The 57,671-nt window shown below is 54.8% G+C and carries 53 protein-coding genes (1 of these 53 running past the window's edge); 19 read left to right on the forward strand and 34 right to left on the reverse strand.

The genetic code is table 11. The features are described from left to right. Positions 1-324: 324 nt before the first annotated feature. From AC097N_RS12810 to AC097N_RS12825, 4 genes are read right to left on the reverse strand one after another with little or no spacing between them, the layout of a single operon-like run. A complete protein-coding gene (locus AC097N_RS12810) occupies positions 325-2,409 on the reverse strand; it encodes an AIPR family protein (RefSeq protein WP_479581414.1) in 2,085 nt (694 codons plus the stop codon). Continuing rightward, positions 2,409-3,377, reverse strand: a complete 969-nt coding sequence (locus AC097N_RS12815) for a PD-(D/E)XK motif protein (RefSeq protein WP_479581415.1) — start codon at positions 3,375-3,377, stop codon at positions 2,409-2,411. The genes AC097N_RS12810 and AC097N_RS12815 overlap by 1 nt, the downstream gene beginning before the upstream one ends. Continuing rightward, entirely contained in the window at positions 3,367-6,099 is a 2,733-nt protein-coding gene (locus tag AC097N_RS12820) for a Z1 domain-containing protein (protein ID WP_479581416.1), read from the reverse strand. Before AC097N_RS12820 ends, AC097N_RS12815 begins: the two co-directional genes overlap by 11 nt. After that, the gene (locus tag AC097N_RS12825) at positions 6,092-7,564 is read right to left on the reverse strand and encodes an ATP-binding protein (protein ID WP_479581418.1); all 1,473 of its coding nucleotides are present in this window, start codon (positions 7,562-7,564) and stop codon (positions 6,092-6,094) included. The genes AC097N_RS12820 and AC097N_RS12825 overlap by 8 nt, the downstream gene beginning before the upstream one ends. Before the next feature lie 118 nt (positions 7,565-7,682). On the opposite strand from AC097N_RS12825, the gene AC097N_RS12830 reads away from it, so the two are divergent. Further along, positions 7,683-7,946, forward strand: a complete 264-nt coding sequence (locus AC097N_RS12830; protein WP_479581419.1) for a hypothetical protein — start codon at positions 7,683-7,685, stop codon at positions 7,944-7,946. A gap of 49 nt (positions 7,947-7,995) precedes the next feature. On the opposite strand, the gene AC097N_RS12835 is transcribed toward AC097N_RS12830, so the two are convergent. Together AC097N_RS12835 and AC097N_RS12840 are read right to left on the reverse strand one after the other, a co-directional pair. Beyond that, positions 7,996-9,540 (reverse strand): DNA cytosine methyltransferase, encoded by a 1,545-nt coding sequence (locus tag AC097N_RS12835; protein ID WP_479581420.1) that lies wholly within the window; start codon positions 9,538-9,540, stop codon positions 7,996-7,998. Positions 9,541-9,545: 5 nt separating this feature from the next. Next, the gene (locus AC097N_RS12840; RefSeq protein ID WP_479581421.1) at positions 9,546-10,019 is read right to left on the reverse strand and encodes a very short patch repair endonuclease; all 474 of its coding nucleotides are present in this window, start codon (positions 10,017-10,019) and stop codon (positions 9,546-9,548) included. A gap of 207 nt (positions 10,020-10,226) precedes the next feature. On the opposite strand from AC097N_RS12840, the gene AC097N_RS12845 reads away from it, so the two are divergent. Next, the gene (locus AC097N_RS12845) at positions 10,227-10,520 is read left to right on the forward strand and encodes a hypothetical protein (RefSeq protein WP_479581422.1); all 294 of its coding nucleotides are present in this window, start codon (positions 10,227-10,229) and stop codon (positions 10,518-10,520) included. Between the two features lie 156 nt (positions 10,521-10,676). On the opposite strand, the gene AC097N_RS12850 is transcribed toward AC097N_RS12845, so the two are convergent. Beyond that, positions 10,677-10,895 (reverse strand): hypothetical protein, encoded by a 219-nt coding sequence (locus tag AC097N_RS12850; protein ID WP_479581423.1) that lies wholly within the window; start codon positions 10,893-10,895, stop codon positions 10,677-10,679. A gap of 207 nt (positions 10,896-11,102) precedes the next feature. Between AC097N_RS12850 and AC097N_RS12855 the strand changes: the two genes are divergently transcribed. Further along, positions 11,103-11,966, forward strand: coding sequence for a site-specific integrase (locus AC097N_RS12855; RefSeq protein WP_479581425.1), 864 nt, complete (start codon positions 11,103-11,105; stop codon positions 11,964-11,966). A 177-nt stretch (positions 11,967-12,143) separates the two neighbouring features. On the opposite strand, the gene AC097N_RS12860 is transcribed toward AC097N_RS12855, so the two are convergent. After that, positions 12,144-12,548: a hypothetical protein gene (locus tag AC097N_RS12860; RefSeq protein WP_479581426.1), complete on the reverse strand. Its 405-nt coding sequence runs from the start codon at positions 12,546-12,548 to the stop codon at positions 12,144-12,146. Between the two features lie 362 nt (positions 12,549-12,910). On the opposite strand from AC097N_RS12860, the gene AC097N_RS12865 reads away from it, so the two are divergent. Together AC097N_RS12865 and AC097N_RS12870 are read left to right on the forward strand one after the other, a co-directional pair. Further along, the gene (locus AC097N_RS12865) at positions 12,911-13,723 is read left to right on the forward strand and encodes an NYN domain-containing protein (RefSeq protein ID WP_479581427.1); all 813 of its coding nucleotides are present in this window, start codon (positions 12,911-12,913) and stop codon (positions 13,721-13,723) included. Between the two features lie 378 nt (positions 13,724-14,101). After that, entirely contained in the window at positions 14,102-15,436 is a 1,335-nt protein-coding gene (locus tag AC097N_RS12870) for a hypothetical protein (RefSeq protein WP_479581429.1), read from the forward strand. An 8-nt stretch (positions 15,437-15,444) separates the two neighbouring features. Here AC097N_RS12870 and AC097N_RS12875 read toward each other — a convergent pair whose 3' ends face one another. From AC097N_RS12875 to guaB, 10 genes are all read right to left on the reverse strand, one after another. Next, a complete protein-coding gene (locus AC097N_RS12875) occupies positions 15,445-15,669 on the reverse strand; it encodes a hypothetical protein (protein ID WP_479581430.1) in 225 nt (74 codons plus the stop codon). 51 nt (positions 15,670-15,720) lie between these two features. Beyond that, positions 15,721-17,610, reverse strand: a complete 1,890-nt coding sequence (locus AC097N_RS12880; protein ID WP_479581432.1) for a UvrD-helicase domain-containing protein — start codon at positions 17,608-17,610, stop codon at positions 15,721-15,723. Between the two features lie 225 nt (positions 17,611-17,835). Further along, complete coding sequence (locus AC097N_RS12885; RefSeq protein WP_479581434.1) at positions 17,836-18,681, reverse strand: hypothetical protein; 846 nt, start codon at positions 18,679-18,681, stop codon at positions 17,836-17,838. 103 nt (positions 18,682-18,784) lie between these two features. Beyond that, a complete protein-coding gene (locus AC097N_RS12890; protein ID WP_479581435.1) occupies positions 18,785-19,648 on the reverse strand; it encodes a DUF5131 family protein in 864 nt (287 codons plus the stop codon). 199 nt (positions 19,649-19,847) lie between these two features. Further along, positions 19,848-20,927: a hypothetical protein gene (locus AC097N_RS12895; protein WP_479581437.1), complete on the reverse strand. Its 1,080-nt coding sequence runs from the start codon at positions 20,925-20,927 to the stop codon at positions 19,848-19,850. Beyond that, on the reverse strand, positions 20,924-21,142 hold the full coding sequence (locus AC097N_RS12900) for a helix-turn-helix transcriptional regulator (protein WP_479581439.1): 219 nt from the start codon (positions 21,140-21,142) through the stop codon (positions 20,924-20,926). The genes AC097N_RS12895 and AC097N_RS12900 overlap by 4 nt, the downstream gene beginning before the upstream one ends. 123 nt (positions 21,143-21,265) lie before the next feature. Beyond that, positions 21,266-22,000, reverse strand: coding sequence for a hypothetical protein (locus AC097N_RS12905; RefSeq protein ID WP_479581440.1), 735 nt, complete (start codon positions 21,998-22,000; stop codon positions 21,266-21,268). Positions 22,001-22,038: 38 nt separating this feature from the next. Continuing rightward, the gene (locus AC097N_RS12910; protein ID WP_479581443.1) at positions 22,039-23,370 is read right to left on the reverse strand and encodes a tyrosine-type recombinase/integrase; all 1,332 of its coding nucleotides are present in this window, start codon (positions 23,368-23,370) and stop codon (positions 22,039-22,041) included. Between the two features lie 217 nt (positions 23,371-23,587). Further along, a complete protein-coding gene (gene guaA / locus AC097N_RS12915) occupies positions 23,588-25,198 on the reverse strand; it encodes a glutamine-hydrolyzing GMP synthase (protein WP_479581445.1) in 1,611 nt (536 codons plus the stop codon). Positions 25,199-25,268: 70 nt separating this feature from the next. Then, positions 25,269-26,738, reverse strand: a complete 1,470-nt coding sequence (gene guaB / locus AC097N_RS12920; protein WP_479581447.1) for an IMP dehydrogenase — start codon at positions 26,736-26,738, stop codon at positions 25,269-25,271. 137 nt (positions 26,739-26,875) lie between these two features. Between guaB and AC097N_RS12925 the strand changes: the two genes are divergently transcribed. Beyond that, positions 26,876-27,391 (forward strand): DUF4124 domain-containing protein, encoded by a 516-nt coding sequence (locus tag AC097N_RS12925; protein ID WP_479581449.1) that lies wholly within the window; start codon positions 26,876-26,878, stop codon positions 27,389-27,391. Positions 27,392-27,420: 29 nt separating this feature from the next. On the opposite strand, the gene AC097N_RS12930 is transcribed toward AC097N_RS12925, so the two are convergent. Next, on the reverse strand, positions 27,421-27,756 hold the full coding sequence (locus AC097N_RS12930) for an RnfH family protein (protein WP_479581451.1): 336 nt from the start codon (positions 27,754-27,756) through the stop codon (positions 27,421-27,423). A 1-nt stretch (position 27,757) separates the two neighbouring features. Then, positions 27,758-28,201 carry a type II toxin-antitoxin system RatA family toxin gene (locus AC097N_RS12935; RefSeq protein WP_479581453.1) on the reverse strand — a complete coding sequence of 148 codons (444 nt, stop codon included), beginning with the start codon at positions 28,199-28,201 and terminating at the stop codon, positions 27,758-27,760. Between the two features lie 68 nt (positions 28,202-28,269). Here AC097N_RS12935 and smpB point away from each other — a divergent pair, with 68 nt between their 5' ends. From smpB to AC097N_RS12955, 4 genes are all read left to right on the forward strand, one after another. Continuing rightward, positions 28,270-28,743: an SsrA-binding protein SmpB gene (smpB, locus tag AC097N_RS12940; protein WP_479581456.1), complete on the forward strand. Its 474-nt coding sequence runs from the start codon at positions 28,270-28,272 to the stop codon at positions 28,741-28,743. Positions 28,744-28,834: 91 nt separating this feature from the next. Beyond that, positions 28,835-29,218: a COG4315 family predicted lipoprotein gene (locus tag AC097N_RS12945; RefSeq protein WP_479581458.1), complete on the forward strand. Its 384-nt coding sequence runs from the start codon at positions 28,835-28,837 to the stop codon at positions 29,216-29,218. A gap of 7 nt (positions 29,219-29,225) precedes the next feature. After that, positions 29,226-29,774 carry an RNA polymerase sigma factor gene (locus tag AC097N_RS12950; RefSeq protein WP_479581459.1) on the forward strand — a complete coding sequence of 183 codons (549 nt, stop codon included), beginning with the start codon at positions 29,226-29,228 and terminating at the stop codon, positions 29,772-29,774. Positions 29,775-29,791: 17 nt separating this feature from the next. After that, positions 29,792-30,619 carry an anti-sigma factor family protein gene (locus tag AC097N_RS12955; RefSeq protein WP_479581461.1) on the forward strand — a complete coding sequence of 276 codons (828 nt, stop codon included), beginning with the start codon at positions 29,792-29,794 and terminating at the stop codon, positions 30,617-30,619. A 6-nt stretch (positions 30,620-30,625) separates the two neighbouring features. On the opposite strand, the gene AC097N_RS12960 is transcribed toward AC097N_RS12955, so the two are convergent. The 12 genes from AC097N_RS12960 to AC097N_RS13015 all read right to left on the reverse strand — a co-directional run bounded on the left by AC097N_RS12960 (position 30,626) and on the right by AC097N_RS13015 (position 46,626). Beyond that, complete coding sequence (locus AC097N_RS12960; protein WP_479581464.1) at positions 30,626-31,744, reverse strand: enoyl-CoA hydratase/isomerase family protein; 1,119 nt, start codon at positions 31,742-31,744, stop codon at positions 30,626-30,628. Further along, positions 31,741-32,616 (reverse strand): DMT family transporter, encoded by an 876-nt coding sequence (locus AC097N_RS12965; RefSeq protein ID WP_479581465.1) that lies wholly within the window; start codon positions 32,614-32,616, stop codon positions 31,741-31,743. The genes AC097N_RS12960 and AC097N_RS12965 overlap by 4 nt, the downstream gene beginning before the upstream one ends. Before the next feature lie 84 nt (positions 32,617-32,700). After that, positions 32,701-34,524: a translational GTPase TypA gene (gene typA, locus AC097N_RS12970; protein WP_479581468.1), complete on the reverse strand. Its 1,824-nt coding sequence runs from the start codon at positions 34,522-34,524 to the stop codon at positions 32,701-32,703. Positions 34,525-34,536: 12 nt separating this feature from the next. Next, a complete protein-coding gene (truB, locus tag AC097N_RS12975) occupies positions 34,537-35,553 on the reverse strand; it encodes a tRNA pseudouridine(55) synthase TruB (RefSeq protein ID WP_479581471.1) in 1,017 nt (338 codons plus the stop codon). Positions 35,554-35,558: 5 nt separating this feature from the next. After that, positions 35,559-35,927 carry a 30S ribosome-binding factor RbfA gene (gene rbfA, locus AC097N_RS12980; protein WP_479581473.1) on the reverse strand — a complete coding sequence of 123 codons (369 nt, stop codon included), beginning with the start codon at positions 35,925-35,927 and terminating at the stop codon, positions 35,559-35,561. 17 nt (positions 35,928-35,944) lie between these two features. Next, complete coding sequence (gene infB, locus AC097N_RS12985) at positions 35,945-38,872, reverse strand: translation initiation factor IF-2 (protein ID WP_479581475.1); 2,928 nt, start codon at positions 38,870-38,872, stop codon at positions 35,945-35,947. Between the two features lie 24 nt (positions 38,873-38,896). Then, positions 38,897-40,393, reverse strand: coding sequence for a transcription termination factor NusA (nusA, locus tag AC097N_RS12990; RefSeq protein WP_479581477.1), 1,497 nt, complete (start codon positions 40,391-40,393; stop codon positions 38,897-38,899). Positions 40,394-40,415: 22 nt separating this feature from the next. Beyond that, complete coding sequence (gene rimP / locus AC097N_RS12995; protein ID WP_479581480.1) at positions 40,416-41,027, reverse strand: ribosome maturation factor RimP; 612 nt, start codon at positions 41,025-41,027, stop codon at positions 40,416-40,418. Positions 41,028-41,157: 130 nt separating this feature from the next. After that, the gene (locus AC097N_RS13000; protein WP_479581481.1) at positions 41,158-42,768 is read right to left on the reverse strand and encodes an ABC transporter ATP-binding protein; all 1,611 of its coding nucleotides are present in this window, start codon (positions 42,766-42,768) and stop codon (positions 41,158-41,160) included. Further along, the gene (locus AC097N_RS13005) at positions 42,765-43,814 is read right to left on the reverse strand and encodes an ABC transporter permease (protein WP_479581483.1); all 1,050 of its coding nucleotides are present in this window, start codon (positions 43,812-43,814) and stop codon (positions 42,765-42,767) included. Before AC097N_RS13005 ends, AC097N_RS13000 begins: the two co-directional genes overlap by 4 nt. Beyond that, a complete protein-coding gene (locus AC097N_RS13010) occupies positions 43,798-44,826 on the reverse strand; it encodes a microcin C ABC transporter permease YejB (RefSeq protein ID WP_479581485.1) in 1,029 nt (342 codons plus the stop codon). The genes AC097N_RS13005 and AC097N_RS13010 overlap by 17 nt, the downstream gene beginning before the upstream one ends. 3 nt (positions 44,827-44,829) lie before the next feature. After that, complete coding sequence (locus tag AC097N_RS13015; protein ID WP_479581488.1) at positions 44,830-46,626, reverse strand: extracellular solute-binding protein; 1,797 nt, start codon at positions 46,624-46,626, stop codon at positions 44,830-44,832. Between the two features lie 125 nt (positions 46,627-46,751). Here AC097N_RS13015 and fabI point away from each other — a divergent pair, with 125 nt between their 5' ends. Beyond that, entirely contained in the window at positions 46,752-47,546 is a 795-nt protein-coding gene (fabI, locus tag AC097N_RS13020) for an enoyl-ACP reductase FabI (protein ID WP_479581491.1), read from the forward strand. Between the two features lie 67 nt (positions 47,547-47,613). Here the strand turns inward: fabI and AC097N_RS13025 are convergent, their stop codons facing one another. Next, on the reverse strand, positions 47,614-49,902 hold the full coding sequence (locus tag AC097N_RS13025) for an Orn/Lys/Arg family decarboxylase (protein ID WP_479581493.1): 2,289 nt from the start codon (positions 49,900-49,902) through the stop codon (positions 47,614-47,616). A 141-nt stretch (positions 49,903-50,043) separates the two neighbouring features. On the opposite strand from AC097N_RS13025, the gene AC097N_RS13030 reads away from it, so the two are divergent. Together AC097N_RS13030 and AC097N_RS13035 are read left to right on the forward strand one after the other, a co-directional pair. Beyond that, positions 50,044-50,469 carry an NfeD family protein gene (locus AC097N_RS13030; protein WP_479581727.1) on the forward strand — a complete coding sequence of 142 codons (426 nt, stop codon included), beginning with the start codon at positions 50,044-50,046 and terminating at the stop codon, positions 50,467-50,469. Between the two features lie 43 nt (positions 50,470-50,512). After that, positions 50,513-51,424 (forward strand): SPFH domain-containing protein, encoded by a 912-nt coding sequence (locus AC097N_RS13035; protein ID WP_479581495.1) that lies wholly within the window; start codon positions 50,513-50,515, stop codon positions 51,422-51,424. Between the two features lie 311 nt (positions 51,425-51,735). Here the strand turns inward: AC097N_RS13035 and AC097N_RS13040 are convergent, their stop codons facing one another. After that, on the reverse strand, positions 51,736-51,942 hold the full coding sequence (locus tag AC097N_RS13040) for a hypothetical protein (RefSeq protein ID WP_479581497.1): 207 nt from the start codon (positions 51,940-51,942) through the stop codon (positions 51,736-51,738). A gap of 394 nt (positions 51,943-52,336) precedes the next feature. Here AC097N_RS13040 and AC097N_RS13045 point away from each other — a divergent pair, with 394 nt between their 5' ends. From AC097N_RS13045 to AC097N_RS13070, 6 genes are all read left to right on the forward strand, one after another. Beyond that, positions 52,337-52,753 carry an ElaB/YgaM/YqjD family protein gene (locus tag AC097N_RS13045; protein WP_479581499.1) on the forward strand — a complete coding sequence of 139 codons (417 nt, stop codon included), beginning with the start codon at positions 52,337-52,339 and terminating at the stop codon, positions 52,751-52,753. Between the two features lie 635 nt (positions 52,754-53,388). Beyond that, a complete protein-coding gene (locus AC097N_RS13050) occupies positions 53,389-54,165 on the forward strand; it encodes a hypothetical protein (protein ID WP_479581501.1) in 777 nt (258 codons plus the stop codon). Between the two features lie 148 nt (positions 54,166-54,313). Then, complete coding sequence (locus AC097N_RS13055; RefSeq protein WP_479581503.1) at positions 54,314-54,799, forward strand: hemerythrin domain-containing protein; 486 nt, start codon at positions 54,314-54,316, stop codon at positions 54,797-54,799. A 20-nt stretch (positions 54,800-54,819) separates the two neighbouring features. Next, entirely contained in the window at positions 54,820-55,011 is a 192-nt protein-coding gene (locus tag AC097N_RS13060; protein WP_479581505.1) for a hypothetical protein, read from the forward strand. A gap of 14 nt (positions 55,012-55,025) precedes the next feature. Beyond that, positions 55,026-55,313, forward strand: a complete 288-nt coding sequence (locus AC097N_RS13065) for a hypothetical protein (protein WP_479581507.1) — start codon at positions 55,026-55,028, stop codon at positions 55,311-55,313. Between the two features lie 60 nt (positions 55,314-55,373). Then, positions 55,374-57,671 carry the 5' portion of a catalase gene (locus AC097N_RS13070; RefSeq protein ID WP_479581509.1) on the forward strand. It continues 15 nt past the right edge of the window, so the window shows 2,298 of its 2,313 coding nt (coding positions 1-2,298); the start codon lies at positions 55,374-55,376; its stop codon lies beyond the right edge, outside the window.

A 57,671-nucleotide genomic window follows, 5' to 3' on the forward strand; every position in this document is an offset into this window, starting at 1 on the left:
TGAGTCGAATAGGTCGCAATGTTTAATTCTTTGAGCATGGTGTGCACGATTGGTTACGTGCACACGATCTTGCGATATGTGAGAAGTCAGTTCAAGGCGAGTTCACCGCGTGCTTACTTACGAGGAAGAGTATTTCGGCTACGAAATTTATGTCGAAAAAAATAGAGACAGATATCGAGGTGGATTTGAATGGTTCGTTTGCAAAGACGAAAACGAACTTGACGTTGGCTTAGCCTTTGCAGTCAGTGACGCTCTCGCCGAAGCACGTAAATTCGTGGACTCGGTCAGAACACCACTTGAAAACTCATAAGTCAGCGGCCCTCTTCAAACAGAAAAACCAGCGTCGAGTAGTTTTTCATGAATTTGGGAGATGACAGCGCACTGCTTTTCCGTCGGGATTTTCCGAGGAATCTGCGAAGCCAATCTCAATAAATCCGACTGGGTTGTGGTGAGTAGATTTCTTTGGATTGCCCAATTTCGCATTTGTTCCCACTGTACTGACGGCACATTAAAAACCGCTACTTGAGTAGCGATGCCATTGTCTGTTGCCTGAATTTCGCGTGCATCCTTGGCTGCATTCTTCACGAAGCTTGAATCCACCAACGCAGATTGAATTCCTGAACTAAGCTGAATTTTTTCAGACTTAATCTGATCCCAGCATGCCTGCATTTTTGCCCACTCTGTGACGTTGTCTTTAGGCCGACCAGGATCAGTAAGCAATTCAAAGACACGAGCGGCTATGGTGGCTATTTGTTCAAGTATTGGAATTGAAACACCTTGCTTTGCCCAAATCCCGCGAAGATCAAGTTGTTTTCCATCGGCTTGTTCGGTGATCATGCAATTCAACTTTGCAAGCGTGTAGGTCACGATATTGGCTCGATACCCACCCTGATACCAATTCTGCTGCTTGACCAAAATTTCAGTTTGCCGAAACATAATCGCCAAAGCGATGAGGTCACGGAAATATTCTTCATTGAATTGCCGCTCATCTTCACCCCAAGCCTTTGCAATTACGTCCGCAAAAAGCAAGAAGTTCTTTTGAGCACCCATACTCACTTTATTGGGTAGCCCCCGCCAAGTGTTCACCAGTTTTGCAACATCGGTTTTAGACAGTAATTGCGATTTCGGGTTTTGAATCGCAAATTGCCGCTTTTGAGCGGGAGATAATTTGGCTTGTTCATTTACATATTGGCCGCGAGCCCGTTCATAAAACCAATGACTTCCATGCTGGGCACTCCCAACAGGGGGAGCAAAAATTCTTCTTGAAAACTCTTCCAACCTGATGTGATAGGCATGGTTTGCAAAGAAGTCTGCATCACTGACTTTGTTCTGACTATTGGCATACCGTGCAATATCAGGAATCAATGAACTTGCTTTTTCAGGAGGGAGGACCGAAAGCTTCATCTGGACCATCACCTTTGACAGATCAGCGCCTTCAGAATTGCCGAGTGAGTTTCGTGCTGCTTGCGCAAGTGACGCAGTGGTTTGACCCCCGTTGACAATCTGTAGATTGGTTGCGCTCAGTATCTTTGGCCCCCGTGAGGTCTCTTCGATGACAACGTTTTCTGCTGTGGCAGCAATGCCATTATTGAATGCAAAAAACATTTCAGGTTGCTGTCGAATAGTCAACTGGATTTTTGCGTTTACTTTTCCTCTGGTGCTAAGAAAAGATCGAACATTTCCTTCAAGGAGCCTACTTCCATATCGATCGTAAATTCCAGCAAGAACGTTGCCCGAAATCATGCACAAATAGGCTTGATATTCGCCTTCAGCACTGGCTGCCATAAGGCAAGACAACCCATCGCCAGTGCCAAAGTCGCCAAAATCAACGACGAGTTCATCTCTTCCTGTTGCAGATATATAGGCACGGTGCAATCGGGCAACATCCCAAATATGATGCTCAGCTTGAATACCGGAAATGTCAGCATCAGGCCAGTCTTTAGCTTTTGACTTCAATTGTCCGTCGCTAACCAAGTAAAGTCTGTATCTGGTCACCTTTGAGTGCCAGTCCCGGAGGTCAGATGCAAGACCATGCCCAGGCTGGCTCTCTTCGATTGAACCATCTGTCAAGTTACCTTTCAGCGCCTCTTCGACAAATGATCTAAGCATCCCAAATGACTTCATTGCATCCGCAGTATTGAAGGATGGCATGTCATCATCGTTGGAATAGTCTGCGATAAGTAAGGCAAGAGAGTTGTCAGCATCGTCGAATGCATAACCGTCTATTTGCAGCTTTCTCTTTCCGCTTGTACCTTCGTATCGGCATGCGACAAAGTCTGCAAATTCTTCTGCATCAGTGAGACGCTCGCCGACCTCATCCACGAAACCAGCGCGATTGAAATCCAAATTCGATTCAGCCCGGGCACGAACAGTTTCCAGCAAATCTTTACGAAACTCTGATAAATCCATTAGGGTGCTCTCCGGGAATCAAGTGACATTGAATTCAATCGAAACTTTTCACAAGCGTTCAGAGACAATTCATATTTCACATGGCTCAATCCAATAGATATCTGGTTGCCCGTGATACGAGGAAAATCGCCATGCACAGAAAACAGTTGGCGCAATCGTTCACTCAAGCTGGGTATTGAATACTCTGGCCTGCTCACATATTTGGCAGTAGTTAAAGTGTTCTCAAAAATATCCATTGAATCAGGATCGTCTGAAAGTGATGTGCGAATATCTTCAACTAAGGTATTCAGACTGAACGAATCAGGCGCATTGTGCCCACTCTCCGCTAATTCAATAACTACCAGAAATAGAGTTCGAGACGTAGTTTGAAGTTGTGATTCTGACGAGATGGTGACTGAAGTTGCACCGGGATGAATCGTCTTGACTTCCCAAGCAGCGTTGTGTGTTTGGAAATCTTGGTCAGCACCTTTAGGCCCAACCCAAGCGCGAACTGCATCACTTTTTCCAATGTGAATAAATAGTCGCTTCAGCGTTAACAGTTCTCCGCAGAGTCCCCGAACCTCGTTTTCGCTTAATAAATCAGGCAACCCCCGCTCAAGAAGTTGACGCCAATTTGACAGGCGACGCAGTACATAGCCCAATGATTGATTGGCCGGCAATCCTGTGTTCCTCGAAGATTCGATCAGATCCTCGCACAGCATGGAAAACATCGGAGAAAGTCCGGCACTGTCCAATACCAACAGCAGTGACCATTTGCCGTCGTCACGCTTGAAGCTCTTGATGCGAATTGCGCGCATGTCGCGAATGGCAGGCGGTTCTTCTGGCGTGACCAGTAACAGCAGTCTGTGCTTTTCGTTGTCCTTGCCGAGATAAAAGTCCAACGGGTGACTGGCATCGAATAGTTGAAAAACGGCATGTAGTGGATCTGCCGCAATTGCGTCCCACCTGTCGTTGAGCCTATTCGCCATCATCATCCTCTTCTAGGTCATCATCGCTTGTGACTTCACTTGCAAGCATGTTTCGCAGTTCCACCAAGTTAATTCGATACCGGATACTTTGGCTGGCTAATTCGAGTTCGGGAAAGCTGAGGCCCAATGCCACCAGAGTACAACCATCAGGCAGTGGGTAATCCTTTTCTCCATCGCCGTCTCCCTCAACCGGCTTCAAGACATGCAACATCAAAAGTGGCTTTGTGCGGACTTTTCTGTAGGCACTTGATGGCACAGTAGTCTTCCCGGCGTTTTCGGGTGCCGTCATGAAATTGGTTTCGGCGCTCTTCACTTCATCAGCAGACAGGCCTGCTTTCTCGTCTGCTGGCGAGCCAACACGCATTTTTTTAGCATTGATGAGCAGCGACCGCTTTTCTGGCTCAACCAATATTTTTCTCTTCCGTCTTCGTACTTCCACCCCCTGTATAAGTGGATACTCTAATTCGCTTCCGCTGGGAATAGAGACATCCCATTGCAGTAATTTCTCGTCGTTGGATGATTCAATAAAGTCCGCAAGTGCGGAAGTTTGAAGTTTCAGATTCAGGGGATGACTGGCAAATCTTCTAAGGAATTCGACGATAAGCACTTTATCCACACCGATCCACAGTGGGTATTCACGCGTCGTACTTTTTGGGATACCAGCCACGAGTACCTGCTCCACAAGCCGCTGCGCCGCTTTGAAATTCCCGATGATTACTGTTGGATCACGCAACAGTCGGGTTGATTCCAAGCCCTCATTACTGATCGACATCAGATGCACGATTTCTTCCGAATCACGCATTTTGTTCCGAGCGGTTATCAACAAAGAATCGGGATGTGCTCTTACCCGCAACCCAAAGTCAATAGGTTTGAGCCGTGATACCTGCATCCGACGGATTTCGCCCCTGAGTTCATCAGTTGCCTCTGAAACGTGCGAATACCAATTTGCAGACTCTTCTGTTATCCAAATGCGGAACAAATCCTCATACCCAGGACGATAGCCAAACCAACGCCCCATTTGCAGAAGTGCGTCGTACATCTGAGTGCCACGATGGAAATAACTTACGCAAAGGCCCTCAAGAGTCAAACCACGCGCCAAGCTGTTGCCCCCAACCGCAATGACACGTAATCCGTTTTGCTTGTATAACGAATAATCCAAGCTAGCAGCGCCGGATTTCTGATTGACTGAACGTACCTCAATGGGCAGAGTTGCGGCGGTTAGCGCAGTTTGCACCTCTGCCCATGAAACTCCAGAGCCAGAATACTCGCTGTCAAAGACATCGTGCAGAGTTGCCATAGTGGCATTTTTTAGAGCTTCGTTTGTTGACAGCGAAGCGAAGTTCCGAATGTCCTCCTGCATCTTTCGCAGAAGCTCAAAAATCACATCCCTAACTTGGTTTTGAATGAGCGTGAAATGGCTAACGTTTATCAGCATTGAGCGATGACGCGGCATGCCCTTTCTGAGGTCCATGATGGCATTGACCACCAAAAAGCTCCCTACCGCATCAATCATGGATGGCGGAACTCCCTCGATGGTGCTGTCTGACTTTTGCCCTCGTGGGAAATAGACATCGGCATCATTTATATGGCGCAGGCAGTCGAGTGGTGAGTCATCACCGAAAATCAGTCTTGCCCCAACGTAATTCGTGGGTGCATCAAGCGCATAAATAAAGTCACGGGGAAAAAGGTCATCACCGACCATTGCGTCGGTTGTATCAGGATTGATAAAGACATTGGCAAAGGGTGTCGCGGTAAATCCAACGTAGCTTGAACGTGGGAATACCTTCAACAAGCTGCGAATTCCTCCATTTATTGCCGTTGCTTTTGCAGGATTTGTGTTGACCGAGGCATTGTCAGCTTCATCGTCAATCATCAGCAGAGGCAAGTTGATATGACCACTGTGGTTTGCATTGAAGGTGATTAGCCAATCTGTCAAATTTTCCAGGATCCGCTTGTTTTTCTTCACCACCAGCAGAACAGGCTCTTTGTAATCCCTAAGTTTGAATCCAAGCTGATTGACCGTCGCAGCCTTGAAGTCACCGATGGTTGAAGTAAAAACACCTGCCGCACGAGCGCCATTTACCAAACCAACACCGATTTCCCTGCGGTGACGGTTTCTGTTGACCACCCCAGAACTGTCCAAACCGACAAACCCTGAATCAAGACGCTCCTGGGTCTGTCTTCTCAGGCTTTCAAGCGTTCCAGTAAGCAAAATCACCAACTTGTACCCGGCATCGGCCGCTTTGCAGATAAGTCCCGTGTAGTTTGAGGTCTTCCCCGATTGCACATCACCCATTACGAGTCCACGGCGCGGCCAGCCATCTTCTCCATCGGGATTACCCATTAGGTCAAGAATGTCATCCGTAACCTTGTCGAGCGCAGTAACAACTTTGGGTGCCCAACCCTGCTTGCGCAACTCTGTTTGATACCGGCCCCAGTAAAAGGGCTCAATTTCGGCTTTTCGTGCCTGAAGCCACGGTGCATGGGTGTCAAATACGCATGTGCCGATGCCCATCTCGATAGTCAATGCCTCGTGCAAACGTCTTATGACATCCGAAAACTCCTCGTCCGATACAGAATAGAGAGGAATTGTTCGTAAGTGACCGGCAAGTGAAAGGATGTCGGCCTCTGACGGAACACCATCTACCGTCAATGCCGTAATGACACTCAACTCCAGCCTGCGGGCGTTGTCAGAGAGTTGCGAGCTTTTTTTCTCAGTCATCTTTTTGAATCTCCTCGACAATTTTTCGTGTCGCTTCAGGGTGAAGGTTGAATGGCTCTATCAAATGCAATGTCGCAAGCAGTGTCTTCCTGAGCGGCGACTTGGCGTCAAGCGCAGCAAACAGTGATCTAGCAACTTCCCGCAATCGTAGAGTGACCTCTTCACCGTTGAAGGACGAGCGCAAATCCGATGCCATCCGCGAATAGAGAGCATCTGCCGGGAAAGAACTCTCAATTACCGCGAGAACTGCATCGAAGTCTGATGCGTCGCTTTTCGATAGCCTGGAAATCAGGGTTTTAATTGATGGGTGATCACGGTTGATGTCGAACCTCACTCCTCCTCGGTCTATCACCTCATTCCATCCAGCCGTGATTTCGCCCCTGTCAACGGAGCGCCCACGAAAGGCAATAGTTCTGCCGCTCACCTGCCGAATTCTTTCAACAGTTCTTCTGAGATTGAAACGAACTGCCTCAGGGGGATGCGCAGCCGATTTCTTGATATCCAAAGTCCACAGGTGATCCAATGAGTTGGGTATGTCCACGCGAACCCTTGCCAGTTTGCTCAACTCATCTTTCCTGGCCAAGCGGAACCATGTTCCCCAAACAATCAGTCGCCGGTTTCGATAAATATAAAAGCCTTGCTGATTTCTGAGTCCATCGCTTCCACCGGCACGCGCCATCTCTTCAGGAGACAGCTTGCTTGCATGCGGCAAGATGTAAGGCTTAACCGTGACTCTGTGGCCTTCGACGCTAAAGCTGTCTTCATCAAGCGTCTGGGTGGCTTTGTGGTCGGACAGGAATGGATCAATGGGGGGCAGCGGATTTCCGTTCGTGCTTATCGCCAAGCGCGATCGACCGGATTCAGCGAAAATGTATCGGTGAAAGACCAGGGAAAGGTGACCGCGGGCATGGTCCATTTCGCGTCCAAGGGCAACCTCAACAGAGCTTTCACCTACGGTCAGTCTGTCCAAGTTTTGCCATAAAACAATGGTTCCCTTTTTTTGAGTCCATAGCTGATTGACGTGGGGAAGCTTTGCGATGTCGTCTGCGTCCAATTCCAGCATGATCCAGGAACTTCGTTTTACAACGACATCAAGATCCCAGCAATAAGCGCATATCAAACCGTCGCGCAGGGAAATCACGGTCGTTCGCCGACACTGCGATAGTGACGATGTCTTCATGCCCAGACCATAACGCCCCATATCCTCGATCCGCCTAGTTTCCAATGGACTGGTGCTTCCATGTCTCATTGCTTTTGCAAGGCTGTCTTTTGACATACCGTCGCCATCGTCAATGACTGCGATGTAAGGCGTATCGGTTGGACGAAATTCAATCCCGATGTGCTTGGCTTTTGCTGAAATGCTGTTGTCGATAAGGTCTGCCAATGCAGATTCGAGCGAATACCCAATTGAACGCATTGACTCCAGCAATGATGGAGCATGTGGTGGGTTTTCGATCTCCTTCATTTTCGATAAGCCGAGAATTGAAATTTGATGAACGCGGCTGATTCTGCGTCCCCCTTTGGACGCATCTTCCGCCTGCGTTCCCCGTACAGCCAGAAGCTTGCCGATCCGGAGATTTGGAATGAAAGCTGCAAGTTGTCCACAGAAAATTCTGCCCGTTAGTGGGACGGAAGACCGGATTCTTGGTGGGGATGAGCCGTGTTGCTACGATTTGGGCATCCGCGTGGGGTGCTGTCGAAGCCATCAGACCCAGCATTTGGATGCCATGGGTTCAAAAAAAGTCTTCGACAGACAACAGCCACACGCGGTGAAACGTGTTGAAACCCCAGAGCAAGCATCAGTTTTCTCCCCCCCAAAATTTGTATTTTGGGTTGATTATGGCTGAGTCGCCGGGCAAGCCTTTGCACGACATCTACAAAGCTGTACCCGACAGATTACTTCTTGAATATGGAGTTGACGACCTCTGCGATCTGGAACGCCAACAAGGGCGGAACAGCATTCCCGACCTGGTGGTACTGCTGAGTTCGATTTCCCTGGAAAAAGTAGTTGTCCGGGAACGTTTGAAGTCTTGCAGCCTCACGAACGGTAAGGCTTCTGCATTGTGCGGGATCTGGATGAATGAAGTAATGTCCGTCTTTGGCGATATGACTGGTCACCGTGGTGCTTGGAATGTCATACCGCTGGACTCTGAACCTGTCCACGAACTTGCCACTTTCCCAGTTTGCATGAGCAGGTGCCAGACCTTTCAAGGAGAACTCAAGATGACCTTTCGGAGTTCTCTTATTCACCTCAGCAAACACCGATGCGTAAAGGTAGCGACCAAGATCGCTGTCCATATGCGACCGGGCTTCATGATTGAGCCAGACTTCAATGTCTTTGTCCTGAACCCACTCATCGTACCTGGACAGGCTTTCATTTTTTCGCGACTGCTGGCGCTTTTCAAACCGCAGGGATCCTACGGGAAGATTCATTCTTATTTCTGTTGTCAGATCGTCCAGGCGAGAAGCAATTAGTGGAAGTTTTTTTCGCTGGGCCTCTTTCGACAATGACCGGCCCAATGTAATGACGGCATCACGCCAAGCCATTGCGGAATCATCATGGCTTAATCGACTTCTCAATTTTGGCAGTTGGCCAATTGCTGACCGGACTGAAACTTCTTTGGCTATCGGTTGCAAACGGACATCATCCTGCGCAATGTCCTCCCGAATTCCAAGCAAAATTACCCTGTGCCTAGCCTGCGGAATTCCGTAGTCCTCGGCTCTAATAATGAAATCTCTTGCGTCGATATCAGAAGGATCCATCCCTGCCTGAAATTTTGTCGATGTTGACAGTGAGTGAATGCTGTACCTCGGACCGTATCCACCACTGATGGCTTTTACAGGGTCGCGCAAATCAGTCAGGATGTCATGGAATATCTGTCGCCCACCGACACTGGAGGAAAGTATTCCCTTGACGTTCTCCATGACAAAAACGGCAGGCTTTGAGCTAGCCAAGATTCTCAGGTATTCACGGTAGAGAAAATGCCGGTGGTCTGCCTCCGCACTGTAGCCTGATGTACCTCTATTTCTTGCCCGTCCAACAAGCGAATAGGCTTGGCAAGGCGGACCACCGATCAAGACACTTTTCCCGTCTTTCAGTTTCAAATTTTCAAGGATGGCATCAAGTGTTTCATTGCTGGCAGGATCCCCTAAAGTAAGTTTTCTTGCTTCCGCCTGCGCCAAAGACCAAAGTGCGGGGCATTGACCTGACGGATGAAGTGCCAACGGCTGGTTGCAGTAGTCGTAATAGGCTGAAATTGCCTTTGAATCGCCCTTCCTTTTTGCCAGCCTGTAAAACGCACGCATTGTGAGTGTGCTGTGTGCGCTGTTTTCCATCTCTGCCGAAACAGAAATTCTGAACGCATTACCGTCCTCAGCGGCCGCAAAGCCTTCGCCGAGCCCACCTGGCCCTGAAAACAAATCAATTACTTTTATGGTCATTATTTTTAGAAAGTCAGCCCTGTTCCAGACGCGATGCAGCGTTGCGTGCCTGATTGTCCCCGAATCCAAATAGCGATTTCATCCATGACTTCGTCCAGATGGCCTCTCGCATGCCGCCCTTTCGTAGTGCATTCCCACACAATCAAAATCCTCCAGCCAAGTTCAAGAAGCTCGTGGCTAACGCGTTCATCCCTGAGCTTGTTAGCCATGAGTTTTTTCTCCCAGAATTCGCGGTTGCTGCCCGGCATCTTTGACAGACTACAGCCGTGCAAGTGCCAGAAGCATCCATGAACAAAAACAAGCACCTTCCAACACGGGAGAACGATATCAGGCTTGCCAACCAGTCCCAGCGAGCTTTTTGCGAACCGGAAGCCACGACGATGAAGTGATGAACGCACCAACTTTTCGGGTTGTGTTCCTTCTGACCGGATTCCGGCCATCATCCGGCTTCTGGTCTTTACATCGACAACATCAGTCATAAAAAATGTTCCGTGCTTGGGTAACCAACTCTTCCAGGATACCAGGTTTCTTGCCCTGCATTTGAAGTGTCAAAGCAACTCGCAGTCAAATATTTTCCCAAGTCGAAAAGTTATCCATCTCCTCTGTACCAATGCAGAAAAACCTGCAATCATTGTTCCAAAAATAGTGTTCAAACACCATCGACCTGCAATATCCAGAAAGTTGAAATGCAAATTACCGTCCAATCCCTGGCGCTTGAATTTAGTCATGCTCTTAGGTCTGAATTGTCAGCAGAAGAAATGCGAGTTGTTATACAAAGGAATCGTGCGCAACTTTCACCCAATATCTGCCACTCACATGATTTTTGCGACGCAAACATGGTGCTTCATGCTGTCTTTCTTCAACATGGCATGGATGCGGCTGATGAAGGCGGAATGGACCGCTGGGGTGAGCTTTGGGATCACGCGTGGAATATGGCTAAAGCTGAAGAATTTCTTATCTCGGGTCATACCCTGCATTAACTTGAACTTACAGACGATGTTTAAGCCCGACCAAGTGGAAATATTGATGATGCTTCAAGACACTCGCGCCGAAAATTTGGGGTTAATTGCCAAGCCAGTCCTCGCTGAACTCTTCCACTTATCAACTCTGTGAAGACCATTGTTTGCAGGAAATATTCAACTTGCCGATGTGTTCGGTAGTTGAGATAGTTTTATAAACATTTCATTTGCCTGGCTGCCAATAGCCTGAGAAAATGGAGCAGCATTTTGCTGCAATAGCAAGGTGTATTGACTGACGCGCCCTGCGTTGGTTTGGTTTTTCTCCCCCAATTCCCCACTTGATTTTTTCTTGTCATGCCCTTGGCGTGTATTGGCTAAACACGTCTGTGCGCCCAAGGGTTTGGGGATTATTTTTCTTCAACCTCAGGTAGCGATAACTCTCAGTTATCGACAGCCAGAAAGCCCTTCAAAATGACCAATATTTCCACCAAAAGCACAGGCACGACAACCGTTCGCAAGTCCAATACCGCCACTATCAGCAACCAGTCACCGAAGCCACCACAGGCCGTTCTGGACGGTTTATCAGCTACTGCTGACCGCTTCATGGAAGCTGCACAGTCCGAAGCCAGCAAGTGCGCTTACGCCAGCGATATTCGCATGTTCGCTGCCAGTGGCATCACGGTTCCGGCCACCGCTGCGCAAGTGATCGAGTACCTGGCCAAATTCGCCGGAAATCTTTCCGTGGCAACCCTTGAGCGTCGGCTTATTTCTCTGCACAAAGCCCACCTCGAAAACTCTTTGAAATCCCCGACTGTTCACATCACGGTGAAACGCACCATGCAAGGCATCCGCCGCACGTTTGGCACCAAGCAAAAGCAGGCACGTCCAATGGTTAAGGACGACTTACTGGAGGCAATGGTAATGATCGACCGCCAGAAACCGATCAAAGCAGCGCGTGACCGTGCGTTACTGCTGGTGGGGTTTGCATCCGCGATGCGTCGTTCTGAACTTGTGGCGGTTATGGTCGAACAATTGACATACCTGCCCAACGGCGTAGAAATCTTTTTGCCCCACAGCAAAACCGACCAAGAGCGGCAGGGCCGCACAGTCTTTGTGCCATTCGCCAATGGCGACCGTTGCCCGGTGCGTGCGTTGATGCAGTGGCTAGATGTTGCCGAAATCAAAGAGGGGTTTGTTTTTAGAGCCGTCACGCGCCATGACCGCATTGCACGGCATGGTTTGTCTGCGCAATCGGTGGCGCTGGTGGTGAAGTCATCGGTGGCACGTGTGGGCGGTGATGCCGGAAAAGTCAGCGGCCATAGCCTACGCGCTGGCTACTGCACTCAAGCGGCGATGAGCGGGCTGCAACCTTGGCAAATTCGTGAGCAAACCGGGCACAAGTCAGATGTGACCTTAGCCAAATACATCCGTGCCGTTGCGAAAAGAGCCATCCCCAGCTTGCTTTGAAAAAGGACTCCGAGCGTTACCTTACTGGTAACGCATTTTTTCCTTTGGATACTCTGCAGTATTGACCACTCTTCGATGCGGTGCAGTGCGACTCACCCGAGCAAGGGCAATCTACAGGTGATATAAAACGCAATTACGAGACTATGTATACCAGTTGGGTTCAAGCGAGATGTCTCATTAAAGCTTGTACGGAATCTGTTGATGATCGCCGCCTGAAAATTTTGCGCTAATCGATTCGACTTGTTCTATCGTCAGGCCACGAGTCAGCGCCTCCTCCGCGACCCAAGTCCAAAACAACGCGCTTTGGCCAAGTGCCGAAAGGTCTACAGTTGTGATTTCTCCCCGCCATCGTCCCAAGGCGACTTGAGTTGTTGAATTAGACATTGTTACGTAGACGGTGACATTCTCCTCCTTGTCCCCGGGAGACCACATATCAGGTGGCGCAAAACCCGTGTGAACCATTTGATTTATTACGTGGCGTAGCCGCTGCTCAGTTAGGTTCGACCCATACTCGCGGCGGTACATATCTACGGGCAGTACAGTAAGAACTATCCCTGACACAACTTCTTGAATCGCAATCAAGACGGATTTGTCAATATGACTCCATACGAGCCTATGAACCAAATTGGTTCTTGCTGACCTTCCGACTTTCTTTCCGACACCAGAATTCAGTAAGCCCAAGAACTCTTGTTCGGAAATATTGAACCGTTCCTGGATTCGCTCTCTGGCATGGTTTGAAAGTAGCGACGGTGGGAAAATCATTGAGAGGCACGAATAGCTGAATTAGTGACTTTTTGCGGTGATACGCGCCGTTGACTATAGCCCAGCACGAGGAGCAAAGAGGTCACGCTCGGTCTTCTTAATGCCTTGCAAAAGAGTCCACGACCGTTGCCATCGGGCCTCGATCGCCACATCAGCTAAAGTCGGCGAAGGGAGAAGTAACAATGATTGCATTTCTGATTGACGCAGACAACTTTTCATCACCTGCATGGATAGATGAGGCGTTCCAGACGATTGAGCGGACTGAAGGCTCAATATCAATTCGACGGGCCTATGGCAGTGCTGAAAATTTGAAGGGGTTGGCAGACACGCTCCGTATTTGGGCTGTTCGTCCATTCGCTAATCTGCCACTTCCCAAGAACACTACCGATATGTCGCTGGGTGTGGACGCGATGGAGTTGGCCTGCATTGCTCCAAGGCCAAAGCTGATTGTTATCGGTTCGGGCGATCTGGACTTTGTGCCGCTGGTTGTGCGACTTCGAGAGCGGGGCATCAAGGTCGTTTGCATCACCGAACGCAGCAAGATGGCGCAAGATGCTGTGCCAGCCTACGATCAAGTGATCTATGTGGGTGGCGGTCAAATTGACCGGCCCAATGTACCGGAAGCCAAACCAGTAGCAGCGACTCCTGTACGTGCCGCAGCCAAAAAAACAGCAACAAAATCACCTGCATCCAAGACTGTGACCCCCAAGCCAGCAGCGGCTAAAAAGGCGGTGGCAAAAAAGGTGCCTGCCAAAAAGACCGCTGGCGCGGCAACCGAAGCCGTCACAGTGCCAAGAATCCTATCGGCGGTGCCAAATTTGAAGGCTGGGCAATGGCAACCATTGGGTGATGTGGCAAAGGTACTGCACGACGAAAAGCTTCTCGCCAAGAGTGCGACCTCGACAAAGCTTTTTAAGAAGTTTCCGCACCACTTTGAGTTGATGCCAGCGGGAAAACCAAATCAAGTTCGCTTCATTCCGCCTTCCCAAGGATGACGGCCACTCGTGGCGTTCCAGATCACGGCAGCAGGTCATGCGTTCGTCCGACAGATTAGACTGGGCGCCTACGCTTGAAAAGAAGTAAATACTCAGGGGAAAAAAATAATGTTAGTTTACGGAAGCAGCTTCACCTTTGAACCCGAAGGCGGGCCTCAGAAGATCATTGAATGTGTAGCGCGTTGGGCTGGTTTTCGTGCCAATCGAAGTTCGGTTGATCCGGCAATTCTGTCCCAAGGAATTCGAGAGCTTCGTCTCAAAGACAACAGCGTACTGACTTCCCGAGTTACGCCAGATGACGGCAATCGCCCGACATACCCGTACTACTTTTGCGCGCAACTCTCTCACGGGGACAACCAGGTCCCAGGCCGCCGGTGGATGACCGAAATTGGGATGCGCCAGGATTCTGAAGCCGCTCCAATTCTTTGTACTGTTTTGCTGAAAACTGATGAAGTTAGCGCCCGCGTCAATGCACCCATCCAAGTAACTCGACCGAAGGTGGTTGAGCAACTTACCCAGCAATGCCGACCCAGCGGCTTTACACCTGGACTCAAAGTAAAGCGTCTCGACGAAGACAGCGCAGCGGCATTCCTGAGGGAGGTGGAGCGCGAAGACAGGCACTGGCCAATCGTAATCATCAGTAGCGCCCGCGACGGAACTTACCCCGTATCACCAGAGCGCATGCGGTCCCTGCTGGTTGGAATTGCCGATGTTGTGGAAGTTACGAATGAGGTAGACACCTTCAAAGTTGAAGAGACTCTGGGGCGGCGATATGGAGCCTGGGGTGGCGCTGTCAATATCATCTTCCTAGCCCGTAGAGGAGAACGCGCGAAGTTCTGCGAGACAGTACTGTTCCGGCCAAATGAATTGGCTGAAATGGGTGAAGACGGGCGAACCGTCGAGTCGGAAATTATGACTACGGTCACCCACCGGACTAACCTGCCATTTTCTTGGCGGCACATCTCGCTTGAGGTGGTTAGTCAAGCGGCCTTTCGTACGCAATTGGCAAAAAGCATTTTGCGGGCTAAACAAGGTGATGAATCCGCTGAGTATGCTGAATTGCTAGAAGCTGCTGACAGTGAACTCCGCACAAAGGATGAACAAGTGGAGGGCCTACGCCGCGATATTGAAGAGCGTGATGGTCATGTTGATAAATTGCAGGCGGACATCGAGGGGCTGAAGCACGCTCTCAGTGGACGACAGTCATCGACTAGCCCTAACGACAGTGACTTATCTGCATTGGTCCCACTGCGAGAGGCAGTTTCGGGTGTTATCACTGACGACCTTTCTCTTGAACAATCGCTGAATTTGATCAGCATTCTTTTTTCTGATCGCATTGTCGTTCTTGACTCTGCACTGGATGCCGCACAGGATTCTGATGCCGAAAACTTCAAGTATGGAAAGAGGGCTCTTGATCTTCTTTGGAAGCTTGCCAATGGATATTGGCAAGCACTCGCTGACGGTCGTGGCGATCAACATGCCAAGTCTGCCGTCGGCAACAATGCGTATGCTCAAAATGAGGGGCAAGCATTGACTAGCGAAGGTCGACGACGCAGGACTTTCAGCTATCGTGGGCGCGATTTCACTATGGAGAAACACCTGAAGATTGGTGTTAAAGACAGTTCAACCGAAACCTTGAGAGTTCATTTCGAGTGGATGGCTGATGAAAAACGCCTGGTGATCGGCCATTGTGGGAAGCACTTGGACTTTTGATAAGGTGGTTATTGGTTAGCATGCTGACAATACTTTGATGGTTTCCGATCCAACCACGCGGCATCTTCGATGTCCTGCCTGCACTGTTCCAACAGACGATAGACCTCCGGTAGCAGTGATTCCGGCACTCTGACAACCGTGGTGGCTTCGCGGTACGGGCTGCGGCAAAACGCTTTTGCCGGGGCAGTCTTCATCTGTTTCGGATGTTGTGAGTTGTTTTTAGCAATGGTCATGGCTGTTACAAGCGTGGTTACGATGCCGTCAAATTAGCGGGAACCGGACTTTTACGGGCCGGCGTTGCAAAAGTTGCGCGTGTTGCGCCGATTGCGGGTGTGGTGCGCAACGCCCTTTTCAGGCACAGATACTTTCAAACGGCGTTGGACAGGCTTGTCGGCCATAAAGCGACTCGGCTGTTCAAACCATTGCCGGGTGCGTGAATGAAAAACAGGCGCGAAGTACAGCCGCACAGACTCTCGGGCACGGGTGACGGCTACGTAAAGCAAGCGACGTTCTTCAGCAAGCATCTGTTCGCCCTGTGCCAAATACAACGGCAGTTGCCCATCTGCCATGCCCACCACAAAGACGTGATCCCATTCGCGGCCCTTGGCGGCATGGATAGTTGATGTCGTGACAGCACCAAGGTTCATGGCTCGGATGATGGAACGAACGTTCTTCGCATTGGCACAGCCACGGCAGATAGGCTCCCACCGCTTCAAATCATGTTGAACTCTCGTGTTGGCTCGTGCGCCGCCCATACACTTTAAGTACGAAGCTGCGCATTTCTTGTATCGGCTTTCTAGGGACGGCATGCGAGCGATCTTCTCAAGGCATCGGGCAAGTTGTTGCCACTCCACCGGGGCCACAGTCTTGACGTCCTTCAAAGCGCGTTGCACAGCCGCAGGGTCGATACTGTTTCTGCTGTGGTCAAAGCCTTCCACCAGATGGGTAAGATGAAGAACGCGCAGCGGGTGCTGTATGTCACGCTCTGTACCAAGCTGGTTGGTTTGAATGTTTTCGGCCAATAGGCTCTGCTCCACGGGCTTCAAGAAATCGCGTGTGCGTGCCAACACCGCTATCTTCTCGGGCGGTGTACCTGTTGCAATCAACTTCTGGATACTGGTTGCCACCGTGTAGGTCTGGGTGGTCAAGTCATCGTTGTGAATCAATTCAGGAAAGAATCCGTCACGCACAGCAACAATTGCAAGCTCCTTTGTGTGCTGAGCAATCGACGAAGCCAAGGCCGCTGTTTGCCGGGTCAGTCGCCAAGACGTTCGCATGGTCATTTGCACCACACCGCCCATGACGTTTTTGAGCGAGTTGTAGTGGTTGCCACCAAACCCATAAAGAGCCTGGTCAGCGTCACCGAACACCATGACCTCACTACCTTTTCCCGCCATTGCCGCCAGCAAAGCGGTTTGGGCTGTGCTGCAATCCTGATATTCATCGACCAAGACATGCGAGTAGCTGTTCCACTGCATGTTGCGTTTGATGCCTTTGACAGCAACCGTCAGCATGTCCCCGTAGTCCACTTTGCCAAGCTTGTGTTTGATGGCCGCGTATCTGGCTGCTATGGCCCCAACCACGTCAACATACCGATTGAGGGCTGCAAACTGGCCTGTTGAGACGGTCGTGGCGGGGGACAAATTGGCCGCATGTGTGTATGCCAGTGCATCGAGCATAAGCCGCATTTTTTGCTTGCTGTCACGCAGTTCACGAAGGGCAGTCTTGATCTTCTGCAGGCACTTCGATGCGACGGACAACACACCCCGTACAACGTCCTTCAGGGTCAGTTTGACGGCATCTGCCAGCAGCTTCAAGGCGTTGTTGTCGGACAGCACCGTGATGCCGGGATTGATCTTGGATGCGATTCCAAAGGCAAAGGCATGGGCAGTCTTGACGACTACTTGTGACAGGTCATGAATTTGTGATTTCTTGGTTTGAACCGTTGTGTGCGCTGTTGTGCCCAGCTCGTCTATACGGCGGCGCAGTTCACCGACTGTTGCTTTGGAGAAGCTCAACACCAATATCTTCCGTGCCGGGATACCAGTGGTGACAAGGTGCCAAATGCGATGCCCACAAATGGTGGTCTTGCCGCTTCCAGGACCGGCCAGCACTTCTACGCGCTTTGCTGTTGTCTTGACTATTTGCTGGGATTGATTGATCTGGGTAGGCATTGAATTGACTCATTGGTAGTTACTGACACACGCTATTTACAAGAGTCAATTTGTGGAAATGGTTATGCTGGTTTTGTGCCTGATTGGGGCAACGCATGTGCCATGCAATACCGAAATCAATTTCAAAACAATGAGTTTCAGATGGAGTTTGATAGTGGTGAAGCTGACTGAATACTTCAATATATGGAAAGAATAGTCTTCTGTATCAGCCACGGTAAGTCGATATCAGGCTTGGTCTTGCAGCCACTGATTCCATGAAATAGTCGTCAGCAGGCTTTGTAAGTCCGGGGTGGATTTCAAGGCGTTGTGCAAGACAAATGTGCCGTCTTCGGTATGCTCGTCAATCCACTTGTTGCCCCGTTTTAAATATGCAGGGTTACTGGCGTTGGCTTTGCCACCCAAGCACTTGGCCAACTTGCGACCAAGCTCGGTTTTGTTTGTAATGTCATAGAGCCTTATCCGCTCTGCCCAATGGCGATCATGGTCAAACATGATCAGATCGTCGATAGAAGCGATGCCGATTTGTGCGAGTGCATCCTTGCCAGAGGCACGCCATTCAAAGTGAAAGTCCGGGTCGTCCTCATCAAGTGGCCGTGCGTTGTTGATCTTGCTTGGGCGGTCGGGGTATAAAACGATGCGACTCCCTTTTTTGGTTGGTGGCCCGCAATACCAAGTGCCTTTGTCTTGGTAGCGCATAAACGTGTGGTGTGAATACGGGAGGAATACAGCGGCCAAAAAGGCGTCCATCAATCTAGTGGCGGCTGTTGCATTTCTCACCAGAATATCGCGTGCGACTTCAGCGTAGGTGACATCGACTACCATCTCCCGGCCAATAAGCTCGCGCAGCAAAATCAGGCACTTCGGCGTTGGTTGAAACATGCTCATCGAGAGTTTGCGGTTAGCATGGAATTCGGGCTGACGTGCAGTGACTTTCAGGTCGCCGCAGTGAGGCTCCAACAAAGCTATATCGAATGGCAACTCCGAACGGTCAAACCAAAATATCGCGTGGTCGAAGCCATCAGTGACGATGGGCACATCCGTTTGAAGCCGGGTGCGGGATGGTGTTTTCATGTTGGATTCTTTTTGTTAGTGCAACATCAAATTAGCCGTTACAGATAACGACCAAAGGCCCCCGGACACCAGCATTGCGCCAACATCAAGGGGGATGGCGTTGTCACACTGCGTGCGACGTGTCTGGAAATTCACTCCACTCGCGGCCAAGGATTACGCGACCAGCGGCCTTTTTGCCAACGCGAACCATCGGAATTTCATTCCCGTTGGCCTTGAACACCGGAATCGTGCGGTACTGTTTGCCGTTGGCGCTCACGATCTTGAGCGGCACGTAGTCGCCCCATTGCTTGTAAAAAACAGCCGTCCCGGCTTCCTGACATTGCTCAATCAGACTTTTTGCCCATAGTGGGTTCATTGGTCGTGAGTGATGTCCGGCTTCACCGCCAACGATGACCCAATCAATCTTGGCACCGTTGGGACCTGGCTGAAGGTACTTGCGAATATCCACTGGCCCAAGCAATGGCTCACAGGACAAGAAGCGCACCACTGCACGGTCATGCTCCAGCAGGTAGCGAATGCGCTTGTCGGCGGCATCTTGGTTTTCCACGCTTGTGCCCAGCCACAAGTTAGGCGGATAGTCGTAGTCCGGCGGGAGCAGTTTCTTGATGTTCTGCGGACGTTTAGTAAGCACCTGCCAGTCAAGCATTGGCGTGCGCTTGATCAAATTGATCAGGCGTTGGCGGTGAGGCACCAAGTCGGGACGGCGTTCAAAAACATCGGCCATTGAGGCGCAAAAGACCTTTTTACGCTCACCCGCTTCGATAGCCATGCGGTTCCACAGCAGTGGCTGATCCCAGTTGCTTTCGCTCAAGAGACGGCGCTCCTTGTCATGTCCCCAAAAGTCATGACCCCAGCGGCTCGACAACGAGCTTGCGTAGCAGTTGTCACAACCGTCACTTACTTTGACGCATCCCCACCATGGGTTAAAGGTGCTGTCCGTCCATGCGATTTCTGTCTCTATTGCCATGTAATTTCTCCAAATATATTTGCGACCACGGCACTTTGGGCATGGCTCCGCCCAGCAGACTCGTTTGAGTCCGTTTTTGCCGTTGTCTATGGGTTACTTAATCCGGTGCCTTTTCAGGGGCACCGTGATGGGTCAGCAGTGAAGAGCGTTGCGACAATTGCGCAGATTGCGGAACATTGGCGCAACGACTTCTGCTTGTTCACTCCTCTTGCGATTCATCGTCCAAGTCGTCGCTGTCATCGTCATCGTCGTCTTGGTCATCGTCATCGTCATCGTTGTCTTGGTCATCGTCATCGTTGTCGTTGTGCTCATCATCTGCACCGTCCCAAATTGTTGGGGTTGGACGATGCCCACTCGACTTCGACTTTGGTTTCGATGCGTCTTCAGCGTCGCTTTCCTCAAAGTCGAAATGCGCCAGCATCTTTTTGATCCAGTCTTCGGGCATGACCACTGGAGCACTGCGTGGCAGCTTTTGAAGCTGGCGGGTGACATTTGAAGGATGCAATTCGACAACCTTTGCAATTTTGGCGTTGGTACGCCCGGCACAATGCAAGTACCACAGTGCGCGAACATTGCTTTTCTTGCTGACGAACGGTGCGAATGACACATTGATGCGACGGTTCGCATAGCTCAAGCTGCACATCACTTTTCCGATGCCCATGCGATGCATGCCGCGTTGGCTGTGGACGTCGAAGGACATAGCCAAATCTTGATCAAAGTCAGGCTCAACTTCATCGACCTCGACAAACTCTTCACAGAGAGCGGGTAGTTCGCTCTTTTTGAAGCCTTCGGGGCAAGCCAGCATCACAATGACCAGCACTCCAGCCATTTTGGCTTCAGCGCGATACTGATTCAAGGTGTCAGCCAGTAAGAGACTGCTTGCATTTGAAATGGCTTGACTAAAGAGTACGACTGGTTTTTCCCCAGATGCGCCAGCGGCACGAATCATCGGAATCACGTTGCTAGCGGCCTCATCACCGCAAAAGTTGTAGCTGCCTGAACGGCTGCCAACCATACTGATCTTGTATTCCACGCCGTCCGGTGGTGCCTCGCAGAAACTGCTCTTTACCAAGATATTTTTTTGCTGCTGGGGTGTTCCTGCATAGAGGTCAATGACCTTTTTGGGCTGGTCAAACTGAAAACCAAGTGCATTGCCTGCGCGCATTGCTTGGCCTAATATTGCCAAACGTGCGTCGTTGAGGGTGTCTTGGTTGTTTGCGCCCACGATCATCAAGCCTGAAGGTATGACCGTATCAATCGGGAGAAGGCTGCTTTTCATGCTGCGTCCCCTTGCTTCTGGTCACGGGAGGCAATGCACGACTGGATGTATGCCTGAATTTCGCTGGCAGGCCAGCCTTTCAGACGTGGGCCAATCGGCACGCCGGGCTTCAGTACCCCAGCTTTGATGTAGTTGTAAAAAGAACTGTTCGACAGTCCTGTGAGCTTGAGAACTTCGCGCTTGCGGAGAAGCGCCTCGTGAGAAATTTGTACCATGTTTGGACTCCATCAAGTTGTTGAAAACTTTCGATGGACCCCGTCGAATCCATCTGCACCTCGCTGCGATGGATGTGATTTTTCAGGGTTCGGCACCCCTTGAAAATTGAATTCAATTTGAATTCAATCTGTCAGCTTTAGTCCCTTGGTCAGTGCCTGTTCAAGCCCCTTCTTGAATGACTTCTTGATAGCGTCAGGTCCAAGACCGTTCCCGGTAAAACCCTTAGCTGCAATCCCGTCAATCACCTGATTGACAATCGCGTCAAGCTCAGTAGCTGATGCTTTTGGTTTGAGGCCATAGGCGTCCACCGCTATCGCAAACAACTGAAGCGCACGCTGGTCGCTCAGCCTGTTCTCAACGGATTGAGACGTATCACGGGTCTCCTTGGTTCTGGCGACATTGGAATCATTGGGACGACTACCCATGATGATTACATCTGGTGTCGGTCTACCAGGAACATAGAAAACTGTCTTTGCCAGCGACTCTCGCAGGGCAACAAACTCGGGTGCTAATTCAAATCGCTTGCTGTCAGTCAACAAGTCAATGCAACTGACAACATCGACCATTGCGAATTTTGTGGCCTTTGCTCTATTGTTGTAAGCGTGATTCCGAAGCCAATGCACGTACCCTACACATGGCTCATCCCTGAGACGTTTACCCAGAAACAGATAGCGTTCACGATAGCCTTCATTCAGGAACTCATTTTCCTTAACGATGCCCTCGGCCTTCTTCGACGGGTCAATGCCCATACTAAGCAAAGCAACTTGCCAGACGGTCAACTCACGGTCTTGCTCTGCAATTTTCCAATTGGGTGAAGGAGTTTGTGCCCCGCTACTGAATGCTGTCTTTGATGCCATTGCTTTTCACCTTTCGTTCCAGAACCGATTTTTTCGGGTCAATGAAGCCCCATCCCCACGTCGGCAGCGGCGAGTCTTGCCGCTCGGATGATTTCACGGACACTTTCGCCTCGACACCAAGCATCAACCATGTCCGCCCACGCTTGGAGCATGACCCGGCGTTGCTCACCATATTCGGCCTTGTTGTAGATGGAGCGAACATCGCTTTCTTCGTGTGCAAGGCACTTTTCAATCCAGTCCCGGTTAAAGCCTGCTTCGTTAAGCAAGGATGACGCCGTTCTGCGCAGGTCATGCACACTGAAGCTGGCGAATTCAGCACCACCAGCACGAATGTGCTTGACGGCAGCGTCAATTACACGATTGAGGGTGGCATCGCTGATTGGCAGCTTGAGGTCGTATCGGCTGGGGTGAAGATACTTTGACGACTCAAAGCAGGTTTTGAATGTGACGAGGATGTCCAATGCCTGCTGGCTTAAATAGACAACCAATGGCTTTTTGGCCTTCATTCTTGTCGCCGGAATTGTCCATGTGGCGGCTTCAAAATCGACTTCTGACCATAGGCCGCCGATGAACTCCCCTTTTCGCACCATCGTCAACAAGACAAACTTGACAGCAAGGCGAAGGGTTGGGCTGGTGGCCGTCTCGTCCAGTGCAAGAAAAAATTGTCTGATTTCTGCAGGGGAAAGTGCGCGTTCCCGTGGTTTGAATGTAGCGATGTCGCTGGGTTTGATGCTCTCAGCCGGATTTTTGAGGTCCAGAGTTTTGTCTTTAGTGTGCGCAAACCTGAACACCAGCAAGACGATTTCACGAACTTGAATGGCTGGCGCTGGTGCACCGCGTGCTTTGACCTTTTCACATAAGGCCATTAATGCTGCCACCGTAATCTCTTCCAGTTTTAGCTTACCGAATGGCCCTACAAGATCGCGGTTGTAAATGGAGCGGCGCATAGCCAGCGTCGAGTCTGCAAGTCTCGCTCCGTTGTCAGGGTCGGCCTTGTCTGTGAAGTAGCGTTCTGCCCAACTGCCAAAAGTAAGTGACTCGGCAATTTGAGTGCGCTTTTCCGCTTTAGCGCGAGAAGGAGATTCGCCCTTCTCCACACTCCGACGGGCATCCGCAAGCAGCATGCGTGCTTCTGCCAATGTGAGGCTAATGCCGTATTCCAGTTCCTCAAGCCCTCTGGCGACTTTTGAGGATATGTTTTCGTCGTAACGCCCGATCGTGAGTGTTTCGCGTCGTCCGTTAATTCGGTAGTCGTATCGAAAAGACTTGGTGCCTGAAGTGGCAACCGAAACATACATGCCGTCACGGTCAGCAACTTTGTATGTCTTCTCAGTTTGTTTGAGCTTTTTTAGTTCGGTATCAGTCAGCATGTCGGCCCTTAATTACCGTCATTTTCTACCGTCAGACCATCTGGCGGTAGAAAAAATGACGACTTATTGGCACCTGACATTTACCGTCAAAGCAACCGTCAAAATTGACTGGCTGGCAATGGACGATACCAAACAGAAATGGACAGTAACTTATTGATTTACAAAGAAGTTCAGTCGCATAGAAGGATGTCGTTGGACGGTGCGGAACAATTATGAATTATTCCCACTCGATGGTGGCGGGTGGCTTGCTGCTCACATCGTAAGTTACCCGGTTGATACCGCGGACTTCGTTGATGATGCGCCCCGACACTTTTTTGAGCAGGGCATAGGGCAACTCTGCCCAGTCAGCCGTCATGAAGTCGCTGGTCTGTACCGCGCGCAAAGCAACGACATAGTCGTAGGTTCGACCATCGCCCATCACGCCCACACTTTTAACCGGTAAAAACACAGTGAACGCCTGGCTGGTCAGGTCATACCAGCTCTTGCCGCTCTCTTCATCAATGAAGTTACGCAGTTCCTCAATGAAGATGGCGTCAGCTTGACGCAGCAGGTCGGCGTATTCCTTCTTGACTTCGCCCAGAATGCGCACACCCAGTCCGGGGCCTGGGAACGGATGGCGATACACCATGTGGTAGGGCAGACCCAGGGCCACACCCAGTTCGCGCACTTCGTCTTTGAACAATTCGCGCAAAGGCTCCAGCAACTTCAGACCGAGTTGTTCAGGCAAGCCGCCCACGTTGTGGTGGCTTTTGATGACGACGGCTTTTTTGGTTTTGGCACCGCCCGACTCAATGACATCGGGATAAATCGTGCCTTGTGCCAGCCAGGCCACGTGGCGCGACTGGTCATTTTTGAGCTTGCCCGCTTCAGCCTTGAAGACCTCCACGAACTCGCGGCCAATGATCTTGCGTTTGGCTTCAGGTTCACTGACGCCGGCCAGGTGGCCCAAAAACTGGTCGGCCGCGTCGACTCGAACGACCTTGGCGTGCAATTTTCCGACAAACATGTCCATCACCATGTCGCCTTCATTCAGGCGCAACAATCCGTGGTCAACAAACACGCACGTGAGCTGGTCTCCAATGGCGCGGTGAATCAGCGCAGCAGCAACCGATGAGTCCACGCCGCCAGACAGACCCAAAATAACTTCTTCCTTACCGACCTGGGCCCGGATTTTTTCAACGGCTTCGCTGATGTAGTCACCCATGATCCAGTCTGGGCGGGTGCCACAAATGTCGAGCACGAAGCGCTCCAGAATCGCGGCTCCGCGCTTGGTGTGCGTGACCTCAGGGTGGAACTGCACGCCATAAAAACGGCGTTCTTCATCGGCCATGCCGGCGATCGGACAGCTGTCGGTGCTGGCCATCACCTTGAAACCATGTGGCAATTCCGTGACCTTGTCGCCATGGCTCATCCACACCTGCAACATGCCGTGTCCCATGGCGGTGGCGTAGTCCTGAATGCCTTCGAGCAATTGGGTATGTCCATGCGCGCGCACATCGGCCTGGCCAAATTCGCGTTTATGGCCGCTTTGCACAATGCCGCCCAACTGGTGCGCCATGGCTTGCATGCCATAGCAAATACCAAGCACCGGAATACCTAGCTCAAACACCGATTGGGGTGCCTTGTCAGTGGTTTCTTCGTAGATGCTGGCGTGGCTGCCCGAAAGGATGATGCCCTTCAGGTTGCCATCACGTGCATAGGCACGAATCCAGTCGTCGGTCACGTCACAGGGGTGAACCTCGCAAAAAACGTGCGCCTCGCGGATACGGCGGGCAATGAGCTGGGTGACTTGAGATCCAAAGTCGAGGATGAGAATTTTTTGATGCATAACTGTGATCAGTTGGGGGCAACGCGAACCAGGCGGGGACACATCTGCTGTGCCCTGCCCGGTTCCAGGATTAATCAGCCCGGTAGTTGGGTGCTTCTTTGGTGATCTGCACGTCGTGTACATGGCTTTCGCGAATGCCGGCTGTGGTAATTTCCACAAACTCAGCCTGATTTTGCATGTCCTCGATCGTGGCGCAGCCACAGTAACCCATGCTGGCGCGCACGCCGCCTGCCATCTGGAAAACAATGGAGACCATGGACCCTTTGTAAGGAACGCGCCCTTCAATACCTTCGGGAACCAGCTTGTCGGCATTGGGGTTGCCCGTGGTGGATTCCTGGAAGTAACGATCCGCACTGCCCTGCTGCATGGCGCCAATACTGCCCATGCCACGGTAGCTCTTGTAGCTGCGACCCTGGAATAAAATGACTTCACCCGGTGCTTCTTCGGTGCCGGCAAACATGCCGCCCATCATGACCGTGCTCGCTCCGGCTGCGAGAGCCTTGGAGATGTCGCCGCTGTAGCGAATGCCGCCATCCGCAATCAGTGGAATGCCACTGCCTTGGAGTGCCGTGGCCACGCTGTCGATCGCCATGATCTGGGGAACACCCACACCGGCCACGATGCGTGTTGTGCAGATAGAGCCAGGACCGATGCCGACTTTGACCGCATCAGCGCCCGCCTCGGCCAGCGCCAGTGCAGCAGCGCCGGTCGCAATGTTGCCACCGATGACGTCAATGTGCGGGTAATTTTGTTTGACCCAGCGAACACGTTCGATCACACCTTTGCTGTGGCCGTGCGCGGTATCCACCACGATGGCGTCAACCCCCGCGCGGGCCAGTGCCTCCACGCGCTCTTCTGTGCCCTCGCCCACACCGACCGCGGCGCCCACGCGCAACTTGCCTTGTGCATCACGCGCGGCGTTGGGGAAGCTGGTTTGTTTGGTGATGTCTTTCACCGTGATCAGGCCCTTGAGCTCAAACTCGGCGTTGACGACGAGCAGTCGCTCAATCTTGTACTGGTTCAGCAGCACCTTGGCCTGAGCCAGCGTCGTGCCATCGGGCACAGTGACCAATTTGTCGCGCTGCGTCATGATCTGACTCACGGGCAGGTCATAGCGGGTCTCGAAACGCAAGTCACGGCCCGTGACAATGCCCACGACCTTGCCGCCGTCACAGACCGGAAAGCCGGACACGCCCAACTGGGCCGACAACTCCATGACTTGGCGCACCGTGTGGTGCGGGGTGATGACCACCGGGTCGCGCAGCACACCGGACTCATAACGCTTGACCTTGGCCACCTGGGCTGCTTGTTCCTGGGCCGACATATTCTTGTGAACGATGCCGATGCCGCCCTCCTGGGCAATGGCAATGGCCAGCCTGGCTTCCGTGACGGTGTCCATGGCGGCAGACACCAAGGGCAAATTCAAGGCAATGTTGCGGGAAAAACGGGTCGCGAGGGATGTGTCCTTAGGAAGGACTTGGGAGAACGCAGGCACCAACAAGACGTCGTCGAAGGTGAGCGCTTTGCCGATTAGGCGCATGTCTTAGCTCCAAATGACGGATTGTACCCGCGCCTACCCTGTTGAATTTACCCGCAAGACCGACAAAAGTACATCGAGCCCTGCCCAACGGCACGCGAGACTCGAGAATTCGGGCTGGTGAGCGCTAAACTTCTCTCATGAAACATACGCGGCTTATATTGTTGGCGCTGGCATGCTCCCTCCCCATGGCAGCCTCTGCCCAGTGGCAGTGGACCGACAAAGACGGTCGTCGGGTTTTCAGCGACCGTGCGCCTCCGGCAGACATTCTGGAAAAAAATATCCTCAAACGACCGGGTGGCCGCGCAACGCCTGTCGTGCCGTCCGAGTCTTCAACCCAAACCGGTGTGCCCACCGCTGCAGCGCCCGCGGCGGCTGCCAGTGCGCCGAAATTGAGCGGTACTGACAAAGAACTGTCCGAGAAAAAAAAGACGGCCGAAGAAACTGAAACCGCCAAGCGCAAGGCTGAGGAAGAAAAAATTCTCAAAACAAAGATTGAGAACTGCGCACGCGCCAAACAGGCCAAAGCAGGTTTTGACTCAGGGGTGCGGATGGCCCGTACCAATGAAAAGGGCGAACGCGAGGTAATGGATGAAGCCGCGCGCGCCAATGAGATGAAGCGGATCCAGTCAGTGATCGATGCCGACTGCAAATAGTTTTTTGCAAGCGGGTTTTGACGGATTCATCAATAACCAGCTTTGGCCCCAGCGCGTTTTTTGACGAAAAGTCCGGCGGTTCGCGCGCCCTGCTTGGCAAAGCGCTCTCGCCGGGCCACTTTGGGGTCGACGGACAGCGGACGGTAGACCTCTACCCGATCCTTGTCCTTCAGGACGTGTTTGACCCCTACCTTGCGTCCCCACACGCCAACAATCGTCGAGAGGTGGTCAATATCAGGGAACTGCTGAAGCAAACCACTCGCGATGAGCGCCTGCAAGACCGTACTGCCCTCGGTCAGATGCAGAAGGACCTCGTGCACCTCCCTGGGTGCCGGCGAATAGGCCACCGCTATTTCAAGGGTCAATTTACTCCCCATAAACTTGTGTGGCTCGTTTGACGAAGGCATCCACCATGCTGCCTGCGATTTTGTCGAAGACGGGGCCGACGAGCTTGCCCAGTGTGGCATTGGCAAAACCATAGTGAAGCGTCAACTCCACTTTGCAGGCGCGCTGGCTGCCATCGCCAATGGGCAGGAAGTTCCAGACGCCATCCAGGCGGGAAAACGGACCATTCACCAGCTTCATGGTCACTTGCTGGCTTGGGATGTGCTCGTTGCGGGTGGTGAATGTCTGGCGAATGCCGCTGAAGGAGATGCCGATTTCGGCGGTCATCCCGGCCGCGTCGGCCGTGACCACGCGGGCGTTGTCACACCAGGGCAAAAACTGGGGATATTGGTCGACTTCGGTCACAAGAACATACATTTCTTGTGGGCTGTACCAGATCAGGACGGACTTGCTAACGGTTTTCATAGAATGGAGGGCTGCGCGGGATTGTAGACAAGCCTTGTACGCACGACTTACAACCCCAGATTGAACCTATGGCCAAGAAACCCGAAACCGCTGCCCGCATTGCCGACAACAAAAAGGCGGCCTACAACTACTTTTTTGAAGAGCGCTTTGAGGCGGGTCTGGTGCTGGAAGGATGGGAGGTCAAATCACTTCGCGCAGGCAAAGTGCAGTTGACTGACGGCTATGTGGTGGTCCGCAATGGCGAACTTTTTGTGATTGGCCTGCAAATTCAACCGTTGAACACCGCGTCCAGCCATATCAGCCCGGACAAGGTTCGCACAAAAAAACTCCTGCTGCACAAAGAGGAAATCAAGCGCCTGATTGGCAAAGTAGACCAAAAAGGGTACACGCTGGTGCCGATCAACCTTCACTGGAAGGCCGGCAAGATCAAATGCGAGATTGCACTGGCCAAAGGCAAGGCTGAACACGACAAGCGCGACACCATCAAGGACCGTGAAGGCAAACGCGAAGTGGAGCGGGCCATGAAAGGCAACCGGCGCTAGATATTTTTTAACGCCATGGAATAAACGGCGGCGTCGTGGTGTTTGTGTCAGTGCAAATGCTTGTTTGCATCCCTCAACTCAGGAGCTCACCATGAAATTCACTTCGCGTACCGCCCTCTCTGCCGCGCTATCTCTCGTCTTGTTAGGGGGTTGTGCCTCCATGATGGCGGCGCCGGCCAATGTCGCCGATGGCGTTCTCGTCGGACCTAACGGCATGACGCTCTACACCTTTGACAAAGATGTGGCGGGCAGCGGTAAATCGGTTTGCAACGGCCCGTGCGCCACCAACTGGCCTCCTTTGATGGTTGTCGAGGCTGACAAAGCCGCGGGCGACTTCACCGTGATCACCCGCGACGATGGCAAAAAACAATGGGCCGTCAAAGGCAAACCTGTTTATTTCTGGATCAAGGACACCAAGCCCGGCGACAAAACGGGTGACGGCTTCAACCAGGTGTGGCACGCCGCCAAGCCTTGAGCTTTTGATGCTCGCGCAGCCTGTTGTTGATCACATCCCCGCGCTGCGCCGGTATGCGCGCTCGCTGACTGGTGATCCATGGGCTGCCGACGATCTGGTGCAGGACACGCTGGAGCGGGCCTGCAGCAAGTGGCGCTTGTGGGCCGCCGGTTCGGATTTGCGAGCATGGCTGTTCACGGTGATGCACAACCTGTTTGTCAATCAACTGCGCCGTAGCGTCCGGCAAGACCAGGGCACTGCCGTTGACGTGGAGGAGGTGGTCCACGAATTGATCGCGCCAGACGCGGACATGGGGGACGTGATGGATCTGCAGCGCTGTTTGTTGCGCCTGCCGCCGGAACAGCGTGCGGTATTGCTGCTGGTCAGCGAAGAAGGGATGAGCTATGCCGAGGTGGCAAAAATTACCGGTGTTCCTCAAGGCACGGTCATGTCGCGTTTGTCCCGGGCCCGCACCCGCTTGCAGGCGTTGTTGAACGCGCCCGCCCGCTGTGCCGATGCACCCTCCCTCATGGAAGGCCAAAGCGCATCAGTCACCGTATTTCGCCGCAAGACATGAGTGACCGGAACAACACCATGAACAACCTGCCTACGCCCCCTTTGAGTGACGACGAAATTCACGCTTTTGTGGATGGCCAATTGACACCCGCCCAACGTGCGGGGGTGCAGGCCCGGCTCTTGCACGACTTGCCTGCGCAGAGTGCCGTCAAGACCTGGCAACAGCAGCGGGCTGCGTTGCAGGCCTTGCATCAAGCCGTTTATGAGGCGCCTTTGCCTGCGTCATTGCGCCAGTCCGCACAGCAGATTGCCAGCCGTCAGCAGGCGCTTGACCAGTGGTGGCGCTGGGGTGGCAAGGCGGCGAGTGTTTTTCTGGCGTTTGGCGTCGGCTGGATCGCCAATTCGGTCTGGAATGGCGGGTTCAGAACGGGGGGGGGGCCACCTGCCCTGGCCCGATCAGCTGCGGCGCAGGACTTTGCGCGGCAGGCGAGCGTGGCGCATGTGGTGTTCTCCCCGGAGGTGCGTCACCCGGTGGAAGTGGCCGCCGCCGACCAGGAGCATTTGCTGAAATGGCTCTCCAAGCGACTGGGCAAGTCCCTCAAGGTCCCTAACCTGGCGCCGCAGGGGTATGAGCTGATGGGGGGGCGGTTGCTTCCCGGCGAGGCAGGTGCCCGCGCCCAGTTCATGTTTCAAAGTGCTGCCGGCACCCGCATCACGCTCTATCTGGGGGCCGTCGACAAGGCGCCCGTGGGGGCGGACAAACGGGAAACGGGATTTCACTTCTCTGCAGAGGGCCCTACGCCGAGTTTTTACTGGGTCGATCAGGGCTTCGGCTACGCAATCGCAGGGCCCATGCCGCGCGCTGAACTCATGAAGCTGGCTGAAGCCGTTTACAGCCAGCTTTGAGGGTTTTTAGTCGAGCTTGCGCAGTGGATGGGTCGCTGGCGTCCAAGGGCTCGCAAAAAAGGGCGCCACCATCGCAGGTGTGACGTCTTCAATACGGGTTGGGTTCCAGCGCGGGCTATGGTCTTTGTCTACCACCAGCGCCCGTATGCCTTCGATCGTCTCGCTTTCAGCGGCGGAACGCGCCAGATGGAGCGGGTGAAAGCAATGCTGAACCATGTCGCGTTCCATCCGCAGATCGTCGGCGAGCGTTAGCGTTCGGGCACGGCGAACTTGCTCCAGCGCGACATGCAACATCAGCGGTGAGCGTTTTCGCAGTGTGGCAGCGGTGTGCTGCGCCCAGGCGCTGCTGTCAGCCTCCAGCGCCTGAATGATTTCCTTAACCCCTGGTTTTGAGAAATATTGATCAATTTGGCCTGTAGCCCCCGTCCTATGTGCGGGAGTAGCTATTGAATAGATAGCAAGCCAATCAGCCACAGCCGCGTCATTTTGCGTGTCCAGGTCGGCCAATGAGTCCCAGGCTGGCGCGAGCTGGACCGCGTCGAGGCAGGCATCCGCCAAGCCATATGCCAAGGCCTCCCCGGCCCCGATCACATCGCCGGTCAGGGCCAGCCATTCACCGGTCCGACCCGGGCAGCGGCTCAAAAAATAGCCGCCACCCACATCGGGAAAAAGGCCTATGTTGGTTTCGGGCATGGCCATTTGGGTTCGCTCAGTCACCAGCCGCAGCTGGGTGCCTTGCCTTCCGTGCCCACATAAACCCATGCCCCCGCCCATGACGATGCCATCCAGGAAGGCAATGTAGGGCTTTGAATAGGTATGAATCAGGTGGTTCAGCGCATATTCCTCGGTGAAGAACGCGTCAAGGTCCACATCGCCAGCGAGTGCGGCCTGATGGAAGAAGCGAATATCCCCGCCTGCGCAAAAACTCCCAAATGGGCCTTCGCGGCCCATGCCGCTAATCGCGACAAACGCCACCTCCGGGTCGGCCTGCCAGGTGCTGAGTTGGCCCGCCAGCAGGCGGATCATTGCCAGCGACAGGGCATTGAGGGCGCGCGGCCGATTCAGCGTGACAAAGCCGCCAGCGCCGCGAATTTCAAATTGAACCAGGGGTTCGACGGGATTCATGATCTGCTTCTCCAACCGATGAGTTCATTGATGGCCAGGGCTCCGATCACCAGCGTGCCGCCCAGCAGCACGTTGGGGCCAGGTACCTCGTTGGCGCCGACCCAGGCCAGGAGGATGCCGAAAATGACTTCCAGCAGACCCAGCAGGGCGATCTCCGGTGCCTTGAGTACTTTGGTGCACATCACCGCCAGACTGGATGGGATCGCCAGTTGCACCAGACCCAACCCGGCCAGCAAGACCAGGTCATGCCCGGACGCCTGGAATGGAAACGCCAGCGGCAGTGTGATCAAGGAGGAAAAGATGGCGCCAATCAGCACCGCCGGGACCAGGTCCACGTCGTGCCCCTTGGCATGTGCATGTTGCGTAACGGTCCAGTTGGCCGCCCCCGAGATCGGCACACACAGGGCGACAAGGGTCCCCGTGAGGCTGATGCCTTCACTGATCTGGCTGCCATACATGTAGCCAATGCCCAACCCTGCCACCACGATGGCAAACCAGGTTCGACGGGCAATGTGATGGCCAATAAAAACCCGCGCCGCCAGCGCGGTCAGCAGCGGACCGATGGCCATCGTCACCAGGACATTGGCCACACTCGTCAGCATAATGGCCAACATGAAGAAGGTGAACATGCCGCACCAGCAGATGCCTGAAATCCAGAGTGATGCCCCGCCGGTGCGCATCTTCGTAAAGACGTCACGGCCCTGAAACAGCGGCAGGATCACCAACAGCGACAACACGGTGAAAAAACTGCGCCAGAAGGTCACCTCAAAACTGCGTGCATGCTCCAGATGGCGCGTCACCACACCGGCAATTGACCACATCAGGGTGACCGCCACCATCAAAAGCACGGCGCGGTTGTGATTCAGTTTCATGGAAAAACCACCTTGGCCAAGAGACTGGCTCGTGAATGAAAAATCCCGGGACAGGCCCGGGATCAAAGTCAGCGACTTGAGAGATTAACGGCCAGCGCGTTTGCGCTCGCTCTCGGTCAGGTGGCGCTTGCGCAGACGAATCGACTTGGGTGTGATTTCGACCAACTCGTCGTCCTCAATGAACTCCACCCCATATTCCAGCGTGCATTCGATGGGGGGGGTGATCTTGATTGCATCTTCCTTGCCCGAAACGCGGAAGTTGGTCAGCTGCTTGGTACGCGTGGCGTTGACCACCAGATCGTTGTCACGGTTGTGGATGCCGACAATCATGCCTTCGTACACCGGATCATTTGCCTTGACAAACATGCGGCCACGGTCGTCCAACTTGCCCAGGGCATAGGTGAAAATTTCACCCGCGTCCATGGAAATCAGCACGCCATTCTTGCGGCCACCAATCTCGCCCTTGTGCGGCTCGTAGCAATCGAAAATGTTGGCGATCAGACCAGAGCCACGTGTCAAGTTCAGGAACTCATTGGTGAAACCGATCAGGCCACGTGCCGGAATACGGTACTCCAGGCGCACACGGCCACGGCCGTCCGGCTCCATGTTGACCAGTTCACCCTTGCGCTCACCCAAAGCCTGCATGACGCCGCCCTGATGTTGCTCCTCGATGTCGGCGGTGACCAACTCGATGGGCTCACATTTCTCGCCATTGATTTCCTTGAACATCACGCGCGGCTTGGAGACCGCCATTTCGTAGCCTTCGCGACGCATGTTTTCCAACAAGATGGTCAGGTGCAATTCGCCACGACCCATCACTTCGAAGATACCTTCTTCGCCAGTCTCGCTGACGCGCAACGCGACGTTGTGTTGCAGTTCCTTTTGCAAACGGTCCCAGATCTGGCGGCTGGTGACGTACTTGCCTTCGCGACCGGCCAAGGGGCTGGTATTGACGCAAAAATTCATGGTCAGGGTCGGCTCATCGACCTTGAGCATGGGCAGTGGTGCGGGCGTGACCGGGTCGGTGATCGTGACGCCGATACCGATGTCATTGATGCCGTTGATCAGCACGATTTCGCCGGGGCCGGCTTCTGTCGCCTGCACACGTTCCAGACCCTGGAATGTCAAAACCTGGTTGATACGGCCCTTGACCGCCTTGCCATCCGGGCCTTCCATGACCACGACATCCATCATCGGCTTGATCGTGCCCTGGCTGATACGGCCAACGCCGATGCGACCCACGAAGGTGGAGAAGTCGAGCGCAGAGATTTGCAGCTGCAACGGGGCGGCCGGGTCACCGCTTTGGGCAGGCACATGGGCGAGCACGGTGTTGAACAAGGCCGACATGTCGGGACCCCACTGCTCACCAGGTGCGCCCTCTTCCAGCGAGGACCAGCCATTGATGCCTGAGGCATACACAACGGGGAAGTCCAGTTGCTCATCGGTCGCGCCCAGTTTGTCAAACAAATCAAAAGCGGCGTTAACGACCTTGTCGGGGTTGGCGCCTGGCTTGTCAACTTTGTTCACCACCACGATCGGCTTGAGACCCAGGGCCAAAGCCTTTTTGGTCACGAAACGCGTCTGGGGCATGGGGCCTTCCTGCGCATCGATCAACAGCACCACACCGTCCACCATGGACAGCGCGCGCTCCACCTCACCGCCGAAGTCGGCGTGTCCGGGGGTGTCAACGATGTTGATGTGCGTACCTTCCCAGCTCACGGCGCAGTTTTTGGCCAGAATCGTGATGCCACGTTCTTTTTCGATGGCGTTGTTGTCCATCACGGTATCGACAACTTTTTCGTGCTCGGCAAAGGTGCCGGACTGGCGCAGCAATTGGTCGACCATGGTGGTCTTGCCATGATCGACGTGGGCGATGATGGCGATGTTTCGGATTTGTTTAATGGTCATGGTTGCTTTCTCTTAAATCTGGTCAAAATTTGTGTTCTGGGTGCTTGAGGCCAGAGCTGCGTGCTGCACGCCTACACCCGTTCCACAATGTCCCAATATTTGCTCAATCTCCAGCGGACTCAGTAGTCGCCCCGGTATCAGTTCACCCGCTTTTACCTGGGCTGTGCCCAGCAGGGCACGGGGTTTGTCGCCATAAACGGCTACTTGCCCGGTATCAGACCAGCTTCCCCGGCGGCGTACGCCACTGAGGAACCGCCCTGCATTCTCTGCATCCAGCGTGACAACGGTGTGATCGCCCAATAACGATTCCACCGGCATCAGGCAGCTCAATCTTTCTTCTTCCGACATGGCTTCCAAGGCGGCCAATGTCACACATCTGGCGATGTCGAAACCGCCCGTTTCGATACGTCGCAAGGCGATCAGGTGTGCGCCACACCCGAGAGCCTCGCCCATATCCTCGCCCAGCGTGCGGATGTAGGTACCTTTGCTGCATTTCACTATCATTTTGATAGCCGGATGCGCAGTATCCACGTCCATCAAGGTCACATTCAATTCATGAATGGTGATCTCGCGAGCTTCACGTTCAATCTCAATGCCTGCACGTGCATATTCGTACAACGCCTTGCCGTCTTTCTTCAAAGCGCTGTGCATGGGCGGAATCTGGCGAATCAATCCGGTGAACTTCAGTGTGGCCTCACGGACGGCGGTTTCTGTCACATTCACTGGTCGCTCTTCGATCACGTCGCCTTCAGCGTCACCCGTACTGGTCTTGACGCCCAGTCGCGCCACCGCCTCGTACGTCTTGTCAGCATCCAGCTGGAGTTGACTGAACTTGGTCGCGGCTCCGAAACAAAGTGGCAACACCCCGGTTGCCAGTGGATCGAGCGTGCCTGTATGGCCTGCCTTCTCCGCGCGCAATAACCACTTCACTTTTTGTAACGCGTCATTGCTCGACCAGCCCAATGGCTTGTCCAGCAACAGCACCCCGTGAACGGGGCGCCTGGCAACCCGTGCACGTGGCGCATTCATGGGGTTCAGTCCTCTTTGGCGCGGGAGGCCACCGCCCGCGCAATCAAGGCGTTCATGTCAGCAGCTCGTTCGGTGGTCTGGTCAAACAGGAAATGCAGCGTCGGCACGGTGTGAATGTGCAGGCGCTTGAACAGGCCTGCCCGTAAAAAGCCGGCCGCCTGGTTCAAACCTTCGGTACACGCTTTGGGGTCGCCAGCCAGCAGGCTGAAGAACACCTTGGCGTGTGCATAGTCAGGCGTAACTTCCACGGCCTGAATCGTCACCATGCCCACCCGCGGATCCTTGAGTTCGCGCGCAATCAGTTCGGTCAGATCCCGTTGGATCTGATCGGCAACCTTGAAACTGCGGTTGGGGGTTTTTGACTTGAGTCGCACGATTTAGGTCAAATCCATCAAAGAGTACGGGCGATTTCGCGAATCTCGAAGAACTCCAGCACGTCACCCGATTGGATGTCGTTGTAGTTCTTGATATTCAAGCCGCACTCGAAGCCTTCCTTGACTTCCTTGGCATCGTCCTTGAAACGCTTGAGCGATTCGAGTTCACCCGTGAAGATGACCACGTTGTCGCGCAACAGACGAATACGGGCAGCCCTGCGGACGACACCAGCGGTAACCATACAGCCTGCAATGGAGCCGATCTTGGACACCTTGAACACCTGGCGGATTTCGGCGGTACCAATGACCTCCTCTTTCTTGTCGGGTGTCAACATGCCGGACATGGCGAGCTTGAGCTCATCCACGGCGTCATAGATGATGTCGTAGTAACGGATATCCACGCCATTGTTCTCGGCGAGCTTGCGGGCACCTGCGTCGGCACGGGTGTTAAAACCAATGATGACGGCTTTGGAGGCAATGGCCAGATTTACATCCGACTCACTGATGGCACCCACTGCGGTGTACACCAATTGAACTTTGACCTCGTCGGTCGACAGCTTGAGCAAGGACTGAGCCAATGCTTCCTGCGAACCTTGAACGTCGGCCTTGATGATGATGGGCACCATCTTGACGGCGCCGGCTGCCATGTCCGTGAACATGTTTTCCAGCTTGGCCGCCTGTTGCTTGGCAAGCTTGGTGTGACGGAACTTGCCAGCACGGTAGGTGGCAATTTCACGGGCACGACGTTCGTCGGACATCACCATGAATTCATCACCAGCGGCAGGTACTTCCGTCAGACCCTGAATCTCGACCGGAATGGATGGACCCGCTGTCTTGATGGTCTTGCCATTTTCGTCCAGCATGGCGCGAACCCGACCGTAGGTCGAACCAGCCAACACAATGTCACCCGTTTTGAGAGTACCCGACTGCACCAGGATGGTGGCCACAGGACCACGGCCCTTGTCCAGTTGCGCTTCAATCACGAGGCCTTTGGCCATCGCATCGACCGGGGCCCGAAGTTCCAACACCTCGGCCTGAAGCAACACTTGCTCCAGCAACTCGTCGATGCCCTTGCCGGTCTTCGCCGACACCGTGACAAACGGTGAATCACCACCAAATTCCTCAGGTACAACCTCTTCCACCACGAGTTCGTTTTTCACACGCTCGGGGTTGGCATCGGGCTTGTCGATCTTGTTGATCGCCACCACAATCGGAACACCAGCCGCCTTGGCGTGCTTGATGGCCTCTTTCGTTTGCGGCATCACACCGTCATCCGCTGCGACCACCAGAATCACGATGTCGGTGGCCTTGGCACCCCGTGCACGCATGGCCGTAAAGGCTTCGTGACCGGGTGTATCGAGGAACGAGATCATGCCGCGTGGGGTTTCCACGTGGTAGGCACCAATGTGCTGGGTAATGCCACCGGCTTCACCCGATGCCACTTTGGCGCGGCGGATGTAGTCCAGCAAGGAGGTCTTGCCATGGTCCACGTGGCCCATGACCGTGACAACCGGTGCACGAGGCAACGATTCAGATTGCTGTTGGGACACTTCGTCGTCGGTAAACGCTTCAGGGTCGTCCAGTGCGGCAACAATCGCCTTGTGGCCCATCTCTTCCACCAAGATCATGGCGGTGTCTTGGTCCAAGGGCTGGTTGATGGTGACCATCTGGCCAAGCTTCATCAGGTGTTTGATCACCTCCGACGCTTTGACGGCCATCTTGTGGGCCAATTCGGCCACGGTGATGGTCTCGGGCACATGAACTTCGATAACGCGTGCCTCGACCGGCGCTACTGGCGCCCGGTTGTCATCACGGTCACGGTCATTGCTGCCACGACGTCCACCGCGTGCAGGAGCACGCCAGTTGGAGCCACGTCCGGCACCCGGGGCGGTGGCGCCACGGGTAGGAATCGCACTTTTCTTTTTCGGGTCGCCGGCCCAGCTGCTGGACAGCTTGGCTGATTTGACTTCTTTGCCTGCGCCTGCAGCCGGTGCTGCACCAGGTGCCGCTGGAGCCCCTGGTTTGGCGGGTTTCACTGGCACTGTGCCAGCGGCTGGCTTGTGCAAGGTTCCCTTGAGGCTTGCTGCTTTGGCTGCTTCGGCCCTGAGCTCTTCAGGACGCTTGGGCGGTGGTGGTGGCTTCTTCGCCGGGGCCGACATCATCAAGCGAATGGCGGCTGCTTCAGCCTCTGCTTTGCGCCGGCGCTCACCCAAGTCTGCGGCACGAGCCAGCTCCTCAGCGGCGCGAGCCTTGGAATCAGTCGCAGCTTTTTCGCGAGCTTCCGTCTGAATCTTGGCGGCTGCCTCCGCCTTGGCGGCGACGTCAGCAGCTTGAGTTGCTGCAATATCAATAGCAGCTTGCGCTTGCTGTGCGGGGGCTGCAGGCTTGTTTTGTTCTTTGATCGCTTGTGCAGCTGCTGCTTCAGCCGCTTGGGCTGCAGCCTTTTCAGCTACGTCACGTGCTTTTGCCTCTTGCTCTTCGCGCTGACGGCGACGCTCGGACAGTTCTTCTTCCTGACGGCGGATCAGCTCAGCTTGACGGCGGGCCTCTTCCTCACGACGCGCCAGTTCAGCATTGTCGATTTGTGGTGCGGATTCGACTTCATGCTCCGATTCCGAGCCTTCAACAGCGACTTCAATGCCGTCTTCACGACGCACGAAGGTGCGTTTCTTACGCACTTCCACTTGAATGGTCCGTGCCTTGCCGCTGGAGTCCGCCTGCTTGATTTCGCTAGTTGACTTCTTCACGAGCGTGATCTTCTTGCGCTCGAGGCTGGCGGTGCCATGGCTGGCTTGTAAGTAGCTCAACAGATGCTGCTTGTCAGCATCGGTCAATGTGTCGGAAGCAGCCGATTTGGCCACTCCCGCCGATTTCAACTGCTCAAGCAGCGTATCGTTTGATTTTTTGAGTTCGGTTGCAAACTCGGCGACGGTCGTACTGGACATTTGTTGTGTAACCTTTCATGACCATTACTCTTGAGAGGCGGCGTCATTGGTAAACCAATGTTCGCGCGCCTTCATGATCAAGGTCTTGGCTTCGTCCGCAGACTGGCCGGTGATTTCTGTAAGTTCGTCAACGGCCAGGTCGGCCAGGTCGTCACGTGTGTGAACGCCGCCATCCGCGAGCTTGCCGATCAGTTCGGGTGAGAGTCCTGCGAGGTCGCGCAAATCAAGCGAAACTTCTTCAACACTCTCTTCGTGCGCAATTTCCATTGTCAGCAATGCATCTTTGGCACGAGTGCGCAATTCGTTGGCCGTGTCTTCGTCGAAACTCTCGATTTCGAGCATTTCTTCAAGCGGCACGTAAGCGACTTGCTCCAGGCTGGTAAAGCCCTCTGCAATCAGCAGGTCGGCGATTTCTTCATCGACGTCCAGCTTCTCCATGAACAACTTGCGGCCCGAGTCAGTCTCGTTGGCCTGCTTTTGGGCAGACTCCGCAGCGTCCAGGATATTGATTTTCCAGCCTGTCAGGTCCGAGGCGAGACGAACGTTCTGACCGCCACGACCTATGGCAATGGCGAGGTTTTCCTCATCCACCACCACGTCCATGGCATGACGCTCTTCGTCCACAACGATGCTGGAGACATTGGCCGGCGCAAGGGCGCCGATCACGAACTGGGCCGGATCTTCGCTCCACAAGACGATGTCAACACGCTCGCCCGCCAGCTCGTTGGTCACGCCATTGACGCGGGTGCCACGCACACCGACACAGGTGCCGATGGGGTCAACCCGTTTGTCATGAGACAACACGGCAATCTTGGCGCGAGAGCCTGCATCACGGGCGCAGGATTTGATCTCAAGCAAACCTTGCTCAATTTCAGGCACTTCATGACGGAACAACTCGACCATGAATTCAGGTGCAGAGCGCGACAAAATGATCGGTGCGCCGCGCAAGGTCAGGTCAACTTCCATGATCATGGCGCGAACGCGGTCACCGGTACGGAAGTTTTCCTTCGGAATCATTTCGCTGCGGCGCAGACGGCCTTCGACACGACCGCTCTCCACAATGATGTCGCCCTTGTCCATGCGTTTGACGGTGCCGACAAAAATCTTGTCACCGCGCGACATGAAGTCATTGAGCAGCATTTCACGCTCGGCATCACGAATTTTTTGCAGAATGACTTGCTTCGCAGCCATGGCACCAATGCGGCCAATCGGCACGGATTCCACCGTCTCTTCGATGTACTCATCCACCTCGATGTCAGGGATCTGCTCTTTGGCTTCGAACAACAGGATTTCCTGATCAGGCAACTGCAGGCCTGCCTCATCGGGGACGACATGCCAGCGACGGAATGTTTCGTAGCTGCCGCTGTCGCGATCCACGGCGACACGGATGTCCACATCACCTTGAAAAAGCTTCTTCGTCGCTTGCGCCAGCGCTGCCTCAACAGCGCCAAACACCACATCACGCTCCACGTTCTTTTCGCGTGAGATGGCCTCTACCAGCATTAACATTTCGCGATTCATGCCATGACTCTCCTGTTTCAATTCAATCCAAATCCGACTCAGTGCCACCCTTGGCGCCTCGACCCCTGAAGCTGACGATAGGCGCCAAGCGCGCCTCCTTCAACTCATCAAGCGTAAAACCCAAGGCCTGTACTGGCGCCGGCAATCTCTTTTTACTGATTTTTTGACCTGGTTTGGCTACCGGGGCATCGCTCCAGACGATCTGCCAACCCGGGGCTGCACCCGTCTCACCCTCGAGCCGCTCCAGCGTGCCGCGAAATTTTTTGCGGGTGGCGTTGACTTGGCCTGCCGCAGCAATGCCGATAGGCGCCTTCAGGGTGACATCCACCTCTTGCCCAACAAACCGCTCAAAATCTTTTTCATGCCGCAACGGGCGATCAATACCGGGCGAGGACACCTCAAGCCGCTTGTAATCGATACCATCCACCTCAAGCGCAAACAACAACTGGCGCGTGACTTTTTCGCAATCTTCAACGGTCACAAACTGATCCGCTATCGGCATGGAGGTATCTGCGGGTGCTGACCAGGGCAAGTCAATCGTGATGCGCAGCAAACCCGCAGCCGAACGCTCGGTCTCAACCAGGTCATACCCCAGACCGGCTACAGTTTGCTCAATGATTTCTTTCAGTGCCACTTGTGACTTGTCTATATATTCAATGCAAAAACGATCGACCAAAAAAAACGGGCGGTAAGAACCCGCCCGTTTGGTCGTGAAGTCGGTATTGTATCCTGAAAACGCCTTTAGTGCCTTGATTCCTAAGGATTTATTCGGCTGAAGCCAATAAAGTACGGGTGTATGCGTGCCTTGGCGCAAGCAGGACATCCATGGCCGTACCGGACTCGACAATGACGCCATCTTTCATGACCATGACCTGGTGTGCCATGGCCCGGATGACGTCCACGTCATGGGTGATCAACAGATAACTCAGTCCCCGTTCCTGCTGCAGGCGTTGCAGCAGTTGCAAAATTTGCTTTTGAATCGTCACATCCAGTGCACTGGTGGGTTCGTCCAGCACCAGAATGGCGGGCTCAACGATCAGTGCCCGGGCAATAGCCAGGCGCTGACGCTGCCCGCCTGAAAATTCATGCGGATAGCGCTGCAACAAAGCTGAGATGGCGGCCTCCGCCATGCCAACCCCCACGCCAACGTCTTTCAAGGCTTGGACCACACGCAGGCGGCGTGCTGCTTGGGACAGGTCGGGTTCATGCACCAAAAGCCCTTCGCCAACGATTTCTTCCACGGTCAATCGGGGCGACAAGGATGAAAAAGGATCCTGAAAGACCACTTGAATGCGTCGGCGCAAGCCCTTGTCAGCGGCCGTACTCCTGGCCCACGCCTGCCCCGTCACCTCCATCTGGCCCTTGAAGGCAAGCAAGCCCAGCGACGCCAGCGCCAGCGTCGACTTGCCCGAGCCGGATTCGCCGATGACCCCCAGGGTCTGCCCTGGCTGCAACGTGAAGTCTGTTCCCTTGACGGCCACGAACTCGCCATGACGAAACCAGCCTTTGAACCCGGCAAGCGGCGTGGGGTAACTAACTTGCAAATTCGTGGCCTGCATGACAGGCAACTCGCCATTGACGGCCACTGCCTCGACCACATCACGAACCGGTTTGCTGTCGATCAGGCGCCGGGTGTAACTGTGCTGTGGACGCTCAAACACCTCGGACACGGTGCCCTGCTCCACGATATGGCCGTTTTCCATCACGATGACGCGGTCTGCAAAGCGCCGCACCAGGTTCAGGTCGTGGGTGATCATGAGGACGGCCATGCCGTTTTTTTTCTGAAAGCTGGCGAGCAGGTCCAGAATCTGGCCGCGCAGCGTCACGTCCAGCGCGGTGGTGGGCTCGTCGGCCAACAGCAGTTTGGGTTGGCAAGCCAGCGCCATGGCGATCATGGCGCGCTGGCGTTGTCCGCCACTGAGTTGGTGTGGATAGGCGTTGGCGCGTCGTTCAGGCTCGGCAATGCCGGTCTCTGCTATTAATTTAATAGCTTCTTGCACACACTGCTGGCGGGCTAGACCCTGTTTTAGCTCCAAAACCTCGGCAATCTGCTCGCCCACAGTGAAGAGCGGGTTCAGCGCCGTCATGGGCTCCTGGAAAATCATCGAGATGTCCTGACCGCGAATGCCGCGCAGTTCACGCTCCGGCAAGGACAACAGGTCGCGCTCACCCAACAGGGCTTTGCCAGACAAGTCGGCGTTCTGCACCAAACGCAGCAAGCTGAGCGCCGTCACGGTTTTGCCGGAGCCGGATTCCCCGACAAGGGCCAGTTTTTCTCCCGGGGCGATGCTGAAGTCAATGCCATGCACGACCTCTTTGCCAGCAAAGGAAATACGAAGACCGGTGACCTGAAGCAGCGGGTTGGGCAACTTCATTTTTCGGCCTTCCGGGGGTCCAGCGCATCGCGCAGGGCGTCACCCATGAACGTGAGCAGCAGCAAGGTGATCACCAGCACGGCAAACGTGGCGAGTGAAATCCACCAAGCGTCGATGTTGTTTTTGCCTTGAGACAGCAGCTCACCCAGCGATGGCGTTCCAGGCGGTACGCCCAGCCCCAAAAAATCCAGCGACGTGAGCGCCAGTATGGCGCCACTCATTCGAAATGGCAGGAACGTCACCACTGGCGTGAGGCTGTTGGGCAACAAGTGCCGTGTGATGATTTGCCAGTTGCCCACGCCCAGCGCCCTCGCTGCCCGCACATAGTCAAGTTGACGGTTACGCAGGAACTCGGCTCGCACATAGTCAGACAAGCCCATCCAGCCAAAAAGGCTCAGCAAGATCAACAACAGGGCCAGGCTGGGCGCAAACACGGCACTGAAGATGATGAGCAGGTACAGCTCCGGCATGGAACTCCATATCTCGATGAATCGTTGAAAAGCCAGATCGGTTTTGCCGCCGAAAAAGCCCTGGATCGCCCCGGTGATGACCCCCAATACCACGCCAGTGGTCGTCAGTGCCAACGCGAAAAGCACACTGACCCGGAATCCATAGATGAGCTGGGCCAGCAGGTCACGCCCGCGGTCATCCGTGCCAAGCCAGTTTTGAACACTGGGTCCTGAAGGATTAGGCTCCGTGGCAAAGTAGTTCAAGGTCTTGGGGCCGTAAGGGTTGAGCGCGAAGACGGCCCAGTTGCCCGGCTTTGACAGGCGGCCCCGAATGAAAGGGTCCAGGTAGTCGGTTGTCGTGTCGAAATCGCCGCCAAAGGTCTTCTCGGAATAGTCCTTGACCATGGGGAAGTAGGTGGAGCCTTCATACCGCACCACCAGTGGGCGGTCGTTGGAGATCACCTCGGCAAACAGGCTCAGCACCACCAGCGTGCAAAACGCAAGCAAGCTCCAGTAGCCCAGGCGGTTGCGCTTGAAACGCGTCCAGGCGCGGCGGCTCGGACTGGGCGACACGGTGGGATCAATCGAATTTGACACGCGGATCCACCCAAACGTAAGACAAATCGGATACCAGTTTGGTAACCAGGCCGATCAGCGTGAAAAAGTACAGCGTACCCAGGACCACCGGGTAGTCCCGCCGGATCACGCTCTCGTAACTCAGCAGGCCCAAACCATCGAGCGAAAACAGAGTTTCGATCAACAGTGAACCGGTGAAAAATGCACCAATGAAAGCCGCAGGGAAGCCTGTGATGATGGGGATCAAGGCGTTGCGGAACACATGCTTCCAGAGCACCTGCCGCTCGTCCAGTCCTTTGGCGCGCGCGGTCACCACATATTGCTTGCGGATCTCTTCCAGAAATGCATTCTTGGTCAGCATGGTCGTCACTGCAAAACTACCCAGCACCATGGCGGTGACCGGCATGGCGATGTGCCAAAGATAGTCCACCACGCGGGCTCCCCAGGTCAATTCATCCCAGTTACTGGATGTCAGGCCGCGCAATGGAAACCACTGCAGTTGCCCCCCAAAGATGACCAGCAAGGCGACACCCAGCACAAACCCGGGAATGGCATAGCCCACCAGCACCAGCAGCGTCGTCACCAAGTCAAATCGCGAGCCGGCCCGCACCGCCTTGGCCACCCCCAGGGGCACGGCGATCAGGTAGCTGATGAAAAATGTCCACAAGCCGAGGCTGATGGACACCGGCAGCTTCTCCCACAGGAGCTGAGACACGTCCTTGTTCTGGAAAAAACTTTTGCCCAGATCAAACCGCGCGAACTGCCCGAGCATTTGAAAGAAACGTTCATGGGCGGGTTTGTCAAAGCCATACAAGGCTTTGATTTGCGCCAGGCGCTTGGGGTCAACACCCTGAGCGCCGCGGTAGCTCAGGCCCCCGCCTTCTGCACTTCTGCCCGTCCCGGCTTTGGCCTCAGCCATGTACTGCTCAATCGGGCCGCCGGGCACAAACTGGACCACCACGAAGGTGATCAGCAACACGCCCAGCAAGGTCGGCACCATGAGCAGCAATCGTTTGAGGATGTAGACCAGCATGACTTATTTTGCCCACCAGGTTTCAATGGCCCAACTTTCGCCCTGCGCGTAGGGCGGCATGGTGGCGGGTTTGGCCATGCGCCAGCTGTTGTAGACCATGCGATGCGTGCTGGCGGCCCATTGGGGAATCAGCAAATGGCTGTGGCTCACCACCCGCTCCAGCGCCCGGCAGGCCGGCAGCAAGTCGGATTTGGTTTTGGCGCTGGTCATTGCCTTCACCAAGGCATCGACTGCGGGGCTTTTGATGCCAGACAGGTTGCCCGAATCTTCGATGTCTGCGGCTTTGGAGCCAAAAATGTCCGCGTACTCCTGCCCGGGGTTGTGGGTGCCGCCATAGGCCAGTGACGTGATGTCAAATTCAAATTTCTGTAGCCGCTGCTGGTACAGGGCGAAGTCCACGGGGCGAAAGTTCAAGGTGATGCCCAGCTTTTCAAGGTTACGGGCCCAAGGGGCAATGACGCGTGCGCTTCCTTCGTTGCTGTCCAGGTATTCGATTTCAAACGCCCTGCCCTGTGCATTGCGCAGAGCGCCATCACGCACCTCCCAGCCCGCCTCTTTCAACAAGGCCTGCGCCTGGCGAAGATTGCCCCTCAGTGAGGCCTCGCCGTCCGTTCGCGGAGCCACCGTCATCGGCCCAAACGCGGCCGGGGGAATGTCTTTTCTCCAGGGCTCCATCAGGGCCAGTTCAACCGGGCCTGGCAGTCCCTGGGCTTGGCAGTCGGTGTTGCCGAAAAGACCGTTGACACGCTGGTAGGCGTTGTAGAACATCTGGCGGTTCATCCACTCGTAGTCCAGCGCCAGCCCGAGCGCCTGGCGTACCCGAATGTCCTTGAAGAGCTCGCGCCGCGTGTTGAGCACATAGCTTTGAAAGCCGGAAGGCAGGCGGTGCTTGAACTCGGCTTTGACGAGTTCCCCGGTGCCAAAGCGCTTGCCGGTGACCCGGCGCGCCCAGTCCCCGGCCGAGAAGAAGCGCATCAGGTCAAACTCCCCGGCTTTAAGCGCTTCCAGTCGGGCGGTATTGTCCTTGTAGATTTTGACGGTAATGCGCTCAAAGTTGCTGGTGCCGCGTTTGACATTCAAATCTTTGGCCCAGTAATTGGGGTCACGCACGTAGGTGATGTCTTTGCCAAACCGCACCGGTCCTATTTTGTAAGGGCCGCTCCCGATCGGGATGTCTGTCACCACTTGGTCGAATGATTTGGTTTTGCCATTCTCCATGCCCCATTGCCGACTGAAAACGGGCAAACCACCCACCGTCAATGGCAATTCACGGTTGGGCTTTTTGAACCGATAACGCACGGTGCGCTCGTCAAGCACATCGATGCCGGCAACATCTTCCAGCAAACTTTTGTAAGAGGGCGAGGTAAACGGCCCCATCAGGGTGTCGAAGCTGTGTTTGACATCAAGTGCCAGCACCGGCGCGCCATTGTGAAAGCGCGCCTGCGGATTCAGGTGGAATGTCACGGCAAGACCATCTTGAGCGACTTCGACATCCTTGGCCAGCAAGCCGTAACCTGAGCCGGTCTCGTCCAGCGAGCCTGCCAGGAGCGAGTCAAACATCAGTTCCGACAGGTACGCAGGCGCCGAGCCCTTGATGGTGAATGGGTTGTACTTGTCAAAGGTGGAGACCCGAAGGTTACTGACCAGGCGCAATTCACCGCCTTTGGGAGCAGAAGTATTCACATAGTCAAAATTCGCAAAATTGGCCGGGTATTTGAGATCACCCCACAAGGCGTAGCCATGCGCGGCCCACATCGGACAGGAGACTCCCCAGAGCAACAAAAACAGCAGACTTCGCATGAGACAATTCTGCACCAACTTGCGCCACCATTTGGGTTGAGGCCCCGGGGTCCGTAAAATCACGGTCCTTACCAAACTCAGCGCCAACATGGCGGTGATTCACCCGCTTAAAGAAGAGAGACGATATGGGATTCCTGACCGGAAAAAAATTGCTGATCACTGGTGTTTTGTCAAACCGCTCCATTGCCTACGGCATTGCAAAAGCCTGCCGCGACCAAGGGGCCGAATTGGCATTCAGCTACGTCGGTGAACGTTTCAAGGACCGTATCACCGAGTTCGCTGCAGATTTTGACTCTACGCTGATCTTTGATTGCGACGTGGGTGACGATGCACAGATTGAAAAGCTGTTTGTTGACTTGTCCAAACACTGGCCGACCTTTGATGGCTTCGTGCACAGCATCGGCTTCGCGCCGCGTGAGGCCATTGCAGGCAATTTTCTGGATGGTTTGACCCGTGAAAATTTCCGTATCGCGCATGACATCAGCGCCTACAGCTTTCCTGCCATGGCCAAGGCGGCCTTGCCCTACCTGAATGACAAGTCATCCTTGTTGACGCTCACGTATTTGGGTGGCGTGCGTGTCGTGCCAAGTTACAACACCATGGGGCTGGCCAAAGCGTCGCTGGAGTCTTCAGTGCGTTATCTGGCAGAGGCTATTGGGCCCCGCGGTATGCGTGTCAACGGTTTGAGCGCAGGAGCCATCAAGACATTGGCTGCGAGCGGGATCAAGGACTTCGGCAGGCTTCTGGCCATTTCGGCCAATGCATCACCCCTGCGTCGCAATGTGACGATTGACGAAGTCGGCAACGTGGCTGCGTTTCTGCTCAGCGACCTGGCCTCCGGCATGACCGGTCAGATTTCGTATGTGGATTGCGGTGTCAGCCAGACTGCTGTCGCGGTGGTCGAAACACCTCAGTCTTAAAGCAAAAATAGCCGCTAACCGCCGTAGAACGTCCGGTAGCAGCTATCAAAAGCAGAGCGTCTGACGGTCAGGGCTTGACGCAGTCAGCGTAGTAGTGGGTGAGCCCGTCGGCACCCTCTTCTTCCACCAAGCCATGGATATCAGTCTCAAAACCCGGGCATTGCGCGTTGAACTCGCGTGAGAACTTGAGATAGTCTACGATCTTCTTGTTGAACACCTCGCCAGGGATCAACAAGGGGATGCCTGGTGGGTAGGGTGTCACCAGGCCCACCGTGATGCGGCCTTCCAGATGGTCAATCTCCACACGCTCGGTCTTGCGAAGCGCCACATGGGCATAGGCGTCACTGGGTTTCATGGCGGGTGTCAGGTCACTCAAATACATGTCCGTGGTCAGACGGGCAATGTCGTACTTGGCGTACAACTGGTGCACATGCTGGCACAGGTCGGCCAAACCCATGTTTTCGTACTTGGGGTACTTCTGGCAAAACTCGGGGAGGATGCGCCACATCGGCTGGTTCTTCGCGTAATCGTCCTTGAACTGCTGCAACGCTGTCAACATGCTGTTCCATCGACCTTTGGTGATACCGATGGTGAACATGATGAAGAAGCTGTACAGGCCGGTTTTCTCAACCACCACGCCATGCTCCGCCAGGAACTTCGTCACGATGCTGGCTGGAATACCGGTCTTGGCGAACTTGCCGTTCAAGTCCATGCCGGGCGTGACGATGGTCGACTTGATCGGGTCGAGCATATTGAAGCCGGTGGCCATTTTGCCAAAGCCGTGCCAGTTGACACCCGCCTTGGCCTTGGCTGATTCACCCTTGATGATCCAGTCATCGGCGCGGCCAATGCCTTCATCCACCAGTTTGTCCGGTCCCCAGACCTTGAACCACCAGTCGCTGCCGTACTCTTCGTCCACTTTGCGCATGGCACGGCGGAAATCGAGGGCCTCGGCAATGCTCTCTTCCACCAGTGCGGTGCCACCGGGTGGTTCCATCATGGCGGCAGCGACGTCGCAGCTGGCAATGATGCTGTACTGCGGGCTGGTGCTGGTGTGCATCAGATACGCTTCGTTGAAGAGGTGTTTGTCCAGCTTCACGGTTTGGGAGTCCTGAACCAGCACATGACTGGCCTGGCTGATACCCGCCAGCAATTTGTGAATGGACTGTGTGGCGTAGACCATGGCGTGCTTGGGGCGCGCGCGCTTTTTGCCCATCGCGTGGTAGGTGCCATAGAAGGGATGGAACGCGGCGTGCGGCAACCAGGCTTCGTCAAAGTGGATATTTTCCACATAGCCGTCGAGCATGTTTTTGACGGTTTCCGTGTTGTACAACACGCCGTCGTAGGTTGACTGCGTCAGGGTCAGCACGCGGGGTTTGATGGTGTTGACATCAATGTCCGCGAGGTGCTCGCGAATCAGAGAGTTGGCCTTGATTTTTGCCTTGATAGCCGCTGGCTCGAACTCGCTTTTCGGAATCGGACCGATGATGCCAAAGTGATTACGCGTCGGCTTCAAAAACACCGGAATAGCCCCGGTCATGATGATCGCGTGCAGGATGGATACGTGGCAATTGCGGTCCACGACCACCACGTCATTGGGGGCAACGGTGTGGTGCCACACCATCTTGTTGCTGGTGCTGGTGCCGTTGGTGACAAAGAAGCAATGGTCGGCATTGAAGATGCGCGCCGCATTGCGCTCGCTCTTGCCAATCGCGCCGTCATGGTCCAGTAATTGACCCAATTCTTCTACCGCATTGCAGACATCTGCACGCAGCATGTTTTCGCCATAAAACTGATGGTACATCTGGCCCACAGGGCTTTTCAGGAAGGCAACACCGCCCGAGTGGCCGGGACAATGCCATGAGTAAGAGCCATTTTCGGCGTAGTCCAGCAAGGCCTTGAAGAACGGGGGTTGCACGCCTTCGAGGTAGCTTTTCGCTTCACGAATGATGTGACGAGCGACGAACTCTGGTGTGTCCTCAAACATATGAATGAAGCCATGCAACTCGCGCAGGATGTCGTTGGGCAGGTGGCGCGATGTTTTGGTTTCGCCATAGATGTAGATCGGCACATCCAGGTTCTTGCGGCGTACTTCTTCAATAAAGTGGCGCAAATTCAATACCGCCGGATCCAGATCGGGCCCCGGTGTGAACTCCTCGTCATCGATCGACAAGATAAAGGCGCTGGCGCGGCTTTGCTGTTGGGCGAACTGGCTCAGATCACCGTAACTGGTCACGCCAAGAATCTCGAGTCCTTCCGATTCAATCGCCTGGGCCAGTGCCCGAATACCCAAGCCGGAGGTATTTTCAGAGCGGAAATCTTCGTCGATGATGACAATAGGAAAGCGAAATTTCATTGGGAACTCCAACCACGGAAGAGAAAAATGTAAATCAGGCGCGAAGTGTAAGGACTTATTAAGTCACGGCCCTGGCGCGCCCCTCCTTTTGCCCCAAAATGTGGCGACAGATACACAACTTGAGGTGATTTCATGACAGCCATGGCTGATTCAACAATCTGGTGGGCCTTGGCTGGCGCCGCCATCGCCATCGAGCTGGTGACGGGGACGTTCTATTTGCTGATGCTGTCTCTGGGCATGGCAGCGGCGGCTGTCGCTGCACATCTCGGCGCGACTGCATCGGTGCAGCTTGTGGTTGCGGCTGTAGTCGGTGGCGGCTTTGTGCTCGCCTGGCGCGCGTACAAACAAAAAACACCCTCGGCGCCGCCTGCTGGCGCCAACCACGACGTCAACATGGACGTCGGTGAAACGGTGATGGTGGACGCCTGGGCCGCAGATGGCACCGGTTCTGTGAAGTACCGCGGCGCCAACTGGGCTGTGTCGCTCGTCGCTGGTGAGTCGCCTTACGCTGGCGCGTACAAGATCGTGGAAGTGGTTGGCAGCCGTCTGCTCGTCAAGAAAATTTGAGAATTGGCCCTTTGTGGACTTTTGCATTTAACTGGAGAAACTGATGGAAATTGCGATTATTTTGTTTGTCATTGCCGCTGTGTTTATCACGCAGTCGGTCAAGGTCGTGCCCCAGCAGCATGCCTGGGTGGTGGAGCGTCTTGGAAAATACAACGGCACGCTGACGCCTGGATTGAGTTTCTTGATGCCTTTCGTGGACAAAGTGGCTTACAAACACGTGCTCAAGGAAATTCCCCTGGATATTGCCAGTCAGGTTTGTATCACCAAGGACAACACGCAGTTGCAGGTTGATGGCATCCTGTATTTCCAGGTCACCGATGCCATGCGGGCAAGTTACGGGTCAAGCAACTACATCATGGCAATCTCCCAACTCGCCCAGACTTCACTTCGCTCGGTGATCGGCAAGCTGGAGCTGGATAAAACCTTTGAAGAACGAGACATCATCAATGCACAAGTGGTGCAGGCCATTGACGAAGCAGCCCTGAATTGGGGCGTCAAGGTGCTGCGCTATGAAATCAAGGACCTGACGCCACCCAAGGAAATCCTTCACGCGATGCAGCAGCAGATCACGGCTGAGCGCGAGAAGCGCGCGCTGATTGCCGCCTCGGAAGGCCGTCGCCAGGAGCAGATCAACATTGCGACCGGCGAACGTGAAGCCTTTATCGCCCGCTCTGAAGGTGAAAAACAGGCCGTGATCAACAAGGCGCAGGGTGATGCCCAATCCATTACGGCGGTTGCCGAGGCCACGGCCCAGGCCATTGAACGCATTGCCTCTGCCATTCGCCAGCCCGGCGGCGCCGAGGCCGTGCAGCTGAAAGTGGCTGAAAAGGCGGTAGACGCCTATTCCAAAGTAGCGGCTGACGCCACGACAACACTGATCGTGCCCAGCAACATGACCGAAGTGTCCGCCCTTATTTCATCGGCCATGAAAATGGTGCAAGCCCAGCGCGCGTAAACAGTTCTAGGCAACAAAAAACCTGCAGCCTTCATTTGAAAACTGCGGGTTGGTGTATGTCTGGCTCTCACAACTCGACATGAACATCAAATACCCCTCTCAGATGCTGCACTTGCCGTAGTGAAATTAATCATGATTGGGGTCGGCATCTTCGACGGCGACATTCTGGTAATGAATTGAGCCATCACGCACGCGTGAGATGCCGCATTTATTTTTGAACAACTAGCCTGACGCATCCAGGTAGACCGCGCCCCACACCCTCTTGCGGCCAGTACCCCGTGGCCCATAACGTAGCCCGCGCGGAGCGACATTCAGCGACGTCGTTTGGGCTTCGCCTTGGGTGAGACCGGTGTTTCGAATAACTGGTTCACACCGTCCTTGGCCGCTTGGGTCACTGCCGCGTTGATCTGGCGCTTTGCCTGCGCAGTCGCTTGCCCGCGTAATGACGCAGTTATTCGGTTCGCCTCGCTGAGCCATATGCTCATGAAAGGATTCTTTTTCAACCAAGGGTTGGACATGTCGGGATTCCTTTTGCCGCGCACGGCGATGATTAAAGCTGCTACCGGACGTGGCACTCGACCCGACGCTGCGAAGGGGTCTTGAGCTTGGGTAACTGGCTGGCAACCATCATGTCAGTCTCCCCGGTGGATAGAAGAAGACGGGAAATTCATGCATCAAAGCATGCGCGACGCTCCAAATATAAGGACGCAAGGCAGTTAAGTCTGTGTGATATCACACAGACGCATATTCATTTTTCGGCAAGAATAATTTGTGCTATTTCCAATCATCCAACTGCATTCAATACAACGCTGCGTTGATTGCCGCTTGTTTATTTGTGTTTAGCACGGCGCATGCTTAAACGTCACCCATTCAACCGCAGATATTTACCTACACACGTCATAGGAGAGATCCATGGATACATTTAATTTTCCTAACAAAAATGCTGCCACCACCGCTGGTGCTACCGAAGAGATGGCAGGACACAGCGGTACCTCCGCAGTGCATGTGCTAGATGCGGCCAAGGAGTTCGGCAAACAAATCGGTGCAGTTGCCAAAGAGGAAGTAACCAGTTTGCGAGCTGACCTTGATGAATTGACTTCAAGTTTTGCTACTTTGTCTGAATTTGAATTGAGTGCGGCCAAGGAGAAAATTCTTGCGAAGATTGAATCCGCCAAAGTGACGGCCAAGGGCATGGCCAAGGATGTAACTCAGCAAATTAACCATGGTGTTGGTGTAACGACCGACTATGTGAAAGAGCGCCCGCTACAGTCGATGGCAGTCGCCGCTGGCGTTGGCATATTGTTGGGGATGTTGATCTCGCGTCGATAACTCAGCGTTAGGTGCATCCTCCCCTCTGCCGTCCACACCAACTCTGCGTGGGGCGCTTTCCCTTCCTTGTCGACGGCGGTTCGGCCAGCGGCTTGACGGGTTCCACCACGGCGTACATGGCCAGACGCAATTTTCTGCGCGTCTGCGCCAACGGTCATACGCATCAATACCCTTTCCCGTCATGGGGTGCTGCTTTCGCGCAGCATCCCCATATCAACCCGCGCTTGATTACGCACATTGACGAACGAATTGGAAAGCACTCATTGATTCGCCAGCGCAGAACTCCGGATAGGCGAACAAAAACCTTTCGTTAGGCACGGTTCCAATCTTCCCGCCGTGTTGTGCGCCACAGGCAGGCAATCCGCCGACGAGATGTAACAGCGTTGCGCTTATTCCTACATTGCGTCGGACCTTGGTCCGATACCGAAATCCGGTGCTTTGGCACAACATCGCTCCACTCAACTTCGGGAATCATTATGGCCACGGCTTATACACCAACCCCAGACGAACTCGGGCGCCTTCGCCCCATGCAAGCGGCGGTTTTTGAAGATCATCCCGTCGCTGCGAGCGCAGTATCCTGGGGTGCAATCCTCGCTGGCGCCGCTGCCGCTGCCGCTCTATCTCTTATCCTTCTCATGCTCGGTGTCGGTCTGGGGCTGTCCTCGGTCTCGCCATGGGCCCGCGACGGTGTCAGCGCGACAACATTCGGTGTGTCTACCATCATTTGGTTGACGCTGACCCAACTTATTGCATCTGCCATGGGCGGCTATTTGGCTGGCCGTTTGCGAACCAAGTGGGTTTCTGTCCATACGGATGAGGTCTATTTTCGGGACACTGCACATGGCTTTCTGGCCTGGGCGATTGCATCACTTGCGACGGCCGCGTTATTGACCACTGCAATCGGGTCCATCCTGGGCGGTGGCGTGCAGGCGGGTGCGACGGTGTCTGCAGGAGTGGCCACAGCTGCGACTGTGTCCCATGCTGGCGCCACCGAAGCTGATGGTGGTAACTGGCCGATGGGCTATTTCGTTGACGCACTTTTTCGCAAGGACGGGGCCGGTACAGCGGCGTCACCCGAGACCGCGACTGGCCCGACGGTAGCAGAAGTGGGCCGTATTTTTATGAGCACGATTGGCAGTGGAAACCCGAGTCCCGAGGACACGCGTTATGTTGGCCAGTTAGTCGCACAACGCACCGGCCTGTCCCAAGAGGAAGCGGAAAAACGCGTGATGCAGACGTATACGCGTTTGCAGACAAAGCTGACCGAAACCCAAACCGCAGCGAAGGACACCGCCAACAAGGCGCGCAAGGCGTCCGCGTACGCGGCGCTGTGGCTCTTCATCTCGCTACTCATCGGGGCATTCGCCGCCAGTTTCAGTGCGACCTACGGCGGCCGCCAACGCGACATCTGATCGCCGCTTCCAATCACCAACTACCGGAGACATCCATGCGCTCATTGATTCTTCTATTTCTCGGCATCCCCATCCCGATCATCATTTTGATCGCGCTGTTTGTGCATTGACTACACATCCCTCTCCCCAACCTATCCAAGGACTCCCCATGACCGCCACCAAGACCACCGCCTCCGACAATGTCAAGCCCACACCGAAGGACGCCATCGCGCTGCTAAAGGCCGACCACGAAGCAGTGAGCCAGCTTTTTTCTGAGTACGAGAAGACTCGTTCTGTCCCGAAGAAGAAGGCACTGGTCGCCGAGATCTGCACGACGCTCAGCGTGCACGCACAGATCGAGGAAGAAATCTTCTACCCGGCTGTGAAGGCGGCGTTGAAGGACAAGTTGCTGGTGCCCGAGGCGACTGTGGAACACGCAGGCGTGAAGGACCTGATCGCGCAACTTCAGGGCGAGGAGTCCGGCGGTGAGATGTACGACGCCAAAGTTAAGGTGCTGTCGGAGTATGTGAAGCACCACGTCAAGGAAGAGCAGACCGAGATGTTCCCGAAGGCCAAGGCGACTTCGCTCGACATGATCGACCTCGGTGCACGTATGGCCGCTCGCAAGGATGAGCTGCTGGCCCAGGCCGCCTGATTCGAAGCGGAGACGTCACCATGTCTCGCGCCCACTTCCACAAGCCGCATCACCCGAACAACGACGTGCCTGAAGAGTTCGGGCCGGGTGCGCCACCCGTCGACCCCGACGAGGGGCCGATTCCTGCCCCTGTCCCGGAAGACCCCGAGTACGACCGCGCCATAAACCCCGGTGCGAATCGGGCCTTGCAGGCCCAGTTCACCAGTCACTAAGTGGAGGTTGCCATATGTCCATGAACCCAAGAACCAGGCGTCCGGTCGGGCGCCAGCAGGCCACACAGCCGCGTGGCGCAAAAGCGCCCCTGTCGGCCGCAGGTCTGGCGTTACCTCACGAGCGCGACGAGTCAACCGCCGCCACGGCCGCAGTGCCTGATCCCTTGATGGTCCAGGCCAAGCGCGACATAGACGCCGGTCTAGTCGATACCGACATGCATGCAACCCCTGGCCTGGACGCGAAGCTCCGCGCCCGCCTGGTTTCCGGCCCCGGCGGCAAGCGTCCACCCCCAGGCGGCTGATCCCTGCAGCAGGTGACGGCTCATTCGAGTTTTTTAACTTCCACCATCACGAGGTGCCCAATGAAGACAACAACCAAGTCCAAGAGAACAGACAACACGCGGCGGGAGGTTTCTACGCTGGCGGAGCAACTAGCAGCTGCGCAGGCCCTGGCCTCGGCGATACCTTGTAATACCAGCAAGGCAAGTGAGTTCGGCCGCGAGAACGCCGTTGCACCTTCACGCGGCGCCAGCATGTCAAACAGCTCGTCCGCGGCATCGGCCAGCACGCTGAGCGAGTTCAATGCGTCATCCAAGACTGACGCCCTCGACCTCGCGCGCTCGGACGCGTCGGACCAGGCGATGACGACGAACCAGGGTGTGGCGATCGGCGACAACCAGAACTCGCTAAAGGCCGGACTCCGTGGGCCGACGCTGATTGAAGACTTCATCCTGCGCGAGAAGATCACTCACTTCGACCACGAGCGCATCCCTGAGCGTATCGTGCACGCGCGCGGTTCAGCGGCACACGGCTATTTTGAGGCTTATCAGCCACTCACGGAGCTCACCCGCGCGGCGCCGTTTCAGGCGGCTGGCAAGATCACGCCGGTCTTCGTGCGCTTTTCCACCGTGGCCGGCGAGCGCGGCTCAACCGACACAGCGCGCGACGTGCGAGGTTTCGCAGTCAAGTTCTACACAGACGAGGGCAACTGGGACCTGGTAGGCAACAACATCCCGGTCTTCTTCATTCAGGATGCAATGAAGTTTCCCGATCTGATTCACGCTGTGAAGCCTGAACCGCACAACGGCATGCCGCAGGCTGCGTCGGCGCACGACACCTTCTGGGATTTCGCGTCGCTGATGCCCGAGACCACGCACACGCTGATGTGGGTGATGTCTGACCGTGGCATACCGCGTAGCCTGCGAATGATGCAGGGTTTTGGCGTGCATACTTTCCGGCTGGTCAATGCCAAGGGGGAGTCGCACTTCGTGAAGTTCCATTGGACACCCAAGCTCGGCACGCATTCTCTCGTGTGGGATGAGGCAGTGAAGATCTCTGGCGCCGATTCCGACTTCCATCGCCGAGATCTGTGGGATGCCATAGAGGCGGGCGAGTACCCCGAATGGGAGCTCGGCTTACAGATATTCACCGAGGCGCAGGCGGAGGGCTTCAGCTTCGACGTGCTCGATGCCACCAAGCTGATCCCCGAAGAACTGGTGCCGGTGACGCCGGTGGGTCGCATGGTGCTCAACCGTAATCCGGACAACTTCTTTGCCGAAACCGAGCAGGTGGCGTTCTGTACCGCGCACGTCGTACCGGGCATCGACTTCAGCAACGACCCGTTGCTCGCCGGTCGCATTCACTCCTACTTGGACACGCAGATAACACGGCTGGGTGGAGCGAATTTTCACGAGATCCCGATCAATGCGCCGCTGGCATCGGTGCACAACAACCAGCGCGACGGATTACACCGCCAGGCCATTCCACGGGGACGGGTCGCGTACGAGCCCAACTCGCTCGGCGGCGGATGCCCGTTCCAGGCCGGCGCGGCGGGCTTTGTCTCGTTCCCGCAACCGGTTGAGGGTGACAAGTTGCGCGGCAAGCCCGAAAAATTTGCCGACCATTACACCCAGGCCACCTTGTTCTACGAGAGCCAGACCCCTGTGGAGAAGGCGCATATCGCGGGCGGCTTCCGCTTCGAGCTGAGCAAACTCACCGTACCAGCGATCCGCGAGCGCATGGTCTCCTCGCTGGTCAATGTGTCTGCTGAACTCGCCGCGACCGTTGCCTCAGGGCTGGGCATCAAGGTGCCGCCGGCGATGCCGAAGGTGCTGGCGAATCCCGCAGCCCCCGAGGTCACTACCTCGGTGGCGCTGTCGCTCACCGCCTTGCCTGGAGACGGTGGCATCCGATCGCGCAGCGTTGCCATCCTGGTGGCCGATGGCGTGGACGGAGAGTCGATCGCGACCGTGCAAGCGGCGCTACTGGCGGCAGGTGCTAAGGTGGACCTGCTTGCTCCCCGGTTGGGGCCTGTCAACCCCCTGGACGGTGACGCTTTCGAAGCGACCGGAACGCTTGAGAACTCGGCACCCGTGTTGTTTGACGGGCTCGTGCTGCCCGACGGTGTCGGCGGGGTGAAAGTTCTTGGCGCTCGCATGGAAGTGATGGACTTCATCTCGAACCAGTACCGGCATGGCAAGACCATCCTCTCGCTCGGGGCCTCGAAAGCCCTGATCGAGCGGGCTGGCGTCGCGACTACACTTGCAAACGGCGACGCAGATCCGGGCATCGTGATTGGACCCGCAGCCAAAGCGGACCACGCGGTGGCAGAGTTCATCACCGCGCTGGGTAGGCACCGTCATCCCGAACGTGAGGCTGAC

It is taken from the genome of Rhodoferax sp. LS1R11, assembly GCF_056521395.1.

Excerpts from the sequence above, each read along its gene's own strand:
- AC097N_RS12945 (WP_479581458.1), top strand. The coding sequence starts at position 28,835 with ATGAAATTCACTTCGCGTACCGCCCTCTCTGCCGCGCTATCTCTCGTC.
- AC097N_RS12895 (WP_479581437.1), bottom strand. The coding sequence starts at position 20,927 with ATGAAAAGCAGCCTTCTCCCGATTGATACGGTCATACCTTCAGGCTTG.
- AC097N_RS13055 (WP_479581503.1), top strand. The coding sequence starts at position 54,314 with ATGACCGCCACCAAGACCACCGCCTCCGACAATGTCAAGCCCACACCG.
- AC097N_RS12865 (WP_479581427.1), top strand. The coding sequence starts at position 12,911 with ATGATTGCATTTCTGATTGACGCAGACAACTTTTCATCACCTGCATGG.
- AC097N_RS13000 (WP_479581481.1), bottom strand. The coding sequence starts at position 42,768 with ATGAAGTTGCCCAACCCGCTGCTTCAGGTCACCGGTCTTCGTATTTCC.
- fabI (WP_479581491.1), top strand. The coding sequence starts at position 46,752 with ATGGGATTCCTGACCGGAAAAAAATTGCTGATCACTGGTGTTTTGTCA.
- AC097N_RS12810 (WP_479581414.1), bottom strand. The coding sequence starts at position 2,409 with ATGGATTTATCAGAGTTTCGTAAAGATTTGCTGGAAACTGTTCGTGCC.
- AC097N_RS13065 (WP_479581507.1), top strand. The coding sequence starts at position 55,026 with ATGTCCATGAACCCAAGAACCAGGCGTCCGGTCGGGCGCCAGCAGGCC.
- AC097N_RS13035 (WP_479581495.1), top strand. The coding sequence starts at position 50,513 with ATGGAAATTGCGATTATTTTGTTTGTCATTGCCGCTGTGTTTATCACG.
- truB (WP_479581471.1), bottom strand. The coding sequence starts at position 35,553 with ATGAATGCGCCACGTGCACGGGTTGCCAGGCGCCCCGTTCACGGGGTG.
- AC097N_RS12950 (WP_479581459.1), top strand. The coding sequence starts at position 29,226 with ATGCTCGCGCAGCCTGTTGTTGATCACATCCCCGCGCTGCGCCGGTAT.
- AC097N_RS12885 (WP_479581434.1), bottom strand. The coding sequence starts at position 18,681 with ATGAAAACACCATCCCGCACCCGGCTTCAAACGGATGTGCCCATCGTC.
- typA (WP_479581468.1), bottom strand. The coding sequence starts at position 34,524 with ATGACCATTAAACAAATCCGAAACATCGCCATCATCGCCCACGTCGAT.
- AC097N_RS12890 (WP_479581435.1), bottom strand. The coding sequence starts at position 19,648 with ATGGCAATAGAGACAGAAATCGCATGGACGGACAGCACCTTTAACCCA.
- AC097N_RS13015 (WP_479581488.1), bottom strand. The coding sequence starts at position 46,626 with ATGCGAAGTCTGCTGTTTTTGTTGCTCTGGGGAGTCTCCTGTCCGATG.
- AC097N_RS12935 (WP_479581453.1), bottom strand. The coding sequence starts at position 28,201 with ATGAAAACCGTTAGCAAGTCCGTCCTGATCTGGTACAGCCCACAAGAA.
- AC097N_RS12910 (WP_479581443.1), bottom strand. The coding sequence starts at position 23,370 with ATGCTGACTGATACCGAACTAAAAAAGCTCAAACAAACTGAGAAGACA.
- AC097N_RS12820 (WP_479581416.1), bottom strand. The coding sequence starts at position 6,099 with ATGACTGAGAAAAAAAGCTCGCAACTCTCTGACAACGCCCGCAGGCTG.
- AC097N_RS12955 (WP_479581461.1), top strand. The coding sequence starts at position 29,792 with ATGAACAACCTGCCTACGCCCCCTTTGAGTGACGACGAAATTCACGCT.
- nusA (WP_479581477.1), bottom strand. The coding sequence starts at position 40,393 with ATGAATCGCGAAATGTTAATGCTGGTAGAGGCCATCTCACGCGAAAAG.
- infB (WP_479581475.1), bottom strand. The coding sequence starts at position 38,872 with ATGTCCAGTACGACCGTCGCCGAGTTTGCAACCGAACTCAAAAAATCA.
- AC097N_RS12880 (WP_479581432.1), bottom strand. The coding sequence starts at position 17,610 with ATGCCTACCCAGATCAATCAATCCCAGCAAATAGTCAAGACAACAGCA.
- AC097N_RS12835 (WP_479581420.1), bottom strand. The coding sequence starts at position 9,540 with ATGACCATAAAAGTAATTGATTTGTTTTCAGGGCCAGGTGGGCTCGGC.
- AC097N_RS13050 (WP_479581501.1), top strand. The coding sequence starts at position 53,389 with ATGCTCGGTGTCGGTCTGGGGCTGTCCTCGGTCTCGCCATGGGCCCGC.
- smpB (WP_479581456.1), top strand. The coding sequence starts at position 28,270 with ATGGCCAAGAAACCCGAAACCGCTGCCCGCATTGCCGACAACAAAAAG.
- AC097N_RS12960 (WP_479581464.1), bottom strand. The coding sequence starts at position 31,744 with ATGAATCCCGTCGAACCCCTGGTTCAATTTGAAATTCGCGGCGCTGGC.
- AC097N_RS12825 (WP_479581418.1), bottom strand. The coding sequence starts at position 7,564 with ATGAAGGAGATCGAAAACCCACCACATGCTCCATCATTGCTGGAGTCA.
- guaB (WP_479581447.1), bottom strand. The coding sequence starts at position 26,738 with ATGCGCCTAATCGGCAAAGCGCTCACCTTCGACGACGTCTTGTTGGTG.
- AC097N_RS13025 (WP_479581493.1), bottom strand. The coding sequence starts at position 49,902 with ATGAAATTTCGCTTTCCTATTGTCATCATCGACGAAGATTTCCGCTCT.
- AC097N_RS12840 (WP_479581421.1), bottom strand. The coding sequence starts at position 10,019 with ATGACTGATGTTGTCGATGTAAAGACCAGAAGCCGGATGATGGCCGGA.
- AC097N_RS13030 (WP_479581727.1), top strand. The coding sequence starts at position 50,044 with ATGGCTGATTCAACAATCTGGTGGGCCTTGGCTGGCGCCGCCATCGCC.
- AC097N_RS13060 (WP_479581505.1), top strand. The coding sequence starts at position 54,820 with ATGTCTCGCGCCCACTTCCACAAGCCGCATCACCCGAACAACGACGTG.
- AC097N_RS12830 (WP_479581419.1), top strand. The coding sequence starts at position 7,683 with ATGAAAGCTGCAAGTTGTCCACAGAAAATTCTGCCCGTTAGTGGGACG.
- AC097N_RS13040 (WP_479581497.1), bottom strand. The coding sequence starts at position 51,942 with ATGTCCAACCCTTGGTTGAAAAAGAATCCTTTCATGAGCATATGGCTC.
- AC097N_RS12900 (WP_479581439.1), bottom strand. The coding sequence starts at position 21,142 with ATGGTACAAATTTCTCACGAGGCGCTTCTCCGCAAGCGCGAAGTTCTC.
- AC097N_RS13045 (WP_479581499.1), top strand. The coding sequence starts at position 52,337 with ATGGATACATTTAATTTTCCTAACAAAAATGCTGCCACCACCGCTGGT.
- AC097N_RS13010 (WP_479581485.1), bottom strand. The coding sequence starts at position 44,826 with ATGCTGGTCTACATCCTCAAACGATTGCTGCTCATGGTGCCGACCTTG.
- AC097N_RS12875 (WP_479581430.1), bottom strand. The coding sequence starts at position 15,669 with ATGACCATTGCTAAAAACAACTCACAACATCCGAAACAGATGAAGACT.
- guaA (WP_479581445.1), bottom strand. The coding sequence starts at position 25,198 with ATGCATCAAAAAATTCTCATCCTCGACTTTGGATCTCAAGTCACCCAG.
- AC097N_RS12870 (WP_479581429.1), top strand. The coding sequence starts at position 14,102 with ATGACCGAAATTGGGATGCGCCAGGATTCTGAAGCCGCTCCAATTCTT.
- AC097N_RS12925 (WP_479581449.1), top strand. The coding sequence starts at position 26,876 with ATGAAACATACGCGGCTTATATTGTTGGCGCTGGCATGCTCCCTCCCC.
- AC097N_RS12855 (WP_479581425.1), top strand. The coding sequence starts at position 11,103 with ATGGAAGCTGCACAGTCCGAAGCCAGCAAGTGCGCTTACGCCAGCGAT.
- AC097N_RS12965 (WP_479581465.1), bottom strand. The coding sequence starts at position 32,616 with ATGAAACTGAATCACAACCGCGCCGTGCTTTTGATGGTGGCGGTCACC.
- AC097N_RS12815 (WP_479581415.1), bottom strand. The coding sequence starts at position 3,377 with ATGGCGAATAGGCTCAACGACAGGTGGGACGCAATTGCGGCAGATCCA.
- AC097N_RS12905 (WP_479581440.1), bottom strand. The coding sequence starts at position 22,000 with ATGGCATCAAAGACAGCATTCAGTAGCGGGGCACAAACTCCTTCACCC.
- AC097N_RS12845 (WP_479581422.1), top strand. The coding sequence starts at position 10,227 with ATGCAAATTACCGTCCAATCCCTGGCGCTTGAATTTAGTCATGCTCTT.